58 protein-coding genes and 3 riboswitches (1 of these 61 running past the window's edge) are annotated in these 57,671 nt (G+C 37.2%); of the genes, 36 read left to right on the top strand and 22 right to left on the bottom strand.

Annotated features, from left to right (window positions below):
• Positions 1-12 precede the first annotated feature (12 nt).
• The gene (locus tag G558_RS14525) at positions 13-165 is read left to right on the top strand and encodes a transposase (RefSeq protein WP_084502846.1); all 153 of its coding nucleotides are present in this window, start codon (positions 13-15) and stop codon (positions 163-165) included.
• A gap of 207 nt (positions 166-372) precedes the next feature.
• Here G558_RS14525 and nhaC read toward each other — a convergent pair whose 3' ends face one another.
• Together nhaC and G558_RS0106795 are read right to left on the bottom strand one after the other, a co-directional pair.
• Positions 373-1,830 carry a Na+/H+ antiporter NhaC gene (gene nhaC / locus G558_RS0106790; protein ID WP_028829508.1) on the bottom strand — a complete coding sequence of 486 codons (1,458 nt, stop codon included), beginning with the start codon at positions 1,828-1,830 and terminating at the stop codon, positions 373-375.
• Positions 1,831-2,048: 218 nt separating this feature from the next.
• Positions 2,049-3,482: an aminotransferase class I/II-fold pyridoxal phosphate-dependent enzyme gene (locus G558_RS0106795; RefSeq protein WP_028829509.1), complete on the bottom strand. Its 1,434-nt coding sequence runs from the start codon at positions 3,480-3,482 to the stop codon at positions 2,049-2,051.
• A gap of 153 nt (positions 3,483-3,635) precedes the next feature.
• Between G558_RS0106795 and scfA the strand changes: the two genes are divergently transcribed.
• From scfA to G558_RS13840, 8 genes are all read left to right on the top strand, one after another.
• Positions 3,636-3,776, top strand: a complete 141-nt coding sequence (gene scfA / locus G558_RS13675; protein WP_071604463.1) for a six-cysteine ranthipeptide SCIFF — start codon at positions 3,636-3,638, stop codon at positions 3,774-3,776.
• A 162-nt stretch (positions 3,777-3,938) separates the two neighbouring features.
• Positions 3,939-4,466: a serine O-acetyltransferase EpsC gene (gene epsC / locus G558_RS0106805; protein ID WP_028829510.1), complete on the top strand. Its 528-nt coding sequence runs from the start codon at positions 3,939-3,941 to the stop codon at positions 4,464-4,466.
• Positions 4,467-4,573: 107 nt separating this feature from the next.
• Positions 4,574-4,702, top strand: a riboswitch (cyclic di-GMP riboswitch).
• 51 nt (positions 4,703-4,753) lie between these two features.
• Positions 4,754-5,686 carry a hypothetical protein gene (locus tag G558_RS0106810; protein ID WP_028829511.1) on the top strand — a complete coding sequence of 311 codons (933 nt, stop codon included), beginning with the start codon at positions 4,754-4,756 and terminating at the stop codon, positions 5,684-5,686.
• Positions 5,683-6,870 carry a signal peptidase I gene (locus tag G558_RS0106815; protein WP_051188538.1) on the top strand — a complete coding sequence of 396 codons (1,188 nt, stop codon included), beginning with the start codon at positions 5,683-5,685 and terminating at the stop codon, positions 6,868-6,870. The genes G558_RS0106810 and G558_RS0106815 overlap by 4 nt, the downstream gene beginning before the upstream one ends.
• 70 nt (positions 6,871-6,940) lie before the next feature.
• Positions 6,941-7,678 carry a hypothetical protein gene (locus G558_RS0106820; protein WP_028829513.1) on the top strand — a complete coding sequence of 246 codons (738 nt, stop codon included), beginning with the start codon at positions 6,941-6,943 and terminating at the stop codon, positions 7,676-7,678.
• A gap of 154 nt (positions 7,679-7,832) precedes the next feature.
• Positions 7,833-8,924, top strand: a complete 1,092-nt coding sequence (locus G558_RS0106825) for a DUF5305 family protein (protein WP_028829514.1) — start codon at positions 7,833-7,835, stop codon at positions 8,922-8,924.
• A 30-nt stretch (positions 8,925-8,954) separates the two neighbouring features.
• Positions 8,955-9,848 carry a hypothetical protein gene (locus tag G558_RS0106830; RefSeq protein ID WP_028829515.1) on the top strand — a complete coding sequence of 298 codons (894 nt, stop codon included), beginning with the start codon at positions 8,955-8,957 and terminating at the stop codon, positions 9,846-9,848.
• A 250-nt stretch (positions 9,849-10,098) separates the two neighbouring features.
• Positions 10,099-10,185, top strand: a riboswitch (cyclic di-GMP riboswitch).
• A gap of 9 nt (positions 10,186-10,194) precedes the next feature.
• A riboswitch (cyclic di-GMP riboswitch) is annotated at positions 10,195-10,280 on the top strand.
• Positions 10,281-10,307: 27 nt separating this feature from the next.
• The gene (locus G558_RS13840; RefSeq protein WP_028829516.1) at positions 10,308-13,469 is read left to right on the top strand and encodes an SdrD B-like domain-containing protein; all 3,162 of its coding nucleotides are present in this window, start codon (positions 10,308-10,310) and stop codon (positions 13,467-13,469) included.
• Positions 13,470-13,555: 86 nt separating this feature from the next.
• Here G558_RS13840 and srtB read toward each other — a convergent pair whose 3' ends face one another.
• The 9 genes from srtB to G558_RS0106885 all read right to left on the bottom strand — a co-directional run bounded on the left by srtB (position 13,556) and on the right by G558_RS0106885 (position 23,255).
• The gene (gene srtB / locus G558_RS12620; RefSeq protein WP_051188540.1) at positions 13,556-14,368 is read right to left on the bottom strand and encodes a class B sortase; all 813 of its coding nucleotides are present in this window, start codon (positions 14,366-14,368) and stop codon (positions 13,556-13,558) included.
• Between the two features lie 55 nt (positions 14,369-14,423).
• Positions 14,424-15,506 carry an aldose epimerase family protein gene (locus tag G558_RS0106850; RefSeq protein WP_028829517.1) on the bottom strand — a complete coding sequence of 361 codons (1,083 nt, stop codon included), beginning with the start codon at positions 15,504-15,506 and terminating at the stop codon, positions 14,424-14,426.
• 9 nt (positions 15,507-15,515) lie between these two features.
• Positions 15,516-17,033: a UDP-glucose--hexose-1-phosphate uridylyltransferase gene (galT, locus tag G558_RS0106855; RefSeq protein WP_028829518.1), complete on the bottom strand. Its 1,518-nt coding sequence runs from the start codon at positions 17,031-17,033 to the stop codon at positions 15,516-15,518.
• A 9-nt stretch (positions 17,034-17,042) separates the two neighbouring features.
• Positions 17,043-18,023, bottom strand: a complete 981-nt coding sequence (gene galE / locus G558_RS0106860) for a UDP-glucose 4-epimerase GalE (protein ID WP_028829519.1) — start codon at positions 18,021-18,023, stop codon at positions 17,043-17,045.
• Positions 18,024-18,053: 30 nt separating this feature from the next.
• On the bottom strand, positions 18,054-19,349 hold the full coding sequence (locus G558_RS0106865; RefSeq protein ID WP_242825214.1) for a galactokinase: 1,296 nt from the start codon (positions 19,347-19,349) through the stop codon (positions 18,054-18,056).
• Between the two features lie 15 nt (positions 19,350-19,364).
• Positions 19,365-19,625, bottom strand: a complete 261-nt coding sequence (locus tag G558_RS0106870) for a hypothetical protein (RefSeq protein WP_028829521.1) — start codon at positions 19,623-19,625, stop codon at positions 19,365-19,367.
• A gap of 6 nt (positions 19,626-19,631) precedes the next feature.
• Positions 19,632-20,642: a galactose/methyl galactoside ABC transporter permease MglC gene (locus G558_RS0106875; RefSeq protein WP_051188542.1), complete on the bottom strand. Its 1,011-nt coding sequence runs from the start codon at positions 20,640-20,642 to the stop codon at positions 19,632-19,634.
• A gap of 22 nt (positions 20,643-20,664) precedes the next feature.
• Positions 20,665-22,176 (bottom strand): sugar ABC transporter ATP-binding protein, encoded by a 1,512-nt coding sequence (locus G558_RS0106880; RefSeq protein ID WP_028829523.1) that lies wholly within the window; start codon positions 22,174-22,176, stop codon positions 20,665-20,667.
• Between the two features lie 92 nt (positions 22,177-22,268).
• A complete protein-coding gene (locus G558_RS0106885; protein ID WP_028829524.1) occupies positions 22,269-23,255 on the bottom strand; it encodes a galactose ABC transporter substrate-binding protein in 987 nt (328 codons plus the stop codon).
• Between the two features lie 234 nt (positions 23,256-23,489).
• Between G558_RS0106885 and G558_RS0106890 the strand changes: the two genes are divergently transcribed.
• The 6 genes from G558_RS0106890 to G558_RS12625 are packed head-to-tail and all read left to right on the top strand — an operon-like array spanning position 23,490 to position 29,064.
• A complete protein-coding gene (locus G558_RS0106890) occupies positions 23,490-24,410 on the top strand; it encodes an ABC transporter substrate-binding protein (protein WP_028829525.1) in 921 nt (306 codons plus the stop codon).
• A gap of 1 nt (position 24,411) precedes the next feature.
• Positions 24,412-25,647, top strand: coding sequence for an ABC transporter ATP-binding protein (locus G558_RS0106895; protein ID WP_028829526.1), 1,236 nt, complete (start codon positions 24,412-24,414; stop codon positions 25,645-25,647).
• Positions 25,628-26,641 carry a FecCD family ABC transporter permease gene (locus G558_RS0106900; RefSeq protein ID WP_051188545.1) on the top strand — a complete coding sequence of 338 codons (1,014 nt, stop codon included), beginning with the start codon at positions 25,628-25,630 and terminating at the stop codon, positions 26,639-26,641. The genes G558_RS0106895 and G558_RS0106900 overlap by 20 nt, the downstream gene beginning before the upstream one ends.
• 2 nt (positions 26,642-26,643) lie before the next feature.
• Positions 26,644-28,038 carry a cysteine--tRNA ligase gene (gene cysS / locus G558_RS0106905; RefSeq protein ID WP_028829528.1) on the top strand — a complete coding sequence of 465 codons (1,395 nt, stop codon included), beginning with the start codon at positions 26,644-26,646 and terminating at the stop codon, positions 28,036-28,038.
• Positions 28,020-28,460, top strand: a complete 441-nt coding sequence (locus tag G558_RS0106910; RefSeq protein WP_028829529.1) for a Mini-ribonuclease 3 — start codon at positions 28,020-28,022, stop codon at positions 28,458-28,460. The genes cysS and G558_RS0106910 overlap by 19 nt, the downstream gene beginning before the upstream one ends.
• Positions 28,461-28,488: 28 nt before the next feature.
• Positions 28,489-29,064 carry a phosphatase PAP2 family protein gene (locus G558_RS12625; protein ID WP_036931751.1) on the top strand — a complete coding sequence of 192 codons (576 nt, stop codon included), beginning with the start codon at positions 28,489-28,491 and terminating at the stop codon, positions 29,062-29,064.
• 74 nt (positions 29,065-29,138) lie between these two features.
• Here G558_RS12625 and fabZ read toward each other — a convergent pair whose 3' ends face one another.
• From fabZ to G558_RS0106950, 7 genes are all read right to left on the bottom strand, one after another.
• The gene (fabZ, locus tag G558_RS0106920; RefSeq protein WP_028829530.1) at positions 29,139-29,582 is read right to left on the bottom strand and encodes a 3-hydroxyacyl-ACP dehydratase FabZ; all 444 of its coding nucleotides are present in this window, start codon (positions 29,580-29,582) and stop codon (positions 29,139-29,141) included.
• The gene (gene fabG, locus G558_RS0106925) at positions 29,582-30,310 is read right to left on the bottom strand and encodes a 3-oxoacyl-[acyl-carrier-protein] reductase (RefSeq protein WP_028829531.1); all 729 of its coding nucleotides are present in this window, start codon (positions 30,308-30,310) and stop codon (positions 29,582-29,584) included. Before fabG ends, fabZ begins: the two co-directional genes overlap by 1 nt.
• A gap of 10 nt (positions 30,311-30,320) precedes the next feature.
• Positions 30,321-31,268 (bottom strand): ACP S-malonyltransferase, encoded by a 948-nt coding sequence (gene fabD, locus G558_RS0106930; RefSeq protein WP_028829532.1) that lies wholly within the window; start codon positions 31,266-31,268, stop codon positions 30,321-30,323.
• 23 nt (positions 31,269-31,291) lie between these two features.
• Complete coding sequence (gene fabK / locus G558_RS0106935) at positions 31,292-32,200, bottom strand: enoyl-[acyl-carrier-protein] reductase FabK (protein ID WP_028829533.1); 909 nt, start codon at positions 32,198-32,200, stop codon at positions 31,292-31,294.
• Positions 32,201-32,225: 25 nt separating this feature from the next.
• Complete coding sequence (gene fabF, locus G558_RS0106940) at positions 32,226-33,464, bottom strand: beta-ketoacyl-ACP synthase II (protein ID WP_028829534.1); 1,239 nt, start codon at positions 33,462-33,464, stop codon at positions 32,226-32,228.
• Between the two features lie 108 nt (positions 33,465-33,572).
• Complete coding sequence (gene acpP / locus G558_RS0106945) at positions 33,573-33,800, bottom strand: acyl carrier protein (protein ID WP_028829535.1); 228 nt, start codon at positions 33,798-33,800, stop codon at positions 33,573-33,575.
• A 60-nt stretch (positions 33,801-33,860) separates the two neighbouring features.
• The gene (locus G558_RS0106950; RefSeq protein WP_036931752.1) at positions 33,861-34,826 is read right to left on the bottom strand and encodes a beta-ketoacyl-ACP synthase III; all 966 of its coding nucleotides are present in this window, start codon (positions 34,824-34,826) and stop codon (positions 33,861-33,863) included.
• Positions 34,827-35,104: 278 nt separating this feature from the next.
• Here G558_RS0106950 and G558_RS12630 point away from each other — a divergent pair, with 278 nt between their 5' ends.
• The 3 genes from G558_RS12630 to G558_RS0106965 are packed head-to-tail and all read left to right on the top strand — an operon-like array spanning position 35,105 to position 37,049.
• Complete coding sequence (locus G558_RS12630) at positions 35,105-35,560, top strand: GntR family transcriptional regulator (protein WP_071604464.1); 456 nt, start codon at positions 35,105-35,107, stop codon at positions 35,558-35,560.
• Positions 35,560-36,261 carry an ABC transporter ATP-binding protein gene (locus tag G558_RS0106960; protein WP_028829537.1) on the top strand — a complete coding sequence of 234 codons (702 nt, stop codon included), beginning with the start codon at positions 35,560-35,562 and terminating at the stop codon, positions 36,259-36,261. The genes G558_RS12630 and G558_RS0106960 overlap by 1 nt, the downstream gene beginning before the upstream one ends.
• Positions 36,255-37,049 carry a hypothetical protein gene (locus tag G558_RS0106965; RefSeq protein ID WP_028829538.1) on the top strand — a complete coding sequence of 265 codons (795 nt, stop codon included), beginning with the start codon at positions 36,255-36,257 and terminating at the stop codon, positions 37,047-37,049. The genes G558_RS0106960 and G558_RS0106965 overlap by 7 nt, the downstream gene beginning before the upstream one ends.
• A gap of 34 nt (positions 37,050-37,083) precedes the next feature.
• Here the strand turns inward: G558_RS0106965 and G558_RS0106970 are convergent, their stop codons facing one another.
• Positions 37,084-37,530, bottom strand: a complete 447-nt coding sequence (locus G558_RS0106970; protein ID WP_028829539.1) for a hypothetical protein — start codon at positions 37,528-37,530, stop codon at positions 37,084-37,086.
• A gap of 116 nt (positions 37,531-37,646) precedes the next feature.
• Between G558_RS0106970 and G558_RS12635 the strand changes: the two genes are divergently transcribed.
• The 14 genes from G558_RS12635 to G558_RS0107040 all read left to right on the top strand — a co-directional run bounded on the left by G558_RS12635 (position 37,647) and on the right by G558_RS0107040 (position 50,319).
• Positions 37,647-38,282: a YczE/YyaS/YitT family protein gene (locus tag G558_RS12635; RefSeq protein WP_051188547.1), complete on the top strand. Its 636-nt coding sequence runs from the start codon at positions 37,647-37,649 to the stop codon at positions 38,280-38,282.
• The gene (locus tag G558_RS0106980; RefSeq protein WP_028829540.1) at positions 38,279-39,106 is read left to right on the top strand and encodes a metallophosphoesterase; all 828 of its coding nucleotides are present in this window, start codon (positions 38,279-38,281) and stop codon (positions 39,104-39,106) included. The genes G558_RS12635 and G558_RS0106980 overlap by 4 nt, the downstream gene beginning before the upstream one ends.
• A gap of 1,157 nt (positions 39,107-40,263) precedes the next feature.
• The gene (locus G558_RS14530; RefSeq protein ID WP_408633489.1) at positions 40,264-40,458 is read left to right on the top strand and encodes a stalk domain-containing protein; all 195 of its coding nucleotides are present in this window, start codon (positions 40,264-40,266) and stop codon (positions 40,456-40,458) included.
• A gap of 177 nt (positions 40,459-40,635) precedes the next feature.
• Positions 40,636-42,621, top strand: coding sequence for an elongation factor G (locus G558_RS0106990; protein ID WP_028829541.1), 1,986 nt, complete (start codon positions 40,636-40,638; stop codon positions 42,619-42,621).
• Positions 42,622-42,850: 229 nt separating this feature from the next.
• The gene (gene tsaE / locus G558_RS0106995) at positions 42,851-43,312 is read left to right on the top strand and encodes a tRNA (adenosine(37)-N6)-threonylcarbamoyltransferase complex ATPase subunit type 1 TsaE (protein ID WP_036931754.1); all 462 of its coding nucleotides are present in this window, start codon (positions 42,851-42,853) and stop codon (positions 43,310-43,312) included.
• Between the two features lie 17 nt (positions 43,313-43,329).
• On the top strand, positions 43,330-44,100 hold the full coding sequence (tsaB, locus tag G558_RS0107000; protein ID WP_028829543.1) for a tRNA (adenosine(37)-N6)-threonylcarbamoyltransferase complex dimerization subunit type 1 TsaB: 771 nt from the start codon (positions 43,330-43,332) through the stop codon (positions 44,098-44,100).
• Positions 44,101-44,103: 3 nt separating this feature from the next.
• On the top strand, positions 44,104-44,538 hold the full coding sequence (gene rimI, locus G558_RS0107005; protein ID WP_028829544.1) for a ribosomal protein S18-alanine N-acetyltransferase: 435 nt from the start codon (positions 44,104-44,106) through the stop codon (positions 44,536-44,538).
• Positions 44,539-44,542: 4 nt separating this feature from the next.
• Positions 44,543-45,589, top strand: a complete 1,047-nt coding sequence (gene tsaD, locus G558_RS0107010; protein WP_036931755.1) for a tRNA (adenosine(37)-N6)-threonylcarbamoyltransferase complex transferase subunit TsaD — start codon at positions 44,543-44,545, stop codon at positions 45,587-45,589.
• A gap of 147 nt (positions 45,590-45,736) precedes the next feature.
• Positions 45,737-47,023 carry an adenylosuccinate synthase gene (locus G558_RS0107015; RefSeq protein ID WP_028829546.1) on the top strand — a complete coding sequence of 429 codons (1,287 nt, stop codon included), beginning with the start codon at positions 45,737-45,739 and terminating at the stop codon, positions 47,021-47,023.
• Positions 47,024-47,131: 108 nt separating this feature from the next.
• Complete coding sequence (locus G558_RS12645) at positions 47,132-47,695, top strand: flavodoxin family protein (RefSeq protein ID WP_036931757.1); 564 nt, start codon at positions 47,132-47,134, stop codon at positions 47,693-47,695.
• A gap of 14 nt (positions 47,696-47,709) precedes the next feature.
• Positions 47,710-48,486 carry a phosphatase gene (locus G558_RS0107025; RefSeq protein ID WP_051188551.1) on the top strand — a complete coding sequence of 259 codons (777 nt, stop codon included), beginning with the start codon at positions 47,710-47,712 and terminating at the stop codon, positions 48,484-48,486.
• Between the two features lie 200 nt (positions 48,487-48,686).
• A complete protein-coding gene (locus G558_RS0107030; RefSeq protein ID WP_028829548.1) occupies positions 48,687-49,040 on the top strand; it encodes an ArsR/SmtB family transcription factor in 354 nt (117 codons plus the stop codon).
• A gap of 27 nt (positions 49,041-49,067) precedes the next feature.
• Positions 49,068-50,072 (top strand): permease, encoded by a 1,005-nt coding sequence (locus tag G558_RS0107035; protein WP_028829549.1) that lies wholly within the window; start codon positions 49,068-49,070, stop codon positions 50,070-50,072.
• A 16-nt stretch (positions 50,073-50,088) separates the two neighbouring features.
• On the top strand, positions 50,089-50,319 hold the full coding sequence (locus tag G558_RS0107040; protein WP_028829550.1) for a thioredoxin family protein: 231 nt from the start codon (positions 50,089-50,091) through the stop codon (positions 50,317-50,319).
• A 74-nt stretch (positions 50,320-50,393) separates the two neighbouring features.
• Here G558_RS0107040 and G558_RS0107045 read toward each other — a convergent pair whose 3' ends face one another.
• The 3 genes from G558_RS0107045 to G558_RS13390 form a co-directional block, all read right to left on the bottom strand.
• The gene (locus G558_RS0107045; RefSeq protein ID WP_028829551.1) at positions 50,394-50,801 is read right to left on the bottom strand and encodes a hypothetical protein; all 408 of its coding nucleotides are present in this window, start codon (positions 50,799-50,801) and stop codon (positions 50,394-50,396) included.
• Positions 50,794-51,000, bottom strand: a complete 207-nt coding sequence (locus G558_RS0107050) for a helix-turn-helix transcriptional regulator (RefSeq protein ID WP_028829552.1) — start codon at positions 50,998-51,000, stop codon at positions 50,794-50,796. The genes G558_RS0107045 and G558_RS0107050 overlap by 8 nt, the downstream gene beginning before the upstream one ends.
• A gap of 163 nt (positions 51,001-51,163) precedes the next feature.
• On the bottom strand, positions 51,164-51,955 hold the full coding sequence (locus tag G558_RS13390) for an ECF transporter S component (protein WP_051188553.1): 792 nt from the start codon (positions 51,953-51,955) through the stop codon (positions 51,164-51,166).
• 126 nt (positions 51,956-52,081) lie between these two features.
• On the opposite strand from G558_RS13390, the gene pdxR reads away from it, so the two are divergent.
• From pdxR to G558_RS0107075, 4 genes are all read left to right on the top strand, one after another.
• Positions 52,082-53,485: a MocR-like pyridoxine biosynthesis transcription factor PdxR gene (gene pdxR / locus G558_RS12655; protein WP_051188555.1), complete on the top strand. Its 1,404-nt coding sequence runs from the start codon at positions 52,082-52,084 to the stop codon at positions 53,483-53,485.
• 80 nt (positions 53,486-53,565) lie between these two features.
• A complete protein-coding gene (buk, locus tag G558_RS0107065) occupies positions 53,566-54,621 on the top strand; it encodes a butyrate kinase (RefSeq protein WP_156888529.1) in 1,056 nt (351 codons plus the stop codon).
• Positions 54,622-54,667: 46 nt separating this feature from the next.
• Positions 54,668-55,912, top strand: coding sequence for an aminotransferase class I/II-fold pyridoxal phosphate-dependent enzyme (locus G558_RS0107070; RefSeq protein ID WP_028829554.1), 1,245 nt, complete (start codon positions 54,668-54,670; stop codon positions 55,910-55,912).
• Positions 55,913-55,952: 40 nt separating this feature from the next.
• A protein-coding gene (locus G558_RS0107075; protein ID WP_051188558.1) for a bifunctional metallophosphatase/5'-nucleotidase crosses the window boundary here: on the top strand, positions 55,953-57,671 show its 5' portion. 60 nt of this gene lie beyond the right edge of the window; 1,719 of the gene's 1,779 nt are visible here — the first part of the coding sequence; the start codon lies at positions 55,953-55,955; its stop codon lies off the right edge, out of view.

Below are 57,671 nucleotides of genomic sequence, written 5' to 3' on the forward strand. Positions count from 1 at the left end.
CATTTTGGAGATATCAAAGAAAATGATAATTTCAGAAGATTTAACCATCGTACATCTGAAAAAGTATATAAAGAATTTCTTTTATATGCTGTAGGAAGAAATTTAAATAAATATTATCGCTTCGCGAAGGAAAAAATCAAAACCTACGAAGCAAAAACAGCCTAATCCTATCGGGTTTTTATAAGTCATGAGAAAATATCAAATGGCTTTTTTTGTCATACAATAAATATTAAATTAAACAAAAAAATCCTAAATTATTCAGTGCTCTACATTTTTGTAGATGTTGAATAATCTAGGATTTTTAATTATTAAAGTTTAGGGGTCAAAAAACGTCATTCTCCGACAGCCCCCTCTGGATTTAATAAATTGATTTTAAGCATGAACCTTTGAAGCTTCGTAAGCAGCTTTTTCTTCGTCTGACATCAGTGGCTGGAATAAACCAAGGAATGCAAGAGTTATAGAAACGATTGGGTTTACGATGTTAAGGAAACAATATGGAAGATATTCTACAGTAGGAACTCCAAGGGCTCCTGACATAAATGCTCCACATGTGTTCCATGGAATAAGTGGAGAAGTTATGGTACCACCGTCTTCCAGAGTACGAGAAAGGTTACGAGGAGCTAGTCCTCTTTCAGCATATGCATCCTTGTACATACGTCCAGGTACAACTATTGAAAGGTACTGGTCCGCTGCGATTATGTTTATAAATATAGAAGTGAATATTGTTATAGTAACAAGTGATCCAGTTCCTTTTGCAAATTTTAGAAGTGATGCAGCAACAATTCCAAGCATTCCTGTAGACTCAAGTACTCCACCAAACGTAAGTGCGCAGATGATAAGGGATACTGTCCACATCATAGACTGCATACCACCACGAGAAAGAAGTTCGCTTATCATTATTTCTGAAGCGCCTGCACCTTCAGAAAGTGGGAATTCGAATCCGTTGTTTGCAGCACTAAGGATATCTCCAAAGTTAACTCCCTGGAATGCCATTCCAAAGAATGAACCAAGGACAACTCCGCCTATAAGTCCTGGAATAGCAGGAACTTTGAATACAACCATCAGTATAACAGCTACTGGAGGTATAAGCATTAACATACTGATATTGAAATTTGCCTGAAGTACTGCAAGCAACTCATTTATAGCAGCGTAATCAAGTTCTTGTCCAGCATACTTTGCTCCCATGAAGCCGAAGATTATAAGTGATATTATGTATGATGGGCCAGTAGTGTAAATCATGTGTTTAACGTGATCAAAAAGTGTAGCTCCAGCCATTGCTGGTGCAAGGTTTGTAGTATCAGAAAGCGGTGACATCTTATCTCCAAAATAAGCTCCAGAGATGATTGCTCCAGCCGCAACTGGTGCTGGGATTCCTATACCCTGTCCAATACCTATAAGTGCTATACCTACTGTACTTGCAGTAGTCCATGATGAACCTGTAGCAAGTGCAACAACTGAACATATAAGAACTGTTGCTATAAGGAAGATACTTGGTGAAAGAATCTGAAGACCGTAGTAGATCATTGCAGGTACTACACCACCTTGAATCCATGTTCCAACAAGCATACCAACTATCATAAGGATAATTACAGCCTGCATTCCCATGTTGATTGTTTTAAGTATTCCTTCTTCGATTTCACCCCATGTATATCCAAGTTGAAATGTTGCAACGAAAACTGCAATTGCAGAACCGATAACAAGTGGGATGTGAGCATCTGCCCCGAATATTACAAGGCCAACATAAAGAGCAATAATAAGAGCGATAATAGGCAGAAATGCTTCCCAAAGTTTAGCTTCTCTTTTTTGCCTGACTTTTGGTTCTTTTGACATAGAAACCTCCTCAAATATGAAATTAAATAATAAAAAAATATCAGCCTGAAAGTAACAGGCAGTTTACCATAAACCAAATTGTCAAATTATTAAAATAAGACAAAATCTTGTTAAGGTTAACGTGAACAAGTGAATTTTAGAAAACTTATAAATTCATAAATTGATTATAACAGTAAACAAATAAAATTTCAAGGATAAAAATAGATTGTGAAAACGTTTTAAACAGTGACAAAGCATTTTATTTCAGAAAATTCGTGATACTTCAATGCTTTGACTATATCTTTGTTAATTTTTTCATATGGCATTAAAAGTGGTATACCCGGAGGATAGGGAATTATTTCTTCGGCACATATATCCTCATCCAAGTCTGAAACATTCTTACTTATAATTAATAAATGCTCGTTATTTTCACCCTTGTTTAAAATGTAGTTTTTTACGTTTTCTGTTTTTGGATAAAGTAGGCCAAAATCTGATTCAAAACTGTCGTCAAACAAGAGTTCGTTATTTTTTAGTAAAGCTTCAATACTCTTTACAAGTCTTATTATGTCATCTTGTGTGTGGGTAAGCCCTATCATAAATAAGACATTGAATCCAGTGGACATTTCACATTGTATTTTGTATTCCTGTCTTAAAATTTTTTCCAAGACGCTGCCTTTTATTGGAGTTTTTATGCCAAGCTTGCAGAAATCCTGATCATTATTGCAATGCGAAGAAGAATATACTTTTATATGAGGGTTGGCAGACAGCTTTTTTTTAGCGGATTCCATCCAAATTTTAATATTATTAAGACGATCATTGCCATAGCGAGCCATAATAGCAACTGATGTTTCGCAAGATGCCATAAGTATATATGAAGGGCTTGATGTCTGATAGAAATTGATGTTTTTTTCAAGCCTTTCCATCCTGGATTTTGGAAAATCATGACCAAGATGTATCATGCAGGCCTGGGTAAGTGCTGGAAGAGTCTTGTGAGCGCTCTGTATGGAAATGCTTGCACCTTGAGAAATTGCATTTTCTGGAAGGCATTCATTGAAGGGGAAGTGGGCTCCGTGAGCTTCATCTACTATAAGGAAGATGTTTTTGGATGAAAGATAATCAGAGATATCTTTGAGGTTAAAAGTTCGACCAAAGTAATTTGGACAGGTAAGTATAACTGCAGAAATATCAGTTATACCTTCTGCAAGTAAAGCATCTGCCATAGCGATCAGTTTTTCTGAATCTATGTGAGAATCATTATGAAAAATCTCATCTATTTCGGGATATATATAATGAACGTTGACATTTTTTCTGCCGAGGATGCTATGAACGCTCTTGTGGCAGTTTCGAGCAGCAATAACATGGGAGTTATTATCCACAAGAGTATCTATGGCTACATAAAGTCCACTGGTGCTTCCGTTTACGAGCACGTATGATTTTTTTGAACTATATATCTGGCTTATTTCATTTAGCGAGTGAAGTATCATCTCATGGGGATCATTCAAGTTGTCTGTTCCTTCTACTTCGGTGATATCAAAGTTAAAAATATTTTCAGCGAGATACTTTAGCTCAGGAAAGCTGGATCTTCCATAATGTCCAGGCATATGGAATCTAAGTATGTTTTCATCTCTGTAATTTGAAAGACCTTGAACTATAGGTGAATATAGGGGTTTCATCAAAATTCTCCTTTAATAATAAAATATATATTTACTATAACAATTATAACATCTATTATATTATTATATTGCCTATATACAAATATAAAACTTGAAATTTTAGAGCTAAAGAAGTATAATTAGAAATGAAATCTTAATATGGAGGGAAATAAAATGAAAAAACACATCAAAACATTAACAACAAATAACCTTAAAAAAGACGCAGAGAAAAAAGGTTGCGGCGAGTGCCAGACTTCATGTCAGTCAGCTTGCAAAACTTCTTGTACAGTTGCAAATCAGGAATGTGAAAGATAATTGAATATTATTATTTATACAACTGAAAATTTGTCTGTAAGACTTTATTGAATGTTGGTGAAAGCCAACATTTTTTTATAGACAAATCATACTAAAATGCTATGAATTAAAAAGCAATCAAAATCTTACATATAAATGTAGTGATTTTATTTGGAGGTATATATGAAAAAAAACAAATTAAATCTTGGAGAACTGCTTGGAGTGTATCTTGAACAAGATCCTGCTGCGACGTCCAAGCTCAGCGTACTTATAAATTATCCAGGAGTACATGCTATAATAGTGCACACGCTTTCCCATGCATTATATGAAAAAGGGTTAAATTCTCTGGCAAGGTTTATATCACAGGTGTCTCGATTTTTTACAGGAATAGAGATTCACCCTGGAGCAAATATTGGAAGAAACCTCTTTATAGATCATGGAATGGGGATAGTAATAGGCGAAACTGCTGAAATTGGAGATAACTGTACAATATATCACCAGGTAACACTTGGTGGAACGGGAAAAGATAAGGGCAAGCGCCATCCTACTCTGGGAAATAATGTAATGATAGCTACTGGTGCCAAAGTTCTGGGGCCAATATATATAGGCGATAACAGCAAGATTGGAGCAAATGCTGTAGTCCTCAAAGATATTCCGGAAAATTCCACTGCTGTAGGAATACCTGCAAAGGTAGTGAAAAGCAGGGTTTAGCAAATTAAACCTCTTAAATGGAAAATTCCGTCTATTGAGATAATTGTTTTGTAATGATATTAGTGGATATATAAGATGTATAATTAACAAAAGATTTAAAGCTAGTTTAAATATATTGGCAAACTTCGTGAAAACGGAGGTCGCAAAGCTAGGAGTCTAAGTTAGATACATAGGTCACACTTTAGTTTTATTGTCGTGATCAAACTTATATCTAATATGATAGTTCAGCTGCAACTAAATTTATAGTTGCAGCTTTTTTATTTTCTTGCTTTTAAGGAGAGTGTCATATGAAAAATCCAAAAACCAAAATGACAGCCTGGAAGCTGGGGGCATTACTTATCACTAGCAGTTTATGTATATCGACACTTGGAATAAGTTATTCATATTTTGGAGAAAGCCTTATGGGGAAAGCGTCGATGTCGGTAGCCAAAATGAACATTGAGGGCGAAGAAACCGGGAAAATAGAGTATGACTATGAAAATAAGATTCTTAAAGTGATATTTGATCTCAAAAATACAGGAGAAATACCAGTAAAGATATATATAAAAAGTGCAGAAGCTACGTATAACAGTTTTTCTGATGAATCAGAAAAGAGAGTATTTATGGAATATGAAGATAAGATATTCGATGATGCTTTACTTGAACCAGATGAGATGGAAAAAGAATTCACACTGGAATTTATAAATGTTCATGTAGAAGACAATGAATATGGATATTTTGAAACAGAGATCGAAGTTGAATATGTGAATTCGGAAACAGAATCCTGGAAAGATACATTAAAAATAGAGGCAGTAGATGAAAACAGGCGTATGCAGGCGGAAAGATATCTTGAATATCTAACTTCACTTGAAGCACAATCCGTGCAACCAACACCGGGAGCACCATCTGAGCCAGCACCAGAAGTTCCAGCACCAGAGGCTCCAGTACAGGCATCACCAGAAGTTCCATCTGAGCCAGCACCAGAGGCTCCAGTACAGCCATCACCAGAAGTTCCAGCACCAGAGGCTCCAGTACAGCCACCACCAGAAGTTCCAGCACCAGAGGCTCCAGTACAGCCATCACCAGAAGTTCCATCTGAGCCAGCACCAGAGGCTCCAGTACAGTCACCACCAGAAGTTCCATCTGAGCCAGCACCAGAGGCTCCAGCAGAACCAAAATCAGAGGCTCCAGCAGAGTCCTCAGCGCAGGAACAAAATGATTCTGAGGTGGTTATATCATGATCAAGTTGTCCACAAGGATAAGAGCATCTTCAGCAATTGCAGTTACTATGGTTGCGATACTATACGCTGCTGAGAACACCAGGATTAACGTAAATTTTAGTATAGGAATGATTACTGTGCCACTGTGGCTAATAATAGCAGTTATTATATCGAGGTGGTTTCCGCAGGGAAGAAGTCGTGCAAAGCTGCAATATAAAAAGAAGATTTATTTATGGGCATTAAATATGGGTACGGCTTATGTAATTATAAATATCATAGCAGGATATCTGCTTGGTTTTGGTAAATCGCCTTACCAGTTTACTCTCAAGGGTATAGCGCTTAACATATTTCTTTTTTCAGCTGTGATAGGGAGAGAATTTGTAAGAGATTATATTTTGAGATCTTTTACAGAACACAAAAAGGCGGGTGTGGCTGGAGTTACAGTACTTATGACATTTATTGCCATATCATTCTTTTCGTGGACAGAGATAGTGGATTTTAAATCAGGTGTAATATTTATATCTGAAACGTTGCTCCCACATCTTGGAGAAAACATTCTTGCAACAACTTTGGTATATTTTGGAGGCCCCTGGGCTTCTGTAATATATATATCGATTACAAGGGGGATTACATTCTTTGTACCGATACTTCCTAATCTTAACTGGCTCGCTAAGGCCAGCATAGGTTTTGGAATTCCAGTAGTGTGTACAGTTTTTTTTAACAATCATTATCTGAGGCTTACAAAAATCATCAAAGACTGTAAAAATAATGATGAAAATGTACTGTTTTGGGTATTGACGATGGTTACATCAGTTGCTCTTATATGGTTTGTAGCTGGGGTGTTTCCATTATATCCATCTGCTGTTGCAACTGGGAGTATGATTCCAGTAGTACAGCCAGGGGACGTGGTTATAATGAGAAAGATAACAGAGGTTGACCAGGCGGCGCAGCTTAGTGTTGGAGATGTCATACAGTTTAAAAGATCAGACATACTCATAACACACAGAATTGTAGCTATTGAAAATTCAGAGAAGGAGGAGATGCGGATAATTACTAAAGGAGATAATAACTCGGGTATCGATTCGGTGCCTGTAGGGTTAGAAGATTTGAGAGGAAAGCTATTGAGGGTAATTCCCAAGATTGGCTGGCCCACTCTTCTTCTCAAGAGTGGAAATCAGATTTTGGATACCGAGGTTGAATTTTAAGTTCTCTGGCCCCAATAGAATGATCAGATATGTTTAAATATGATTGTAAAATATTTGGGAGGAAAATACAATGAGAAAAATGAAGAGTATATTAGGTATACTTATACTATCTATTGGTATATTAGGAACAGGATACGCATACTGGTGTGATACACTAAAAGTTGAAGCAACAGTAAAAACAGGTTCATTTGACGTAGACTTTGGTTGCATAGGAGTGATGGATTATTGTACTGAAGCAACTGCAAGCGGACCAAATGGGGATATGATTTCCATCAACACTGGCGAACTTGTACCAGGCAGCTGGGCATTCTTTAATATTCCTTTTATAAACAGAGGAGCAAACCGTGCATATCTTGCAGATGTAACAGTTCGTGGAAACGATGATGCAAGAGAAGTAGATTACTGGGTAGGAATGAATGGACACTGGTATCTATGGAAATTAGACTCAGCTTATAGTATTGATGATGTTATAGAAAGAATGTTTGATAGAGTATACCCAAGAGGATTAAAAGAAGAAAGAATGATGTCAGTTCAAATAATGCCATTTATTAAAAATATTAATGAATGTCAGGGCGGACAGAATACAGAATCTAATTTTGATCTAATGTTCAAATGGATACAAGGGGATTGTAACGAAGGATGTAACAGAACAATGCTAAAAACTGCGGAAGCATTTGATATCGTAGATGGAGCAGCATTTGCAGCAGCTATGGAAGGAATGGGAGAACTACCTGTTTCTGAAGTAATAGATGAAGATGTAGCAATAGATATGGGTCAAGACGTGGCAGACGAAGAAGTAGCGTTTTAATAATTGATACAACCCACATTTGCATTTACTATATATTGATGCCCTGTATTATGCAGGGCATCACAAATAGATTTATTTTCGGCACTTCCGATTATAAATCTATTTGTACATAAAAGCTAAAATGCCTGTGAGGGAGAACATCGGGAGGGTTCAAGTGAAAACTCAGAAAAAATATAATATAAAGCGGGTTGTACTTATTTTATCTGGAGTTATTATAGCCTCTGCAGGTATTTTTGCAGTAGTTTCAGAGTTCATGAATTCCGAAAAAATAAGCATTGAGACACCAGTTGCAGATTACAGATCCGATATGAATGTTAGTTATAATGTCATTCCCAAAGCAAATATGCTTTACGGGGAAGGAATTCTTAACGAGGGACTTACCTATATTACAGAATTTGTAAATCAGGTGGATTCAAATTTTGAATATAAGGTTTCTGGAGATTCTACTATGAAAGTAAACGGATATTATAGCGTAAATGTAGTGTTTACAGGTTACGTGGATTCTGAAGGAGAAGGAGCAAACGTATGGAGCAAGCAAAAAGAGATTGTTCCAAAGACAGAATTCAACCTTAATGCTACAGGAGATGTGCTAAAACAGAGAGTGAGAATGGATGTAGATGATTATAACAGCTTTGTAAAAACTGTTATTGAAGCCAGCAGTATAAAAGTTCCAGTTAAGGCCACTGTAACTATGGCAGGTGAAGCTACAATAAAAAATTCAAATGGAGAGACAATAGAACCCATATCGGGCTCACTTGTGATACCTCTTGACAAATCATATTTTAATATAGAAAAAACAGGAGTGGGGTCCAAAGAAGGCAATATTTTTAAAGTTGAAGAAATACAAGCACCGTTGAATCTTTTAAAAATTTCAGTGTCAGCAATACTGTTAATGGCAGGGATTATAATTCTAGCTTATGGATCAATGTCAAAACCTTTGGACAATGAAGGAATTAGATTCAAGGATATAAAAAAAATGTTATCAAGCTATGGAAGCCGATCAGCTGCAGTAGGTAAAATATCCACCGAAAAAATGGATAGTATTTATGAAATAAAACTTATGGAAGACATAGTAAAAGTAGCTGATGAACTTGGAAAGCCCATTCTTTATGAATATAGAGATAATATAAAAGATATAGAATATTTTTGTGTAATAGATGGAAGTACCATGTACAGGTATAATATAGAAGTTGATGAAGGGGAAAGTGTAAATGCAAGTTTGAGATATGCAAGGATAGAAATATGATTGATTAAAACCTTTAGAAAGGAGGTTTTTATGAAGAAAATTAAGGGGATTTTTGGAATTCTGCTTATGATTACAGGGATGTTGGGGACCGGTTATGCTTACTGGATGGATGATCTCCAGGTATATGCTACTGTAGCGACTGGTAATTTTGATGTAGAATACTGCGAAGAACATACCGAAGGAGAGATTTATGGAGTTGCATCGCTGGAAGTTGATATAGAAGATGGAAAAGCGGAAATAATGGTAGACAAGCTTGCTCCAGGGTGCGATCTTACTGCAACTCTTTGTTTCAAAAATACAGGTACTGTAAATGCAATATTGAGCGAAATACGTATAGAAAATATGGAATATACGGATGAGTACGATATAGTCCAGTATAGAGCTGAGATAGGCGAGAATATAATATCGGGTGAGAACCTTGTTGCTTTTAAAGAAGAACTGGAAAATCTCATAGATATGTTAAAACTGAATAGAGAAGAATGTAAGAGCCTTGAAATTACAGCATTCATACCATATGATGAAGAACAATACCAAAAAGGACAAAAGCAGAATTGTAAATTTGAAATAATATTTGACTGGAGACAAGATATAGCTAAATACGGAAGTACTTCAGAACCAGCTGTAACAGAACCAGCTGTAACAGAACCAGCTGTAACAGAACCAGCTGTAACAGAACCAGCTGTAACAGTTGTTCCAGGGATCAACAAGCCTGATGGCTCAAAAGTTACTGATGGAGAAAAATACAATAAGGTAGAATTTTCAGGACCAGGTATTTCATCAGGAGGTTCTGGCGGAGGCGGAGTAGCAATTAAAAAAACTCAAAACAAGTTTGATTTTAAAGACTTAGAATATTTTTTCAAGTATCTGAAAAAGCAGTTTGGTATAGAATTTATCCAGGAAATGACAGGGAAAGCTAAGTATTAAGGTGATTAAAATAATATTGGTAACAAATAGAGGAACTTCGCTATAAGCGGTTCCTTTATTTTATATCTCATATGTGGCTAAAAACTTACTTTAATGCCACATTGCTAAAAGAGTATACCTTGTGCCATAGGGTATATTAAGTTAAAGGATATATTAAATTTTAATTGTTATATTGAAGGGGGATGATGCCTATTAAATTAGATTTGAGGATTGCAGGTATAACCTTTAATCTAAGCTTACTGTTAACTAAGTTTAGAAAGGAAGCAATGAAGCACATCCGTTTCACCTGGGCACCTAGGGATGTGTGGAGCCAGTAGTGCAACCGACCTTTCTCGGATACTCTATCATTTGGAGAGGAAGCTATGAAGTGTATTTTTAATCTGGGCACTTACGAAATACATGGAGCTAGTAGTGCAACCGAACTTTTTAAATTAATAGTTTAAAAAGGGGATAATGAAGATGAGAAAAATCACGAGAAGAAAAAGATTGTTATCATTATTTACAATGGTAATCCTTCTTACATCAACTGCATGGACTTCATTTGCATATGCAGACAGTGAAGGAATAGACCAAGGAGTTCCAAATCAACTTGTTCAGGAACTTTCTTCTGAAGAAGCCCCAATAATGCCAGCTGAAGAAACACCAGAATTATATTCTGAAGAAAATATTGAGCAGGTTGTGGGAGACGGAACTCAAGAAGAGGTAATTGAAGAAGAGGTAATTGAAGAAGAGGTAATTGAAGAAGAAGTAATTGAAGAAGAGGTAATTGAAGAAGAGGTAATTGAAGAAGAACTAATCGAAGAAGAAGTAATTGAAGAAGAGGTAATTGAAGAAGAGGTAATTGAAGAAGAAGTAATTGAAGAAGAGGTAATTGAAGAAGAGGTAATTGAAGAAGAACTAATCGAAGAAGAACTACAATTAGGAGCGAATCCTCTGATTCCTCTTGCGGCACCATATTCTTGGTTACCTGTTGTTAAAAAACAGATAACAGTTAGAAAAGTATGGACAGATGGAAAAAACGTTATTAAGGATAAGGATACAAAAGATTTTCCTGAAGTTACAGTAGAAATTGATTTCACTGATAAAAAAGTCAAAGACATATCATTGAAACTTAATAGCAAAAACGGTTGGAAAGCTGAAGTTAAAGATATTGACTTAAGGCTTGTATATACAGTTAAAGAAAAAACGGTGAAACCGCCTAAAGGCTACACACTCAAAGAGACTGTAATAACTGAAGAATGTAATTCACCTGACCAAGCTCGATTTGATTATCAAGAGGGCAATGACAAAAATAAATGTAAAGACATCGAATGTATATATACAGTTATAAATACAGTAATTCCAGTCAATCAAAAGCAAGACAAAAAGATTACTGTAAAAAAAGTATGGACAGATGGAAAGAATGTTATTGAAGATACAAGCGGTTTCCCTGAAGTTACAGTAAAAATTGATTTTACTGATAAAAAAGTTAAAGATGTGTTCTTAAAACTTAACGAGGGAAACAAATGGACAAAAACGGTGGACGATATTGATTCAAAACTTAAATACACTGTTACAGAAGAACCTTTAAGTATACCTAATGGATATACACTAAAAGAGACTGTAATAACCGAAGAATGTAATTCACCTGACCGAGCTCGCGTTGATTATCAAGAGGGCAATGACAAAAACAAATGTGAAGACCTAGAATGTCTATACACAGTTACAAATACGGTTATAGAGATAGAGCATGATAAAGATCCAATAAAAATTGTAAACTTTGAGAAGATATGGGAAGATGAAGAGGGAAATGTAATAGAAGCTAAAGATACTTCAAATTTCCCAACAGTCAAAATCAAAATATACCAACCAGCGGATAAAAATGCTCCTTGGGGTAGCTCAATCCAAACACTTGAACTTAAATCTAAACATGGATGGAAAGCTAGCTCAAATCCTCTTGACGTAGGTGAAAATACACACAGATTTTTAGAATTTAAAGAAAGTAGTGTTGGTATCCCTGAGGGATATATGATAGCTGCTGACTATAAAATTGACAAAATATCTGAAAAAACACGTGAAGAAGACTTTTACAATTTAGACTATAAAATCATGGTAACACGTTGTTATTACACAGTTACCAATAGAATTGTACCGATTCCTACAGAAGGAAAGGAAAGCATCATAGTAACAAAGGTATGGAAAGACGGAGAAACTGTTATCGAAAACACAGTTGATTTCCCAGAAGTTAAAGTTAAAATTGATTTTACAGACGAAACAGTAACAGATATAGAATTGATGTTAAACCATGGCAACGACTGGAGTCAAACAACAGCTGAGAAAATCGATGTAAATCTTGAATACAATTTAACTGAAGAAGATGTTACAGGTCTTCCAGATGGCTATGAAATAGCAGGAACTTATAAAGTTAATAAAAACACGCCTTATTCATGGACAGTTGAAAACACAGTTAAAAAAGAAGCTGAGGCGACAGGCACAATCCAAGGTTATAAATTCAACGACCTTGACAGAGATGGTGCATGGGATGAAGGCGAAGCAGGACTAGAGGGCTGGACAATAACACTTTGGAAATACCTTGGTGATATGGATGAAAGCGGAAATCTTTCAGTTGCAGATGTTGAAAATATGGGAACTGCATTAACAGATGTAAACGGAATGTATCAGTTTATAAATCTTGAAGATGGAGCAACTTATTATCTGTCTGAAAATATCACATCAATGTCTTATTGGTATCAGACATATCCAGTTACTGGACCAGAGCTTGCAGGTACAGGTAAAATGAATATTGTTGAATCTGTTAAAAATGGTGACGAGATTACTAATGTAAACTTTGGTAACTATTATGACAAACCAGGCGATGGCGGCGGAGGTAACGAAAATCCTGGCGAAAAAGGCACAATCCAAGGTTATAAATTCAACGACCTTGACAGAGATGGTGCATGGGACGAAGGCGAAGCAGGACTAGAGGGCTGGACAATAACACTTTGGAAATACCTTGGTGATATGGATGAAAGCGGAAATCTTTCAGTTGCAGATGTTGAAAATATGGGAACTGCATTAACAGATGTAAACGGAATGTATCAGTTTATAAATCTTGAAGATGGAGCAACCTATTATCTGTCTGAAAATATCGCATCAATGTCTTATTGGTATCAGACATATCCAGTTACTGGACCAGAGCTTGCAGGTACAGGAAGACTGAATGTTGTAGAACTTATCGAAGCTGGCGCAATCGTTTCAGATGTAAACTTTGGTAACTATTATGACAAACCAGGCGATGGCGGTAACGAAAACCCTGACACACCTGACACTCCAAGTGGAAATAGCGGCGGCGGTGGTGGTGGTACTACTGTTAGAATAACTCCTGGTGGAGGAACTTCAAATCCTATTGCTATAGAAGCATTTGGCCCAGGTGAAGAAGAGTTTATTACTTTAGATATGCCAGTATTTTCATCAGTGGAAGAACCAGAAGAAATAGCTACAGAAGCTTTTCTTGAGCAGGCAGTGATGTCAGCAGGTCCTGATGATAATCCACAGACTTCGGATGCTGGATTTGCAATGCAGATGCAGATGCTTGGACTTTCTTTGGCAGCTATGTTTGTATTAAGAAGAAAAATTAAATAATAATTTATAATGAAAAACATCAGGCTCCTCATTTAAATGAGAAGTCTGATGTTTTCGTGTTAATAGGGTATTGATTTGAAATTAATTTAGAATTCGGTTATAGAAGTCAGTACCGCATGAAGTGCAATACGGGAATCTTTGAAAGTATAAGCACAGGTAGAAAGTGTTATTATCTTGCTTTTGTCACTGAGGATGACGTCTGATTGAATAAGTGATTTTTCTTTGAATTCTGTGAGTTTTGATTCAAAGCTAAGCTTGTCAAAATCAGGGGACCTGTAATCATAATCTTTTTGGGTCTCATATATAGAAAAAACTGTATACTCCAAAATGCGATTATCAAGGGTTATGATAATTTTATTATGATCTTTATAGAAATTCTTATCCATGAAGAGGGATACATCGTAGAACATGGAGCCGTCTCTCATATTGTGTCCATAAATGACTGTATTTTGATTATCAAAATCAGGTGAATTCCTATAATCGGCAAATATACTTCCGGTTATATTATACTGGCGGTTGAAAGTCCTTCTAAGGTAGTATGAGTTTGTATCTGATTGCATTACTGGATAGTCTATTCCTGTTCCGGGGATTTCTATCCATGCTATGGTATCTGGATTTTTACTCTTAAGTTCTTTTAGCATCTGTGGTTTTTCTGATATATTCAAATTTATTGTTTTGACGTTTGTATCTTTGTCATCAATTGCTGCTTGATTTATATTTTCATCTGAAATCTTTGGGGGTGAGGGTTTTTCGTCTTTAAGACTATCCATCATAGTGCGCGCACTGTATCTGCTGTACACATTCATTGCTATGTTAACAGAAAGAAAGATTGATACTATAAGAAATAATAAGAATAATAATCGAAATATCAATGCCTGCTTTGAATGTTGGCTTTTCATAAAAATCCCCCCTCCAAAAATCAAGAATTACATAAGATATATATACCCTTTCAAATTAGTGCTTAACATATGAAAACTGGTATATAGTCTTAAATCTGTATTTTTGGTCGGATTTGAGAACCGGACTTGGAAAATTGCTATGGTTTATACTGTCTGGAAAATACTGGGTTTCAAGGCAGAATCCATGCCTGGGACCATATATGGCACCTGATTTTCCCTTTGTTTTTTCTGAAATAAAATTTCCTGTATAAAGCTGAACTCCGGGCTTATCTGTATAAACTTTCATAAAAAGTCTGAGTCCAAGTGAATTAGAAGGTGAAAATGCTGTTGCTGCAAGGGGCAGATTTTGCATATAATCGAAGTCGCCGGTTTTGTCTATTACAAAGTTGTGGTCATAACCATTTCCTTTAATCATCTGAGGGTGGGAGGAATGTATTCTTTCGCCTAGTGTATGAAAGCTTGTAAAGTCAAAGGGCGTGCCCTTTACAGAAAGAATTTCTCCAGTTGGGCAAGAAGTAGTGTCTATAGGAGTATACTCCGTAGCATTAAGCTGAAGACTCTGGTTTAGAATGTTTCCGCTGTCATGGCCACAAAGATTGAAATAGCTGTGGTTTGTAAAATTAATTATAGTATCTTTGTCTGAAGAGGCGCCGTATTCAATAATTAGAGCATTATCTTCAGTGATGGTATAGGTTACTCTTGCCTGGAGGTTTCCCGGATAGCCTTCTTCGCCGTCGGGACTGACATAAATAAGCGATATGCCGTTTTCTATAAATTCGGCTGTCCAGAGTTTTTTATGAAAGCCGATATTTCCCCCGTGCAGGTGGTTGCCATTGTTGTTTGCAGCGAGTTTATATTCTTTTCCATTGAGGCTGAAACAAGCATTTTTTATTCTGTTTGCAAAACGTCCACAGACTCCACCAAAACAAGATGAATCGCTCTCATACTGAGCAGCACTGTCAAAACCAAGGACCAGGTCGGTGTGTTCGCCTGTGTATGGATTTTTTATAATAAGAGAGACCACAGTAGCACCGTAGTCGCTTATCTTGACTGTAAAGTCTTTACGCGAAAGAGTGTATAAGGTGGTCTCTCTTTTATCACTGAGTCTTCCAAATGACTGTTTTTCTTTTTTCGTCATGTAGTGCTCCTAACTGAGAGAATTCAAAAAGTCATCAAAGGCTTTTGAACCCGCTGGATTTCTCTTAAAAACGCCTGCATGAGACAGGATTGTTGCGAAGGTTTTACCTATTTCTTCTCTGAGTATCTGGTCTACATTATCGAGGTTGATATTTGAGTGTCTTTGGACTATATCACTGGCCCACTGACTGTGATGGGAGATTTTTTCATTTTTTGAAATATCTTCATTTTTTACCAAAGCCTCTGCTAAAAGAGCTATTTCTTCTTTCAGTCTTGAAGGGAGAACTGCAAGTCCCATAACCTCAATGAGGCCGATATTTTCTTTTTTTATGTTATGAAATTCTTCGTGAGGATGGTATACTCCCATGGGATGTTCTTTGGTGGTTATATTGTTTCGAAGCACCAGATCCATTTCAAAGAACTGTCCTTTTTTACGTGCTATTGGTGTTATTGCATTGTGGAGTGTATCATCTGTAAAGGCAAAAACAAATGCTTTTGGGTCACTGTAATTTCTCCAGCGCTCCAGTATATGTCTTGCAAGATCTATAAGTGGCTGGGTATCTTTGTGCCTTAATCTTATTACAGACATAGGCCACTTCACAATACCGCATTCCACGTCTTCAAAGCCCTTAACTTTAAACTGCTTTTCGATTCCGGCTTTTGCCATGGCAAATTCATAGTTTCCACCTTGAAAATGATCATGAGAAAGAATTGAGCCACCTACAATTGGCAGGTCTGCATTGGAGCCTACAAAATAGTGGGGGAAGAGCTTTACAAAATCAAAAAGTTTCACAAAGGTATCATCATCTATTTTCATGGGGCTGTGCTTACTGCTAAGTACTATGCAGTGCTCGTTGTAATAAACGTAGGGTGAGTACTGAAATCCCCAGTTATGGCTATTTATTGTCACAGGTATGATTCTGTGGTTTTGTCTTGCAGGGTGATTAATTCTTCCTCTGTAACCTTCATTTTCCATGCAGAGCAGGCATTTTGGATATCCGGACTGCTTTGCATTTTTTTCTGCGGCTATGTCTCTAGGATCTTTTTCTGGTTTTGAGAGGTTTATTGTAATGTCCATCTCTCCATACTCAGTTTGCGTCTTCCACTGTATGTCTTTTTCTATTCGGTCTCTGCGTATATAGTTGTTGTCCTGGCTGAATTTGTAAAAGAAGTCTGTAGCAGACTTGGGAGAGACTTTGTATAGTTTATCAAATCTTGAAATGACATTGCTTGGGTTTGGGGTAACTAAACCCATTATTCTGGTATCGAACAAATCACGGTTTACCGAGGTATCTTTTTTAAGAAGATCTTTTTTTATAGCATAATCAAGCATGGAATCGAGAATGTTTGAAAGAGGTGGAGGGCTTATGGCGTCTTCCTGGCCAGGTTCAAATTCATCGTAATAATCTGGTTCATCTATTTCAAACAGGTCCATGAGGGAGTTTGTGGCAAATGTTTTATCAGCCGGGTCTAAGAGCTCTGATTGCAGAGCATAGCAAATGAGCTGATTGATATATTTTGAAATCATGGCTTCTCCTTATATTAAATCAGTATTTTTGTGCCAGTTCCAGGCACTTGATATCATTTCAGCTATATCTGTATGTTTAGCTTCCCATCCAAGTATTTCGTTTGATTTTTTGCATGATGCGACTAGTCTTGCGGGATCGCCGCTTCTTCTTGGTGTGATTTGTTGTGCTATAGGAAGGCCCGTAACGCTTCTTGCACAATCTATCACTTGTTTTACGCTAAATCCAAGTCCTATACCCAGGTTAAATATATTGCTTTCTCCTCCGTCTTTAAGATATCTGGTAGCCAGAATATGTGCCTGGGCGAGGTCGGTAACGTGGATATAGTCTCTTATGCAGGTGCCGTCTGGGGTATGGTAATCATCTCCATATACACTTATGAATTCTCTTTTACCAAGGGGAACCTCAAGTATAAGGGGGATGAGATGAGTTTCAGGGTTGTGTGCTTCTCCTATTTTTCCGCTCTTGTGAGCACCGCAGGCATTGAAATAGCGAAGGGAGATGTATCTTAGACCATGAGCCTTCTGTGTCCATGACATCATCTTTTCCATGGCAAGTTTGGTTTCACCATAAGCGTTTGTAGGGCAGGCAGGGTCGCTCTCTTCGATAGGTACTTTTGCGGGTTCGCCATAAACGGCAGCGGTAGATGAAAAAACTATTTTTTTCACGTCGTGTGCTATCATTGATTCAAGCAGGACTTGTGTACCGTATACATTGTTATTATAGTATTTGAGTGGATTAGTCATACTTTCTCCGACAAGCGAATTTGCTGCAAAATGAATCACGCAGTCAATGTTTTCTTTTTCAAATACACTGTAAAGGAAGGATTTGTCACGGATATCACCTTTGTAAAATCTAGCTTTTGGATGAATTGCCCATTCGTGTCCGGTTTCTAGATTGTCTATTACTACTACTTCTTCTCCGATTTCAATTAGCTCGTATACTGTATGCGAGCCTATATAACCAGCTCCTCCAGGTACTAAAATTGCCATAATTTCCTCCTTCTATAGCTGATGAAAAGTTTATACAAAAAGTTTAAGGACATTTACTCCCCCATAAGGTCTTATGGAAAGCACGTGGCAGCAGCCTTGACCGATCGAAGCTTCAATATTATATTTAAAGTTCTCAAGCATATCTGCAGGGACAAAGGCCTGGATGGTTCCTGCGAATCCTCCTCCATGTACGCGAAAGCTGCCTCTTTCTTTGAGCAGATACTGGCATAGGGCTAGAGCTACCGAAACATCTTGTGTATCAGGAGAAGTGCTTACATATACATTTTGAAGATATTCAAACGATGAATGTCCGGATTCTTTTGAAATCCTGAGAAATTCATTCCAATTGTCATTTTTAAGGGCAAGGCTCAAGGCTAAGGCTCTTTTGGTATCCGCAAAAAAATGCGATGATCGAAGTACAGCTCTGTCTCCTGTGATTTTTCTTATTTGCATTATATTTTTATAAAAATCATCTTCTGCTACTTCTTGCAGAAATTCTTTACCAAAAAATGATGCTACTTTTTTCATATCTGAAGGGATTAAAGAATACTCACCTGTCAGATCCGCATGGTCTGCTCCAGTATCTATGATACAAAGCAAGTGACCAGTAGAGCTAAAGTCAAAATCGATTTTTTCTATTTGAGGATTATGAATATCTTTAAAATCTATCTCTACTGCACTTCCTACAGAAGATGCCATCTGATCCATAAGGCCACTGGGTTTTCCAAAGTATATGTTTTCAGCATATTGTCCTATTTTTGCAATTTCGACTGGTGAAATTTCGCCACTACAAAACAGATGATTGAGTATTACTCCGATTAAAACTTCAAATGCTGCAGAAGAAGATAGCCCTGATCCTGTCAGCACATCTGATGTTATGCACGCATCAAAACCGCCAAGGGGGTATCCTTTTGATTTTATCTTTGCTGATATACCTCTTACAAGAGCTGCAGATGTGTTGATTTCTTCTATTTTGGGATATTCTTCATCTATGTTTATCTCAAAAGTGTCAAAGCCTTCTGATTTTATTCTTATGATATTACTTTCATTTGTACAGCAGCAGGCAACCATATCCAGATTTACAGCGGCCGCTATAACCTGACCGTGCTGGTGGTCTGTGTGGTTACCACCAAGCTCAGTTCGACCGGGTGCACTAAAAAAACTGGCATTTTGGTTACTTGAAAATGTGGATTCAAAAAAATCTGCCAGTTTTATATATCGGTTTCTCTGGTAGTTTAAAATGTCAGGTTTTGAAGAATACAAAAGGGAAAGCTGTCTGTCTATATCTCTAGCTTTAAGCATGGTTTTTAGTTCTTTAATATTCACGAAAATGCCTCCTGTTTAAACTTGGGCTTTAAATATTCCAAATAGTATAACTGCCGTGATTAGGGCAAATAAAACTATTATTATTTTGTCCAGAGTTTTGATGTCAATATTTATTTTATCATAGATATGTTCTTTGTGGTTAGTATGGGTAATTTCTCTTTCTTTAAGTTCTGTTTCTTTTTTTGATAATTCTTCTTCTTTTTCTAATAGAGCGCTGGAGAGCTGCTCCAGCTCTTCAGCGCTCATTGATTTTATATCAAGATCGTTTTTTTTCATATGCGGTTATTTCTTTGCAAGATACTTACGAAGGTCAAGAGCTACCGCAATTATTATTACGAGACCCTGAACGATGTATGTATAGCTTGTTTCAACACCCATAAATTGAAGACTTACCTTTAAAAGCTCAAATACAAGCACACCTATAAGTATTCCGCTTATTCTACCAACTCCACCATTTGTGGATACTCCACCTATTGTACAGGCTGCAATTGCTTCGAGTTCATAACCCATGCCTGTGTTTACAGAGGCTCCTCCTGATTTTGAGGCAAGTATAAAGCCGGCAAGTCCATAAAGACCAGCAGCCAGAGTATATATAAGTATTTTTGTCTTGTTACAGTTTACTCCGGCAACTTCAGCGGCTGTTTCATTACCACCTATGGCATACATATATTTTCCGTGGCGGGTTTTATTATAGAGAAACCACATATATATTCCTACTGCCAGAGCGATAAGTATTATATAGGGTAATTTATTTGCAAAAAGCCCCGAAGTTGAAAGTAATGTGTAGTTCTTTTTAAGACCACCTATAGGTTTTGCTCCAGTATAAACCAGGCACAGGCCATAGACAAGTGTCTGCATACCAAGTGTTGCAATAAATGGAGGTACTTTGAAAAATGATATTATAGCGCCGTTTGCTCCACCTATAACGGCACATACTGCTATTACAATAAGAAGGACTACAAACATATTCATCTCACCAAGGGCAGGATAAAATTTGTCGGAATAGTCGGCTTTTTGAAGAAGGATTGCTGCTATACATGCTCCCAGACCGACCACGCGACCAGCACTAAGGTCAGTACCCTTGGTGATAAGGCATCCTGAAACACCGGCAGCTATTATGAATCTTACAGCAGTATTTAATGCAAGGTTTTTAAAACTTGGGATAGATACAAAGCTGGGCTTGTATATGCCTACGCCCACGGCAACTAAAAGCATAAGTATTATTATAGCGTTATTTTCTAAAAAACGTGCCAGGGATTTTTTATCTATTTTTTTCTTTATGATATTGTCCATTTCAATATTTCCTTTCTAAGCACTATTCGAATTTTGTAGCAAGAGATATGACGTTTTCTTGAGTTGCACTCTCGCCTTCCAAAAATCCGGTTACTTTACCATCACACATAACCATGATTCTATCAGACATACCGAGCAATTCGCTCATTTCGGATGTAATCATTATTATGCTCTTTCCTGCTTTTGCAAGATCGGCTATAATACAGTAGATTTCATATTTTGCACCTACGTCAATTCCACGGGTAGGTTCGTCAAGTATGAATATGTCAGGGTCATTGGCAAGCCATCTGCTTATAAGCACCTTCTGCTGATTTCCTCCAGATAGGGACTGAATAAGCGTTTTGCTGCTCGGAGCTTTTATGCTTAGTTTTTTTATGTTTTCAAAAACGAGTTTATCAATTTTCTTTTGATTAAGGATGAATCCAAAATCCAGATATTTGTCGAGCGAAGCTATTGCTACGTTTTCTTCTATAGAAAGAACTCCAAGTATACCTGTAGCTCGCCTGTCCTCGGTCAAGAGCGCCATGCCTTTTTTTATTGCATCCTGGGGGCGATTGATATTTTGAATTTCATTCTTATAGGTTATAGTTCCTTTGGAGTGACATCTTATACCAAAAAGGCCTTCCATTAGTTCTGTACGCTGGGCACCTACAAGGCCACCTACTCCAAGTATTTCTCCTTTTCTGAGTGTGAAATTCACATCTCTGAAAGATTTGGGATTTATTGAAGTGTAATCTTTTACTTCAAATATTACTTCACCAGGGATGTTTTGTTTTGTGGGAAAGAGATTGGAGAGTTCACGACCAACCATTTTAGTAATAATAAAATCTATATCTAAACCCTTGGATTCCCAAGTACCTATGTACTGACCATCTCGCATTATAGTTACCTCATCACTTATACGAAGGATTTCAGACATCTTGTGAGATATATATACTATGGATACGCCCTTAGCTTTAAGCTCTTTTATTATAGCAAAGAGAGCATCTACTTCTCTTGAGGTAAGGCTCGAAGTGGGCTCATCAAGTATGAGTACTTTGCAGTCCGCGCTTACTGCTTTTGCAATTTCGACGCTCTGCATCTGAGAAACACTTAGGGTAGACAACTTGGCTTTAGGGTCAAAGCTCATATGTACCTGTTTAAGAAGAGCTTCTGTATCTGTATACATTTTTTCGTGATCTATAACAGATATTGCACCTAAAATCTTTTTCATTGGATATCGTCCAAGGTATATATTTTCTGCTACGCTTCTTTCGGGTACGGGCTGAAGTTCCTGATGGACCATGGCAATACCTTGTTTTAAAGCCTCGAGAGGATCGTTTATTACAACTTTTTCGCCTTCATAATATATCTCACCGCTATCCATCTTATAAATACCAAACATACATTTCATAAGCGTGGATTTTCCGGCTCCATTTTCACCCATAAGGGCATGGACGGTTCCGGGCTTTAGATTGAGGCTTACGTTATCCAGAGCTTTTACACCAGGGAATGTCTTAGTAATGTTTTTCATTTCTAAACGATATTTTGACATTGTGCCCTCCTTAAATTAAGTATATTTTAAAAATTGCGTGTGCTGTCGTTCATTTGCACACGCAATCTTATCTTATTCCATATTAATCTGTATTACTCTGAAATTTTAACATAATCTACAGTATAGTTTTTCTCAAGAGTTCCACCTTCAACAACTAATTTAGCTGCGTCCGCTGCCTGATGAGCTTGTCCTATGTGGTCATTAAGAACTGTTCCAGTCATAGTACCGTCTTTTACCATCTGTTGACATTCTTCAAGTGCATCAACTCCAAGAAGAGCGATGTCTGTTCCTACTGTACGTCCATTGGCAGCAATAGCTTGAGCTGCTCCAAGAGCCATACCATCGTTGTTACAGAAGATTACATCGATTTCGTTTCCGAATTGAGTAAGAGCAGTGTTTGCAAGCTCTTGTCCTTTAGACTGATCCCAGTCTCCTCTTTGCTCGAACAATTTGTTAACTTCAAGTCCAGCATCAGTAAGTGCTTTGATAGAGAATTCAGTTCTGTACTGAGCATCTACGTTTTCTGGGTCTCCCATGATCATAACGTAGTCAACTACGCCGTTTCCATTGTAGTCACCCTTGTTTTCAAGATTTGCAACTATTTCACCCTGGAATGTTCCTGACTGACGTGCATCAGCACCAACGTAGCAAGCTTTGTCATAAGATTCAAGATCTTCTTTAGTTGGCTCACGGTTTATGAACACTACTGGGATATCAGCAGCTTTAGCAGCTTCGATTACAGTAGGAGCTGCAGAAGCTTGAACCAGGTTTACTACAAGTACATCAACTCCATCAGCTATAAATGTATTAACTTGATTTGTCTGCTCTGCCTGGTCATTCTTTCCATCCACAACAGTAACGTCATATTTTGTTCCATCTGCAGAAAGATCCTCTTCAAAGTATCTTTCAAGTTCCTGACGATAAAGAGTCATAAAGTTGTCATCAAATTTGTAGATACAAACCCCAACTTTTACTGCATCTCCAGTTGCCTCAGTATCTGTAGCTGCTTCATCACTTCCGCAACCTGCAAGTGTGAAAATCATCATAGAAGCAAGAAGCATCGATAGTAATTTTTTCATAATTTCTCTCCTTTTTAAGTTTTAATTATGTAAACAGTGTATTAGGAAACAAGTGTTAGAAAACGTTATTTCCTAAACAAGATAATATCATATTCGTGATTGAAGGTCAATTATTTTTAATTATATAAATATTTGTGAATACTTGTTTATATATTACAATACAATTGAAAAAATGATATAATAAAAAATAGAGCAAATTGGAAACTGACATAAATAAAACAGGAGAAAAATTATATGAGAAAAAAGATTAGTATTTTAATGGCAGCCGTAATTTTAATGGTGGGCTTAACGGCGTGTTCACAGAAACCATCTGAGCAAGAGGCCCAGACTGGGCAAACTGCTATTGAGTTTACAGACTTTAGAGGTAATGAGATAAAGCTTGACCAACATCCACAAAGGATAGTATCACTTTCGCCTACAAGCACAGAGGTAATGTTTGCAATAGGGGCACAAGACAAACTGGTAGGGGTTACTAACAGCTGCGATTATCCTCAAGGAGCGCTGGAGATTGAAAAAGTTGGAGATTTCTCAGGACCAAATCTGGAAATGATAATAAATTTGAAACCAGATGTGGTAATTGGGGGCACTTATATACAAGAAGATGTAATTAAGGCTCTTTTTGAACTTGGAATACCGGTTATATCTACAGAAGCTGAAAACGTTGCTGATATATTTACTTCAATTGAAATTCTTGGAATGCTTTCTCAAAATGAAGACAATGCCAAAAAAGTTATTGATGACATGAAAGTAAGGCTCGAAGAAATAGCGAAAAAAGTTAAAAATTCAGAGCCAGTACCGGTATTTTACGTAGTTTGGAAGGATCCTTTCAAGACTGCAGGCAATAATACCTTTATAAATGAAGTTTTAACTCTGGCGGGTGGAGAAAATGTTGCGTCTGATGTAGAAGGATGGGCAGATTACAGCAGAGAAGAATTAATAGTAAAAAATCCTTATGCATTGGTATCTTCATCACACTCATCACCTGTGAAGGAGACGGTAGAGTCATTTGTGAGTGATCCTTTGTTTAGTGAGCTCGAGGCAAGCCAGGCGAAAAGAGTCCACATAATGTCTGATGACTCAATCATAGCCCGTGGAGGTCCTCGTATAGTAGATGCAATAGAAGAAATAAGGGTTTCACTGGAAAGCTGGAAATAAAATGGGAATCGTTAAGATAGACGGACTGAGTGTAAGTTTTGGTAAGCATGAAGTTTTGACAGATATAAATATTGAAATAAAAAAAGGCGAGTTTGTTACTATTTTAGGGCCAAATGGTTCGGGGAAAACAACTTTGCTAAAGAGTATATCAAATATGATAGAAACAAGAAAAAATACAGTCTGGGTAGATGGCCAGGATGTTTTTCTCATGAAGGCCAAAGAAAGAGCCAGACTTATGTCGGTAGTACCTCAAAATACTGATGTGGTCTATGAATTTACATGTCAAGATGTTGTCATGATGGGAAGATATCCACACGTAAGCAGATTCAAGGGTGAAACTGAAAAAGACAAAGACATTGTTTTAAAAGCTATGCAGACAACCAATGTGGAATATCTCAAAGACCGTTTTTTCACTGAAATATCAGGAGGGGAAAGACAAAGAGTAGTTTTGGCCCAGGCAATAGCACAAGACCCAGAATTAATACTGCTTGATGAACCAATATCAAATCTGGACCCCCAGTATCAGGTGGAAATTTTAGATACGGTCAAGAAGCTTAGTATAGAAAAAGGACTGACTGTAATAGCAATCCTGCATGATCTTAACTTTGCTTCTATGTATAGTGATAAAGTAATCCTCATGAAAGAAGGCAAGATATTTACATCGGGCATGGCTCAAGATGTACTGACCGCAGAAAATATTAAAAGAGTATTTGATGCAGACGTGCTGGTATCAAAAAGTCCGGTAATTAATCGGCCTCATATATATTCAAAAAGCAAAGGATTTTTTGAAAAGCCCAAAGAAAAAATTCATATAGTATGTGGTGGAGGCAGCGGAAGTGACCTAATACATGAACTTCATCATCTGGGATACAGGCTCAGCGTGTGCGTACTCAATAAAGGGGACGTAGACTGGCAGCTTGCAAAAGATTATGGACTGGACATGGTGGAAGAAAGCCCTTTCAGGCCTATATCAGAAGAATCATACCAAAAGAACCTCAGTAATATAAAAAAAGCTGATGCTGTTATAATCTGTCCGGTCTTCTTTGGTTATATGAATTTAGAAAACCTGGAAGTACTATGTGAGAATGAAGTGTCTGACAAAGACATATATATAATAGGAGATGGAGATTTTAAAGATAGAGACTTTACAGATGGAAGAGCGAGTGAAATACTCTGCAGCCTGATGGGAAGAAAAACTTGCAGGAAGGGATTCTTAGATGAAGACAGCAGAAAATAGCAGGGAAAAAATGGCGTTGATATATATACTTATGATATCAGCATTCTTTTTGTCTATGCTTGTATCTATGAGATTCGGAGCGGTGGATCTAAGCCTGAGGGAAATCATAAATGCACTAATGACAGGTCCTGGAAGCACAGAACACACGATATTTTATAAGATAAGGCTTCCAAGAGTTTTGCTGGGAGCCATTGCTGGAGCAGGGCTTGCTATGGTGGGAGCTGTAATGCAGGGAATTTTTCAAAACCCACTTGTCGATTCATATACACTTGGAATGTCATCGGGAGCTTCTCTTGGAGCTGTGATTGCAATAGTTACGGGAGTCACTGCCAAGATACCGGGGGTAAGCGCCTTGAGTTTATTTGCATTTACAGGAGCTGTAGGAACTCTTTCTTTTGTATATTTTTTGAGTAGCAGAAGTGGAAAAGTATCTACATCTTCTTTACTACTTTCAGGAATTGTAGTAAGCTATTTTATATCGGCACTGATATCTATAATAATGATGCTCAACAGTGATAAGATAGAAAGTATAGTATTTTGGAATATGGGAAGTATAGCAGGCGCGACCTGGAAAAAAACAAGAGTTGCAACCGGAGTCATAGTCCCGTGCACTTTTGTACTTTATTATTTTTGGAGAGAGCTCAATATGATGTCTTTTGGAGAAGAGTCTGCATCAAGTCTTGGAGTCAATACAGCAAAAACCAAAATAATACTGCTTCTTACCAGTTCACTGATAGTTGGAACTGTGGTGTCCGTCGGCGGAACAATAGGCTTTGTGGGACTCATTGCACCACATATAGCAAGGTATTTTACCGGAGCTGAAAATAAAAAGCTGCTTTTTCTGTCAGCGCTTACAGGCTCTGTTACATTAATGCTCGCAGATACGGCAGGAAGGTTACTCACAAGGCCAGCAGAGATTCCTGTGGGAGTTATGACCGCTGTCATAGCAGGGCCATTATTCATATATTTACTTAGAAAAAATGGGAGGAAATAATTATGAAGTTATATAATACACTCACTAGAAAAAAAGAAGAATTTGTACCTATTGAAGATAAAAAAGTAAGAATGTATTCATGCGGACCGACTGTATACAATTATTTTCACATTGGTAATGCAAGACCTTTTATAATGTTTGATCTTCTTAGAAATTACCTTGTATACAAAGGGTATGAAGTCACATTTGTACAAAATTTCACCGATGTCGATGATAAGATAATAAAAAAAGCTAATGAAGAGGGCATAAGTCCATTAAAACTGGCAGATAAATATATAAAAGAATATTTTAAAGATGCAGACGGTCTTGGAATAAGAAGAGCAGATGTGCATCCTAGAGTTACTGAAAATATAAAAGAGATAGTAGAATTTATAAGTGAGCTTATCGAAAAAGGCTACGCATATGAATCAGGCGGAGATGTCTATTTTGATACACAAAAATTTAAGGATTACGGAAAGCTTTCGCGCCAAAATCTTGCAGAGCTTAATTTTGGATCACGTATAGAAGTAAGTGAAGATAAAAAACATCCAATGGATTTTGTACTTTGGAAAAAGAAGAAGGAAGGCGAAATTGGCTGGGAATCTCCATGGAGCGAGGGAAGACCGGGATGGCATATCGAGTGTTCTGTAATGAGCAGAAGATATCTTGGAGATACAATTGACATACACTCAGGTGGACAGGATCTAATCTTCCCGCATCACGAGAATGAAATAGCACAGAGTGAGGCCAGATCAGGTAAAAAATTCTCGAATTTTTGGGTTCACAATGGATATATAAACATAGACAATCAAAAAATGAGCAAGTCGCTCAACAACTTTTTTACAGTAAGAGAAATCTCAGAAGAAATGGATCTGGAGATAGTAAGATTTTTCATGCTCAGCGCACACTACAGAGGACCGGTAAACTACAGTAAAGAACTTCTGGATCAGGCGAAAGCAGGGATGACAAGGCTTTACAATTCAAAGAACAGAATGGAATTTCTGATTTCGATGGCAGAAGATGGGCTACGTGAAGACGAAAAAGCTAATCTAAAAAAACTTCCTGAGTTCAAGAAGGCTTTTATAGATGCCATGGATGATGATTTAAATACGGCAGATGCAATAACTGCTATATTTGAACTTGTTTCATTTATAAATACAACAGCAGAAGATAACAGTTCAAAGCAGTATGTTGAAAAATGCCTTGAAGCATTTAATGAACTTACAGGAGTGCTTAACATCATACAGAAAAAAGATGATGTAGACGAAGACAAGATTAATGAGCTTATAGAAAAAAGGACAGCAGCAAAGAAAAATAAAGATTTTGCAGAATCTGACAGGATAAGAGATGAACTTAAAGAAATGGGTATAGAATTATTGGATACCAGACAAGGAACAACATGGACAAAAATCAAGTAAATACAAAAAACACCTCAGAGTGTAACCAAGTCAGAGTTCCGTTATCTGCAATGAATCCCATAGTACTGGCCTATATAGGAGACGGGACATATGAGCTATTAGTTAGAAAAAAAATGGTTGAAAATTATCCAAATGACAAGATACAGAGCTTGCATAAGAAGACAGTAAGTTTTGCAAAAGCAGCCAGTCAGGCTAAGATAGTAAGATCGCTCAGAGAATCCGGATTTTTTACAGAAGAAGAGTGGGCGTGGGTAAAAAGGGGGAGGAATCAGCAATCTATTCCCCCTAAAAACGCAGACATGTCTGAGTACAGATATGCTACTGGCTTTGAAACTTTAATTGGATTTCTTGACCTAAGCGGGCATAGAGAGAGAATAGAAGAAATCGTAGAAGCCGCGTTTGGGATAATTCAAATAAAGTAAGTAATATAAGTGCAGTTCAGGAGGAAAGATGGAAACCTTATTGAAATATGAGTTTACAATACTTGACTTTATACAATCTGACATGACAAGTCCAGTGATGGACAAAATAATGACCGTATTTACTTATCTGGGATCTTATGGATTGATATGGATACTTTTGGCGGTATTGCTTCTTTCATCTGCAAGGACCAGGAAAAATGGAGTTATCATGGCGGTATCTCTTATAGGATGTCTGCTCATAGGCAATATTATTTTAAAACCTCTCATTGGAAGGATAAGGCCGTCTGATGTAAATGCCGCGGTGGACCTTCTTATAAAAAAGCCTCTTGATGCTTCATTTCCTTCAGGACATACCATGTCGTCTTTTGCAGGAGCCATGTGCATGATGTTTTACAGCATTAAGTACGGAATTCCGGCAATGATTTTGGCATTAATAATATCTTTCTCAAGGCTCTATCTTTATGTGCATTACCCAACTGATATACTTGCGGGGGCTATACTTGGAATATTGATTGCACTGCTTTCAAAGAAAATTGTAGAAACCTATTTAAGCAGAAAAAACGCTATGGTGATCGATCGTTTTGCAAGAAAAAAATACAAGTAAACAGGGCTAAAATCAATAAAAACAAAAGACTGGAAAATTCCTCTAAAAGGAGCTATCCAGTCTTTTTGTTTTAGTTATCCTATTGCAAACATAAGTTCGCATTGGCAGGCAAGTTTGTCTTCTACATATGCTCTTGCTTTTGCTTTTCCTATGTTCCTTTTTATTGTTGTCATTTCAACTTCAAGCCTTAACAGATCTCCTGGAACTACCTTTTGCCTGAATTTGGCATTTTCTATTCCTGCGAAGAAGGCTATTTTTCCTTTGTAGGCTTCCATTGATAAAACAGCGACAGCTCCAGTTTGTGCAAGAGCCTCTATTATAAGTACTCCAGGCATAACGGGCTGCTGAGGAAAGTGTCCTGCAAAAAAAGGCTCATTATAGGTAACTGCCTTGTAGCCGGTAGCTCTACCTTTTTCTATATCAAGTTCAGTTATTTTATCGATTAGAAGAAACGGACTCCTGTGAGGGATGATTTTTTGAATATCTGTTATGGAATATGGCAATACAAGATTTTCCATTATACCATACCTCCATTTACAGAAAGTACCTGACCTGTTATATATGAAGCCTTTGAAGACACAAGAAACTCAACTGCGTCTGCAACGTCTTGAATTGTTCCAAGCTTGTTCATAGGGATACCGCTAAGTATCGAAGCTTTTACCTCTTCTGGAAGTACGTCAGTCATGTCAGTCTGAATAAACCCTGGTGCTATTGCATTGACTCTTACATTGTATCTTGCAAATTCTTGTGCACATGATTTAGTAAATGAGATTACTGCACCTTTGGAGGCGCTGTAGTTTGCCTGTCCCATATTTCCTCTTATTCCAACAACTGAGGACATATTTACTATTACCCCGTGTTTTTGCTTCATCATATATTTCAAGGCATGCTTTGTACAGTTGAAAGTTCCGTTTACATTGACCTTCATTACCTGATCAAAATCTTCTTCCTTCATTCTTGCTATAAGCTTGTCTTTTGTTATGCCGGCGTTGTTAACCAGTATATCTATTTGACCAAATTCAGCAGCAGTAAGGTCTATAAGTTCTTTTGCCTGATCAAAATCGCTTACGTCTTTTTGAAGTGCAAGGCACTTTACTCCAAGGGACTCTATTTCATTCACAAGCGATGTTATTTCAGGGTTTTCACTTCTGTAGTTGATTACTATGTTATGGCCACCTTTTGCAAGGGTAAGCGCGATTCCTCTGCCTATACCTCTTGAAGCGCCAGTTATTACAGCACAGCTCATCTGTTTCTCCTTATCTGTAACTATTCAAAAAAGTCTCAAGCATCTCTACGTTGGATATGCTTATTATCTCTACATTTTTATCTATCTTTTTTATAAGCGATCCCGCAACGTTTCCTGGGAAGACTTCGACAAATGTATTTATTCCCTGAGCAATCATATTCTTTATGGTCTTGTTCCAAAGAACAGGGCTGTATACCTGTTTTTCAAGCAGATCTGCTATGGCAGAATGTACACTTTGTGATCCGGCACTGAAAATTTCACCGGTAACATTTGGATAATAGTCTTTATCGGGAGCTTGTATAGCAATTTTATCAAGCTCAAATCTGAGTTTTGTTCCGGCGCCTGTAAGCATTTTTGTATGAAATGGTGCGCTCACATTGAGAAACATGGCTCTTTTTGCTCCGGCAGTTTTGAGTATGCCTTCAGCTTCTTTAAGTAGCTCAACCTGGCCTCCAATAACAATCTGATTGTCGGTATTTATGTTGGAGCATGAAATTATTCCCTTTGACTGAAGTGGAAGTATGGCTTCTTCAATCTTTTCCTGGCTAAGTCCCATTATAGCCATCAAGCTGCCTTTTCCCACGGGAACTTCATCTTGCATAAGCCTTCCTCTGGTTCTTACAAGGAGTACTCCGTCTTCTATAGATATGGCTCCGGCTGCAGAGAGTCCTGAATATTCTCCAAGGCTGAGGCCTGCGAATGCAGATGTGTTTATTCCATTGCTTTCAAGTATCTTTGACAGAGCCATGCTTACTGTAAATATTGCAGGCTGAGTATTTTCTGTAAGGCTCAGCTTTTCAAGGTCGGATTCAAAACATAGGTCTTTTAAATCTTCCCCAAGAGACTCGCTCGCAAGTTCAAACACTTCGCGCGCACAGGCATAGTTGTCATAGAATTCTTTGCCCATTTTTTCAAACTGGCATCCTTGGCCAGGATATACAAATGCGATTTTTTTCATAAGAAATACCTCTATTTTATTTTTTATTCAAAAAGTGATTTAATTATTTCTTCTGCAGTTTCTTCTTTTTTCACAAGGCCTGCTACTTGTCCTGACATCAGAGAACTATATCTTGTGTCACCGTCTACGACTGCTTTTCTAAAACTTCCCATTGTCAGTTCTTCGATTTTGGCTATTTTTTCTTCTGTACTCATTCCAGGAGCGTTTTCGATTTCCTTGATTTGTCTGGTCATCCTGTTTTTAAGTACACGTACTGGATGTCCTGTGATTCTTCCAGTAACGGTAGAATCGGTATCTTTTGCTGCTATGATTTCGTCTTTGTATTGCTGAGATATGGTGCATTCTTTTGCAACCAGGAATCTTGTTCCCAGCTGAACTCCTTGAGCTCCCAGTGCAAATGCAGCATTTACACCTCTTTTGTCAGCTATTCCCCCGGCTGCTATTACTGGTATGCTTACAGCATCGACGACCTGAGGGACAAGAGTCATCGTTGTAAGCTCTCCTACGTGACCTCCAGCTTCAGTGCCTTCTGCTATTATTGCATCAGCTCCAAGTCTTTCCATTCTTTTTGCAAGTGCTACGGAAGCAACTACTGGAATAACTATAATACCGTGTTCTTTCCATTTTTTCATGTATTTAGACGGATTACCTGCGCCTGTAACCACGATTTTTATATCTTCTTCTATAGCTAATTGGGCAAGATCATCCGAGTGTGGACTCATAAGCATTATGTTGAGTGCAAATGGCTTGTCTGTGAGGGATTTAATCTTGTGGATTTCTTCTTTGCAGGCTTCTTTTGTAAGTGAGCCTCCCCCTAAAATTCCAAGACCTCCTGCATTAGATACAGAAGAAACAAGGCTTGAATGTGATATCCAAGCCATTGCACCTTGAAAAAGAGGATATTTGATACCTAAAATATTCTCGATTCTCATATATGTTTTCCTTTTTTAATCCGGATTATTTGTTTTCCCATTTTTTCATGATTATTGTTGCATTGTGTCCACCAAAGCCAAGTGAATTAGACAGTGTATATTTAATATCTGACTCTATTTTGAAATCAGCTACATAGTTAAGGTCGCATTCAGGATCTGGGTTTTGTAAATTAATTGTTGGAGGAACTATACCCTCTTCAAGAGCTTTGACACAAGCTATGGCTTCTATTGCTCCGGCAGCTCCAAGCAGGTGACCAGTCATAGATTTTGTAGAGCTTATCAGGAGTTTTGAACTGTGATCTCCAAAAACCGCTTTTATAGCCTGCGTTTCGAATTTGTCATTGTATGGAGTACTTGTTCCATGTGCATTGATGTAGTCTATCTTATCAGGTGTTATGCCTGCATCAGAGATTGCTCTTTGCATTGCCTTTATAGCGCCTTTTCCTTCTGGGTCTGGTGAGGTTATATGATAAGCATCACAACTCTGGCCATATCCCGTTATTTCGGCATAAATCTTTGCATTTCTGGCAAGAGCATGGTCAAGTTCTTCAAGTACAAGGGCTCCTCCGCCTTCACCCATAACAAAGCCACTTCTGTCTTTGTCAAAAGGTATGGAAGCGCGGTTTTTGTCTTCGCCTGTATGAAGGGCGGTCATATTTGCAAATCCTGCAATTCCTGATTCTGTTATTGCAGCTTCACATCCACCCGCTATAGCAATCTCGTGATAGCCGTCTCTTATAGATCTGAAGGCATCACCGACAGCATCTGTACCAGAAGCACAAGCTGTAACTATGGCAGTAGAAGGACCTTGCAGACCTAGCTCCATTGAAACGTGAGCTGGGGCTATATTGACTATAGAAGCAGGTATGAAGAAAGGGGAAACTTTTCCCGGACCCTTAAGAGTAAGTTTTTCAATTTGTTCCTGAATGGTTCCAAGTCCGCCTATACCGCTACCTATTACTACTCTTGCATCAGATTTGTCAAAGTTAGTGTCGTTAAGCATAGAATCTTCAAATGCCATCTTTGCAGCGCATACTATAAACTGAGTAAATCGGTCCATTCTCTTTGCAGATTTAGGATCTATATATTTGCTGTAATCAAAATTTTTTACTTCGGCAACAAGCGATACCTTTGATCTTGAAGGATCAAACAAAGTTATTTTATCTATTCCGTTTTTTCCGGCTTTGAGAGATTCCCAGGTTGATTCTATATCATTTCCGACAGGACTTACTGCTCCCAGGCCGGTTATCACTACTCTTTTCATAAAAACTCCTTAAATTTTAAAATATATTTATGGCTTTATATTCCTGGAATTACTATCCCCCTGTAAAATTACAGAGGGATAAGGGGTAGGCCATCAATAAGTCTAAGATTATGCCTGTTTTTTTGTTACGTAATCTATTATATCTTGAACTGTGATTATAGAAGCAGTATCAGCATCTTCTACTTCAACATCAAATTCTTCTTCGATTTCCATTACTATTTCTACCATATCCAGTGAATCTGCTCCAAGATCTTCTTTGATGTTTGAAGTTACAGTTATTTCGCTTGCATCCTTATCCAGTTTTTCTGCCAGTATTTCTATTACTTTGTTTAACATGTTGTTTTCTCCTTTTAGTTTTCCTAATTTAAAATTTAGATAATAAAAATTTATTTATAATTACCATTCTATCAGTATTGATCCCCATGTGAGACCGGCTCCAAAACCAGCTATGATTATTTTGTCTCCTTTTTTAAGAAGGCCAAGATTGTTCATTTCTGCAAGTGCTATTGGAATACTTGCTGATGATGTGTTTCCGTAGTTTTCGATATTCATGTAGAACTTATTGATATCTATTCCAAGTTTTTTGGCTACAGTTTCTATTATTCTGAAATTGGCCTGGTGTGGGACGATATATTTTATATCATCATTGGTAAGGTTATTTCTTTCTAATATAACTTCGATAAGTTCACTTAGTGCTCCAAGTGCAAATTTGTAAACTTCTCCGCCATTCATTGACAGTTTTGGAAGTGTAGATGCATCCTGAGAAGTGTGCATTGCGTTATTTACGTTTACACTTTGAATCTGTATATTGTGAGCGGTATCATATTCACCCTGAAGATAGATATCTTTTATTTTATCATTTAAATCCTTTGTAAGGACAAGTGCACCGGCGCCATCGCCAAATATTACACAGGTATTTCTGTCAGTATAGTCTAACACTTTACTTAGAACTTCAGAACCTATTACAAGTGCATTTTTTGCAATTCCATTTTTTATCATCGAACTTGCTATTCCAAGAGCGTATACAAATCCTGTACAACCAGCAGAGATATCAAAGGCAACCGCATTCTTTATTCCCAGTTTACCCTGAACCATGCTTGCTGTAGAGGGAGTGAAGTGATCTGGAGTTATTGTTGCAACAAGAACAAGATCTATATCTTCTAGGTTTACATTTGAATTTTCAATTGCTTGTTTTCCTGCTTCATAAGCAAGGTCAGATGTATTTTCTCCGGCAGAAATATTTCTTTTCTTTATACCAGTTCTTTTTTCAATCCATTCAGAGCTTGTATCTACAAGTGTTGTAAGATGGTCATTGCCCAGGCTGAATTTGGGAGCATAGCTTCCTGTTGAGATTAAAGACATATATTACCTCTTTCTTTGCGATTCCATATGTGTAAAATGTGGAATAATGATATGGTTAATAATAATACTAAAATGGTTTTTTGTCAACAGTTCTTAATAAAAAAAATATAGACATTGGAAAATAAGTGTTTTTATCAGACACACATAAACATGTCTGATAAAAACACTGAATAAAAAAATATATTATTGACATGTGCTTTGTATTATTGTATTATATAATTAGTACAGTGGTACAATATGAAAATATGAATGATTATTCTGATGTTAAGGAGGTAAACATGGCTTGGAATTTTGAACAGGACAAACCCATATATATACAGATTATAAACAAAATAGAACTTGGAATATTATCTGGAGAGTATAAAGCTGGGGCAAAACTCGATTCAGTAAGAGAGCTTGCATCTATTGCAGGAGTTAATCCAAATACTATGCAAAAAGCTCTGCAAGAACTTGAAAACATGAATTTAGTATATAGCCAGAGGACAAGTGGAAGATTTATAACAGATGACGAGTCTGTTATAAGTCGCCTGAGAAGAAAACTTGCAGGGGTAAAGATAGTATCTTTTATGAATGACATGAAAAAACTGGGATATACTATTGATGAAATCGAAAACATGATGAAGGACTACCATGAACAGGGAGAAAAAGCATTTGAAGCCCAGGAGGTAACTTCGAAAAAACTTACAAAAGCAGTTGGAAATCTGGAAGATCTTTTAAAGGAGGGTATAAAGTAATGAATGAATATATTTTGCAATGCAATGATCTTACGAAAAAGTTTGGAAGCAAGACGGCACTTTCAAGAATAGACTTAAAACTAAAACGAGGGAAGATAACGGGATTGCTTGGACCCAACGGAAGTGGAAAAACAACGCTCATAAAGCTGGCTAACGGACTTTTGCATCCTGATGGTGGAGAAATTCTTATAGATGGCAATGCTCCAGGAGTAGAATCAAAGACTATAGTTTCATATCTTCCTGAAAAGACATATCTAAATGATTATATGACCGTAAAAGAGATAATACAGTTTTTCTGTGATTTTTACAGTGATTTTGACAAAAACAGGGCGATGGACATGCTGGCAAGACTTGGCATAAACGAAAATGACAAGCTCAAGACTATGTCAAAAGGCACAAAAGAAAAAGTCCAACTTATACTTGTTATGAGCAGAAGAGCTCAGATATATTTTCTAGACGAGCCTATTGCAGGAGTTGACCCTGCAGCAAGGGATTATATACTGGAAACTATAATTACTAATTATGACGAGAATGCGGCTATTGTTATTTCGACTCACTTGATTGCAGACATTGAAAAAGTCCTTGACGAAGTTATATTTATTAAATATGGAGAAGTCGTTATGCATAAGAGCGTAGATGAAATAAGAGAAGATGAGGGAAAGAGCGTGGACATGCTTTTCAGGGAGGTGTTTAAATGTTAGGAAAATTGCTTAAATATGAAATGAAGGGGACTGGGAGAACCCTGTTACCTTTTTATGGACTTATGATTACACTCGCAGCTATAACGAGACTATTCAATGGAATTAACATATATGAGTTCAGCAAACTTGGACAGATTGCAATGGGAATCGTAGCATTTTCATACGGACTTACAGCTACCTCTGTTATGATGCTTACTGCATTTCTTGTAGTACAGCGTTTCTACAAAACAGTTTATGGGGATGAGGGATATCTTACCCATACTCTTCCTGTCAAATCAAGAGACATAATAATAAGTAAGACAATTTCATCTTTTGTATGGGTTGCACTTAGCGCACTCATTGCTGGTATATCTGTAATTATAATAGCCTATCAGGCGGGAATGTGGAATGATATTCTTTATGCTTTAAATTACTGGACAGAAGGAATAGTGTTTGGGAAAATAATAATAACAGGTGTAAATCTAATGCTGCTTTCGATTTTTTCGATAATATCCATGACACTTATGGTATACATGTCTATATCTATAGGGCAGCTGTTTAAAAGAAAACTGATAGGATCTCTAGGGGCATTTATTGGAGTGAGCTTTATAGTTAACACTGTAACGGGAATAATTGGTAACAGTAGAATAGCTGAAAAATTCATAAATATAAGTGGTCAAAATTCAGCGCAGGCAATTTCTGATTTCAATGTATTAGTATGGATCTTAATAGCATTTTATATAATAAAAATAGTGATATACTATTTTGTTACTGAACATATGATGACAAAAAAACTCAATCTTGAATAAAACAAAAACAGGGCTTTGCCCTGTTTTTGTTTTATTAATAGTTATATTTGTGCTTGCTTGACTTGTAGCTTTGAGTTTTGCCTAATTTTTTGTTGGATCCTGAAATAAGACCAAAAACTATGCACAAGATGAGGGTTACATAACCATAATTCATTATGCTTTGTGCTGCAGATTCAAAATTGATCAGTAAAGACCTCAAAAGAGGATAATCTCCATAATTTGAGAAATCAAATAAATAAGCGCCTATAAGACTAAATACTCCGATGGAAAAAGAAACAATCGAAAGCACTATTTTGTCGTGATTTTGAGTTTTTCTATTTTCAGTAATGTTTATTATTATTATTGAAGATACAAAAGATGTAACTAAAATAGTAAAAACAGGACTCATATCCAGTGGTCCTTTAATGAGTACGGTGTCTCTTGCCAGAAAAGAGCCGGTAATTATTATTGTGAGTAAAACAATTTTATTAAAACTTCTCATGTCATGACTTCCTTTCTTATCTGATAATAGTATACCAAAAAAGTGTACTTACCAACACATAATTTATGATATTATATATATATTGTGAATTTAAAAAACATCAGGAGGAATTATAAATGACAAAAAAAATACTGCTTCTTAATCTGGGATTCTTTTTTTGCGCGCTTGGAAGTGTATTTTTTATAAGATCAGGAAGTGGAATGTCTCCGTGGGAAGTACTTCACAGTGGCATGGCAACGACACTGGGAATAAGAATTGGCAGAGCTGGTATAATGGTGTCGGGAATAATAGTAGCTATTGATTACCTGCTGGGGGCAAAAATAGGCATAGGGACTATTTTAAATATGATTATAATAGGATTATACACAGATATAATATTGTCGCTTGATATAATAAGAACCAGTGATATATATATGGTGCAGATTGCATTTCTTTTTGTAGGAATGTTTGCAATGAATATAGGTATATGGATATATATAAGTCAAGGGCTTGGGGCTGGACCCAGAGATGGACTCATGGTAGCACTCTCAAAGCGTACCAATGTTTCGGTACAGGTAGTAAGAAGCTCAATTGAAACAGGTGCAGTAATAATTGGCATAATGCTTGGAGGAAGTTTTGGTTTTGGAACAATAATATGTGCGCTTTTGGCGGGGCCTTTTATGAAACTGATATTTGACAAAATTGGATTTGATGTAAAGGGCGTAGAACATACTTATATAGGAAACTACACTTTAAAAAAAGGTGAACTATGAGATTTATAGCTGGTGTTTTAAACAAAGTAGTAATTTTGACAATTCTTTTTTTAATGATACTGGGATACGGAATAATAATAGAACCAAATCTTCTTAGAATTAACAAAATAGAAGTTGGGACACTTACCAAGGGAAAAGTAAGAGTAGTACAGTTTTCAGATACTCATCTTGATGACAACTATACAATAAGAGATCTCGAGAAAATTGTCAGGATAATTAATCATCAAGACCCTGATATAATAGTGTTTACAGGAGACCTTATAGATTCGGTGCAAGACAGTAAATATCCAGAAGACGCACTCAAGACCCTAAAAAAACTTGATGCAGAACTTGCAAAAATTGCGGTGTTTGGAAATCACGACTATGGTTCACAGGGATATAAATATTACAGGAATATGATGGAAGGGGCAGGCTTTAAGGTCCTTGTCAACGAATCGGTGATATTAAATCCAGGCGGTCAAATGATGATAAATGTTGTAGGTTTAGATGATGCACTGCTTGGAAATCCTGATTATAAAAAAGTGTCTTCACTTATAACCAAGAAGTACTATGATATACTTGTAATGCATGAACCAGATGAAATAAGTCACTTTGAACAAGACCCTTATGAACTTGCACTTGCAGGCCACAGTCATGGGGGGCAGATAAGGATTCCATTTATAGGGGAAGTAAGTACTCCACCCCTGGCAAAAAAATATGTCAAAGGTATGTATGAAATAACAGAAGAGAAAAAACTCTATGTAAGCTCAGGAATAGGAACGACTGTATTACCTGTCAGACTGATGAATATACCTGAAATAGCTGTTATAGACGTGAATATCTAGAAAAATATACAATTGTAATCAAATTGTAAATGGATTGTACAGCTCTTGTTATGGTATTATTTGATTAATTTTGATAATATTACAGGTGTAAGGTAAATAATTTAGTTTTTGAAAATTTTCATAAATAGGAGGTTTACATGAAGCGAGATATAAAAAAATTAATGGCACTGGTAATGGTTGGCTCAATGATAGCAACACCACTTTCAGCAAGTGCAGAAAAAGGCGGAAATTCTGACAAAGGAGATACTTTGACTACAAATTCAGATGAGTCTGCACAGGTAGAAAAAGCTTCAGGTATCATACAGTCTGTTGAAGGTGACGTAATAGTTGTTAACACTTCTGAGATGGGTATAGGCAGATTTATTGCAAATAAAGAAGTTGAAATAAAAGATGGAAATGGGAAAAAAATCACGGTTGCTAATTTAAAAGCAGGTATGACAGTGGATATGAGAGGCGACTTTAGAGTAGCTGGACTAAGCTACCCAGCATATTATGGTGGTACCCAGGAGATAAGTGTAAGAGCTGAAAAAGAAACAGTTACACAGGCTGTCTCAGACAATGAATATTTATATTTTGAAGGAAAAGTAACTGATACTGATGACAACAGAATAACGGTTACAAGCGGAGGTGTATCAAGGATATTTCATCTTTCTACGGTAATAATAGATACTGAAAAGGGGAATATAGTATCTCCAAATGAAATAAGCAAAGGTGATACAATTACGGCGCTTTATACTTCTAATACACCTATGGCGCTGAGCGAGCCACCACAGATAAATCCACTTATGATAGTACTTCATGACGGAGACAACTATGTAAAGATAGATCACTTCGACAAGGATCTGCTTAGTTCAGATAAAAATCTGCAACTGGTGCTTGCTGATAATACTATAATCGAAGCTTTTAAAACAAAGCAGATAGTAAAAGCTGAAGATATAAAAAACAGAGATTTGATGGTCATATATGGAGCTACTACAAGAAGCATACCAGCTCAGACTGTGGCATCGGGAATTAAAAAGATAATTCTTCTTCCAGAACTTGAAAATAATGCTTCAGACAAAGAAACTGGAACCCCAAACTCCAACTCAGATACAGATAACAAAGGAAACAAGGCCAATGCTCATGCTAAAAATGCGATAGCAAAAGAAGCTAGAAGTATGGGATACAAAGTTAACTGGAATCCAAAATCAAAAGTTGTGGTAATGACAAAAGGATCAGAAACAATAGAAGTATATGTGGGGACTACAAGATACAAGATAAATGGGATTGAAAAAAGATCAATTGTGACAAACAACATAGTAAATGGTACGACTTACGTTGGAAATGAAATACTGGACTTGCTGAAGAAATAAACTAAAAGTGAATTATAAGTGGTTAATTATATTGAAATGTCAGGAGCGAGCAGTTACAACTGTTCGCTTTTTTTGTTGAAAATGATTGCAAAATTAATACTATTACGTTATAATTGTTTAAAATACTCAATATTTTGAAAATTGCATACAATGGCATTGCCAGAAGGAGGATTTGACATGAGGGTTTATGAGAGTGATAAAATCAGAAACGTTGCAATACTGGGACACAGTGGTTCGGGAAAGAGTAATCTTACAGAAGCAATACACTACACAGCAGGGTTGACAAACAGAATTTCAAAACCAACAGACGAGGCAAAATTTACTTCTTCAATGGGATTATTTTCAATAGAATATAAGAACAATAAATACAATTTTATTGATACTCCCGGATATTTTGATTTTGCGGGAGAACTCACTTCGGCAATGAGAGCTGTTTCGGGTGCTATAATAGTTGTAGATGGAACTACGGATTTGCAGGTAGGAACAGAAAAGTCGCTCGAGATAACAGATGAGCTCAATATACCTAAATTTATATTTGTTAACAAGATAGACAGTGACAAGGCTGATTATGAAAAAATTCTGGACCAGCTTAGAGACCGATATGGCAAAAAAGTAGCACCCTTTCACGTGCCATGGGGCAAGGCAGAAGACTTTAAGGGATTCATCAATGTAGTTGACATGTTTGCAAGAGAGTATAACGGAAAAGAATGCGTGACTGTAGAAATGCCAGATGACATGCATTTACAGGTAGATCCAATCAGAGAAATGCTTTTAGAGTCGGTTGCAGAAACTGATGAAGAACTGATGGAGAAATTCTTCAATGGAGAAGCTTTTACAAAAGAAGAGATAACAAAAGGACTTAGAATAGGAGTGCTTTCTGGAGAAATCATACCGGTACTATGTGGTTCTACGGCAAAGAATATAGGTGTACATACACTTATGGATATGGTGGTAGATTATCTTCCTACTCCAATTGATGCAGGACTTCCAAGATATTCTACGGTATCTGTAGCTCAGATATTCAAGACAATGATAGATCCTTTTCTTGGGAGAGTATCATATGCAAGAATATGTGAAGGTGACTTTAAGCAGGAAATGGAAATATTCAATGTAAATCGAAATACCAAAGAACGAATCCATAAGATGTTTACTATAGTTAATAAAGAACTTAAAGAAATTGAAACAGCGCATTGTGGGGATCTTGTAGTATTTACAAAGCTAAATGATATACTTACAGGTGAAACTCTTTCTACCAGGGATGGCTATGGTCAGCAGCCTGATATGGATTTCCCAAAACATCAGATGTTAGTGGCAATTGAGGCAGTTAACAAAAATGATGAGGATAAGATTTCTACAGGTATCCAAAGACTTAAAGAAGAAGACCCGTCATTCACATATTACAGGAACAAGGAAACAAAACAACTGGTTCTTGGAGTTCAGGGAGATATACATGTGAATGCAATAAAGGATAAATTAAAAGATAAATTTGGGGTAGAAGTGCTGATAAAAGATCTCAAGGTACCATACAGAGAAACTATAAAGGGAAATTCCGACGTACAGGGAAAACACAAGAAACAGTCAGGTGGTCACGGTCAGTATGGTGATGTAAAGATAAAATTTGCACCTTCAAGTGAAGCTTTTGAATTTACAGAAGAAATTTTTGGAGGCTCTGTTCCAAAATCATATATTCCGGCAGTAGAAAAAGGACTCAGAGACTGCCTTGAGCATGGTGTGCTAGCGGGATATCCTGTGACAAATATTAAAGCAACTCTTTATGATGGATCCTATCATGATGTAGATTCATCAGAGATGGCCTTTAAAATGGCAGCAAGTTTAGCCTTTAAAAAAGGAGTAGAAGAAGCTAAACCCGTTCTTCTTGAACCTGTGATGAAACTCTCCATAGTTATTCCTGAGGAATACATGGGAGATATAATGGGAGATATGAATAAAAAAAGAGGAAGAGTTCTGGGGATGGAACCTTTCAAAAATCATAAGCAGATAATATTTGCAGAAGCGCCACAAGCTGAAACTTTTAAATATGCAATAGATCTTAAGGCCATGACACAAGGAAGAGGATACTTTGAGATGGAATTTGTAAGATATGAAGAAGTCCCTGGGCAGATGGCAGAAAAGATAATTGCTGAAGCAAAAACTGAAAAATAATATTATGGACACTTGGCACTGAAGGTAACAAACGATTTGGAGAATATAGGAAAGATTTATAAAAAAAGGGTTATACAATTAAATTGTATAACCCTTTTTCATTTTATATCCTGGTTTCCAGAAGGGAACTAGCAACTTGAAACTATACAACCATCAAAATCCTTTTGTGGAAAAGAATTAAATGTGGTAAAATATATAAGTCTTAATTAATAATAAAACGGAGAAAATAATGAAAAAATATATAGAAAATGTTGAAAAGACCATAGAAATAGGAATGATTATCGGTAGAGCTCTGAAAAATGGAGACATTATATGCCTTGATGGTGACCTTGGTGCGGGGAAAACGCATCTCTCAAAAGGAATTGCAAAAGGCCTGGACATTGAAGAAGAAATTACAAGTCCAACATTTACCATAGTTCAGGAATATGAAGGCCGTATACCTCTTTATCATTTTGATGTATACAGGATTGCTGACAGCGAAGAGATGTACAATGTCGGATTTGAAGACTATCTTAACAAAAATGGAGCTATAATAATCGAATGGTCAGAAATTATAAGAGATATACTTCCTAATGACAGACTTGAAATAAAGCTGGTTTATGCGCCTGAAGGCGGCAGGTATTTTACTTTTAATGCATTTGGGAAAAGGCACGAAGATTTGCTGAGAGATATATCTGAGAGATTAACATAAGGAAGGAAAATATAATAATGAAAATACTTGCTATAGATACATCTTCTGCATCTCTTGGAGTAGCGCTTTGCAGCGAAAAAGCCATGCTTGCAGAATTTACTCAAAATAAAGCGCTGACCCACAGCGAAAAACTAATGCCGCTCATTGACACAATGCTGAAGAACATAGATGAGGACATAAAATTGGTAGACGCAGTCGCGTGCACTACAGGGCCTGGATCTTTTACAGGAATAAGGATAGGAGTTTCAACTGCAAATGCATTTGCCATGGCAAATGGGATACCTGTAATTGGGATTTCATCACTGGAGGCCCTTGCTCACAATTTCAAATATGCAGACCATGTTATAGTGTCGACAATGTATGCGCAAAGAGATGACTATTACAGGGGAATATACAGTTTTGAAGATGCAAAGATACGTATCATAAAATCTGAAGAGGCAATAAGCAAAGATGATATAATCATTGAGATAAGAGAAATGATGAAATCTCAAAAAAAAGTAATACTTTGTGGAGAAATGCCAGACAGGTATAGAACAGGGCTTATGGAATCTGAAGAACTAAAAAACCTTACAAAAGAACCAGGATTTCTGATTGCGGACAAAAACCTTAATTTTCTAAGGTCCTCAAATCTTTGTGAAATCGCGTTTGATATAATTACATCGGGAAAAGCTGTGGATATGCCAAGATACATTGAACCTGTCTATATAAGAAAACCACAGGCCGAGGTTCAGTATGAGGAAAAGATGGCAAAAGTAAAAGCTATGCAAAGTATGAAAGACAGAGGATGAAAAATGGAATGTAAAAAGATGGATCATGCACACGCAGAGCAGGTGTATCAGATTGAAGAACTGTCGTTTGTGACTCCCTGGGGCAGAAAATCTATAAAAACTGAGATAGATAATAAGTTAGGAAGATATATAGTAATAATGGATGGTGACAAGGTGGCGGCATATGGAGGGTTCTGGCTGGTACTTGATGAAGCAAACATAAACAATGTAGCGGTTCATCCTGATTACAGAGGAAAAAAGATATCTAAAATGTTGATGAATAAACTTATGGAAATGGCAGTCAGCGAGAATGCAAAACACATGTATCTTGAAGTAAGGTCCAGCAATTCTATAGCCCAGGGACTTTACAGAGGACTTGGTTTTAAAATGATTGGCCTTAGATCGGGTTATTATACAGACACTGATGAAGATGCCATAGTTATGATGAAGGAATTTTAATAATATGAAATCACTAAATAATGATAAGATAAAGGAAAAAGATGTAATAATCCTTGCAATAGAGAGCAGCTGCGACGAAACTGCTGCGGCGGTGATTAAAAATGGAAGAGAGATAATGTCAAATATTGTCTCAACTCAGATAGAAATCCATAAAAAATTTGGAGGAGTAGTTCCAGAAGTTGCATCGAGAAATCACGTTGTGGATATAAATCCTGTAATAGAAAATGCGCTTTTAGCTGCCAAAATAAAACTTGAAGACGTAGATGTAATTGCAGCAACATATGGCCCAGGGCTTGTGGGAGCGCTTCTTGTAGGGCTTTCAACTGCAAAAGCACTGTCTTATGCAACCGGTAAACCTTTTGTAGGAGTAAATCACATACAGGGCCATATCGCGGCGAATTATCTTGCATTTCCAGAACTGAAACCGCCTTTTATTTCCCTTATAGTTTCAGGGGGCCATACTCATATAGTAGAGGTTAAGGACTATAACGAAATAGAGATAATAGGAAAAACCAGAGATGATGCAGCCGGAGAAGCCTATGACAAGGTCGCAAGGGCAATTGGCCTCGGATATCCGGGCGGGCCCCTGGTAGATGAACTTGCAAAAGAGGGGAGTCCTAATATTGAATTTCCAAAGGCGATGTATAAAGAAGACAATTATGACTTCAGCTTTTCAGGGATAAAATCATCCGTCCTAAATTATATAAACAACAAGAAGATGAAAGGTCAAACCTATAGCAATGCCGACATTGCAGCTTCTTTTCAGCATGCGGTAGTGGATATTCTTATTCATAAAACTATAAAGGCTGTAAAAGACAGAGGCTATGACTGCGTAGTTCTAAGCGGAGGAGTTTCTGCAAATTCTGCGCTAAGAAAAAACATGGAAAAGAGATGCAAAGAAGATAAATTGGATATATATTATCCGCCTCTTGGACTTTGTACAGATAATGCGGCAATGATAGGGTCATGTGCATATTACAGGTATATAGATGGATATGTGGATGATATGTACCTAAATGCAAAGCCAAATCTGAAAATTGGCGAAAATTAGAAACAAAATCTAATAAGTATACAAGGATACTTGTATTAACTGCGAATGTTTGATAAAATAGTATGGGAAAAGTTCGAAAAAATATAAATATATAAATTGGTTTAGTATGTAAGTATTTTTATAAATGGATGTTTTAGGAGGAAAAAAATGCCAGGAATAGCAATAATAGGCTCACAGTGGGGAGACGAAGGAAAAGGTAAAATAATAGATTATCTAGCAAAAAACTCAGACCTTGTAGTTAGAGCGCAAGGCGGCAATAACGCAGGCCATACAGTGGTTGTAGGCGATCAAAAATATGCACTTCACCTAGTACCTTCAGGAATACTGAATCCGGATGCAATTAATGTAATCGGAAACGGTGTGGTAATAGATCCACAAGTACTTCTAAAAGAACTGTCAGGCTTTGAAGAAAGAGGCGTAAATACTTCAAGCCTAAAAATAAGTGACAAAGCTCACATAATAATGCCATACCATAAAATAATAGATGCATTAATGGAAGAGTCCAGAGGAAAAGAAGATATAGGAACTACTAAAAAAGGCATAGGCCCATGTTATATGGACAAGGTTGAGCGTATTGGAATAAGGATGGCAGACCTTGTTGATGAAAAGATGTTTGCAGAAAAACTCAATTTTGCACTAAGTAGAAAAAACGACATCATAACAAAGATGTATGGAAAAGAAGCACTTTCATATGAAGATATGTACAAAGAATATATCGAATACGGAAGAAAGCTTAAAAAATATGTTACAGCAACAGAATTTGTAGTAAACAAAGCGATTGCAGACAATAAAAAAGTTCTGTTTGAAGGAGCTCAAGGCGCAATGCTGGATACAGATTTTGGAACATACCCATATGTTACATCATCTCACCCTACAGTAGGAGGATTCCTTGTGGGTGCTGGAGTCAATGCCAGAGCCATAGATGAAGTCATAGGAATTACAAAGGCCTACACTACAAGAGTTGGAAAAGGACCTTTTGTAACTGAAGAAGACAATGCAACAGGAGACCTTATAAGACAAAAAGGAAAAGAATTTGGAACTACTACAGGAAGACCAAGAAGATGTGGATGGCTTGACCTGGTAGTAATTAAATATACGGCAATGCTAAACGGATATACATCAATAGCGCTTATGCTTCTTGACGTTCTTGAGGGATTTGAAGAACTTAAAATCTGTGTGGCCTATAGCCTTGATGGAAAAGAAATAACAGAGCTTCCTTCTACAAGAGAAGAACTTGAAAGAGCGATTCCTGTATACAAGACTGTAAAAGGATTTACACAAGAAGAGATAACTGAAGCAAAGACATATGAATCTCTACCTAAAGAAGCAAAAGAATATGTGCAGATAATAGAAGAGTACGTAGGAGTACCAGTAAATATTATCTCAGTTGGCCCAAGAAGAGACCAGACAATACTGAGAAAAGACTTCTTTTAATAACATCAAATTTTAAGAAATATTTTCCCTGACTTTGGAAATAATCCCGGGTCGGGGATTTCTTATATGTATTAAAGCAGAGATAGAATATAGAAGCGAGGTGAAATTATGAAAAAGGCAGTTATAATAAACGCAAGCCCAAGAAAAAATGGGAACAGTAGCCAGATATCAGAGTATATAATAAAAAAACTTGAAGGAATGGATATAACATATTTCAATCTCAGAGAAATGGAATTCACGGGCTGTATAGACTGCGGCTACTGCAGTAAAAATAGGGGTTGCGTGATAAAAGATGAATTGCAAAATATGTACAGTATATTTGACGAATCAGATATTACAATTACCATAACGCCCATATATTTTGATGGAACACCGTGGAAACTCAAAGCCATGATAGACAGGATGCAGGCCATATACAACAGCAAGTATACTCTAAAAGATTCACTTATAGACAGGTCTAAAAAAAGAAGAGGATTTGCCGTTTCTATTGCAGGGGGGCCTGAGTATGAGACTCAGTTTCAAGGAAATAAAAACGTGCTTGAATTTATGTACAAAAGTATAAATACGGAGCTTATAGAACACATAAATGTATCAGATACAGACCATGTTCCAGCATATGAAAATAAAAAAGCTATGGCAGAAATTGACATGCTTATAGATAGGATATATTAGGAAAAGAGGAAATTATGTATACAGTAAAACAGGGAAATACTTTAGAAGATGCAAAATGGAAATTTAAATCAGACCTTCATACCCACAGTATAGTAAGTGGGCACGCATATACAACGCTTATGGAGAACATAGATTTTTGCAGTAAAGAAGGCATGAAAATACTTGGATTTTCAGAGCATGGACCTCATTTCCCGGGAGGCCCTCATGAGGCATACTTTCATAATATGAGAATAATACCAAGGAAAATAAAAGATGTAACAGTTCTGCGAGGATGCGAGCTCAATATTATGAATGCAGAGGGTGACGTTGACCCGGGTTTTGAACGATTCAAAAAAGTCATGGATTACTGCATAGCAAGTCTTCATGAGCTGGTAGTTGCACCTATGAGCCTTGAAGAAAACACTCAGTCAATAATAAATGCCGTAAACAGATACAGTGAGATTATAATTTTGGGCCACATCGGGAATCCAAACTATCCTATAGATCAGGAAAAAATTGTAAAACTTGCAAAAGAAAAAGACATCATGATAGAGATAAACAACTCATCTCTTGGAAATGGGTCAAGAAAAGGAAGCAGGACTAACTGTCAAAACATTGCAGAGCTTTGTATGAAACACGAAGTAAAGATAATACTTTCAACCGATGCACATATAAACTCTGAGATAGGAAGATTTGACAGATCGATAATGCTGCTCGATGAAATTGATTTTCCAGAAAAGCTTGTTATGAACGAACCCGAAAAACTCATGAAATACCTTCATGAAAGAGGGATCGCAACTGATGTAGATTAAAAGCTGATAATGAATATAGATAAAAACTCCAAAAAAATGGTATGCAAGTTACGATTGCATACCATTTTTTTCAGTTTTATATAATAGATATTGAGAAAAAAATTATATTGACAAGGGTATGATTTAGGATTAATATGTACATATTAACAAATGCGCATATGATGATTAGAAATATGAGATTAGAAGCAGAGGTGCCTTAAATGAACAGATTAACAAACATATTCAAGCTGTTGTCTGACGAGACAAGACTTAGGATGATAATGCTACTTAACAAAGAAGCTATGTGTGTATGTGAAATAAGTGGGATACTTAATATACCACAGCCAAGAATATCGCAAAATCTTTCAAAACTAAGAGATATGGATCTCGTAAAAGATGAAAGAAAAGAAAAATTTGTGTATTATGCACTCAAAAAAAATAATATAGTATTAAATGAGATAATAAAAAATATAGAAGATGACGTGGAATCATATCCCCAGCTTTTGGAAGACAGAAAAAGAATAAGTGATAAGGATATTTATCTAAGTCAATGTGGAGTCAGCTTAAATAAATAATCTTATTAGTAAGAAGGAGATGGAATTATGATTATTTTTAAATGGATCAACAGTCAGGTCCTGAAGATGGATTGGCTTTATAATATAGTAAAGCTGCTTGTGGAGAATGTATTTGGATTAAGCCTGGCTGAAAGGCTGGGTGGAAGTATACACTTCTTTATATATGATGTAATAAAGATATTCATACTGCTTTCTGTACTGATTTTTTCTATTTCTTATATACAGAGCTTCTTTCCACCGGAAAAAACACGTAAGATACTTGGGAAATATAACGGAATCTCAGCAAATATACTTGGAGCGCTGCTTGGAACGGTAACTCCATTTTGTTCCTGTTCATCAATTCCACTTTTTATAGGTTTTACGAGCGCAGGGCTTCCTATAGGAGTTACTTTTTCTTTTCTTATATCTTCACCTCTTGTAGACCTTGCATCGGTAATACTCCTTGCGAGCATATTTAATTGGAAGATTGCCATTGCGTATGTAGTAGTGGGTCTTGTCCTTGCAGTAATTGGAGGAAGCATAATAAGCAGAGCAAAGCTTGAAGATCAGGTGGAGGATTTTGTCTTCAGTAACAAGATGATAGAAGTAGAAGAAGAGGAGCTAACTGTCAGGGATAGAATAAATTTTGGTAAAGACCAGGTAAAAGATATAGTGAAAAGAGTATGGCTCTATGTAATTATTGGAGTTGGAATAGGTGCAGCTATACACAACTGGATACCCGAAGCACTTATTGCGGCAGTACTTGGCCAGGACAAATGGTACTCAGTTTTCGTGGCAACATTTGCAGGAATACCTATGTATGCAGACATATTTGGCACGCTTCCTATTGCAGAGGCACTTGTAGGTAAGGGGGTTGGGATTGGAACTGCACTTTCTTTCATGATGGGAGTAACGGCCCTTTCACTTCCTTCTCTGATAATGTTAAAAAAAGTTGTAAAGCCTAAATTGTTGGGTGTATTCTTTGGGATAGTAACAGCAGGCATATTGGTAATAGGATTTGCTTTTAATGCTTTTGCTTATCTCTTTATCTAAAAAGGAGGAAATGAAGATGGTAATAAAAATACTTGGAACAGGATGTGCAAGCTGTAAAAAATTGGAAGAAAATGCTAAAGAAGCGGTAAAGTCACTTGGAATAGAAGCAACTGTAGAAAAAGTTGAGGAACTCCAGGAAATAATGGCATATGGAGTAATGAAAACTCCCGCTCTTGTTATTGATGAAAAAGTCAAATCTATGGGCAAGGTACTTTCAGCAGAAGATATTAAGAAATTTCTTAAATAATAAAAGGAAAAAAACAAGTAAAGGGAATGGCAGAGACTTTGGAAGATATGCCATTCCCTTTTTAAGATTCAGCATTAGTATTTTCGCTTAAGATAGAAATAACCTGCCCAGTACACAGACAGCTGAACGCACATCAAAAGGCCGGTAACTGTGCTGGCTTCATTTCTCCCCATAATCCTGAGAATTATCACTGCGACAGCCTCGAGCAGGATAGAGTAGGAAAATGTTATGCTCCTGGCTTTTTCTGCAAGGAATCTGTTTCTTTCGTCACTGTTTTCTATGTCTGTTTTTTTCGCATAGCCTTCATCTGTCCTGTACCTGTGTATCTGAACCAGTCTGAGAGCGGATATGATCACAAAACCAAGACCCATTCCGGGCCAGTAGGAATCACTTACTCCCTTCAAAAGAGATATAATGAACATGGCTGCTCCAGTTATGGCAAGCAGTATATAATAGTATTCTTTCTTTCTTATGTTATCCATCGGGTTCCTCCTCAAAAATAAAAATATCCTCAATGCTCATTGAAAAATATCTTGCAATCTTGAATGCAAGAAGTATGGAAGGATTGTATCTTCCGTTTTCAAGCGAGCTTATGGTCTGACGTGAAACGCAAAGTGCTCTGGCGAGGTCTTCCTGGTTGAGGCATCTCTCGTTTCTTATTTCTTCCAGCCTGTTTTTCAAGCATTTCACCTCCCGTGCAGGTCATATTTCAAATTAATGTAAAGTTAACTTTACATTAATGATAACAATAATTTCTGAGATTGTCAACAAAAAAGACAGGATGCAGTTTATTCAAACTGTAGCCTGTCTTTAGTACGATTTATCAATAATTTAGTGTATTTAGTTAAAGTGAAATCTTGAAAAGTTTTTTTGCAGGGGTTCTCATCAGCGCTGAATAAATTACCATTGCTATTACAAAACCAAGGAGGAACTGAATCATATTCCAAGGTACGCTCAGGGCTGAAACTGCAAAGTTTGCGTAGAGGAGTCCCCCGGCGATGTAATAGGCAAACACCATCCAAAGCCCCGCGAATGTCATTGAGATAATAATATATACAGGAATCCTTATGTTGTTTTTCTTCTTCATATATACAGCAGCTATTATCAGAAAAAGAGGAATCAGAAGGGCTCCTATCATTATTTGTGATTGAACCTCAGAAATAAATGCAGGTAGAGCATCTAAAGATCCAAGCTCAGCGCTATCAACAAGTACCTGAGGATTAGAAAGAGCCTGGGATGAAATTATGCCTCCAAGCACGAAATTGAATCCCAGCCATGAAGCTGCAGTCGCTATGCTTATACCGGCCAAGTTTCTTTTGTTTTTTCTTGCAAGTTCTATGCATAGACCCATTATTATGGCCATAACAAGTTTTATTACAAGGGTCCAGGGAGCCCAGTTTGCGTATCCTGCAAATAGGTCGGCCATCATAGAGCCAACCCCAGCTGCAAATCCGCCTCTTTTCCATCCAAGCAGTAGGACTGATATGAATATCATGCTGTCTCCAAGGTGGATGTATCCGCCAGTAAATGGAACTGGTACCATAAGAAACATCGTTGCTATTGTAACCAGTGCGGTCATAAGTCCGGTCAGTACCAGTAGACTAGTTTTATTATTTGATTCTCTTGATTTGTTCATGTTTATACCTCGTTTCTCAGTGTATGTAGATTGACAATTATGCTTATATAATATATTATACAATAAATTGTATATTAAAAAAGAGTCAGTTTTCGAAATTTCAAAGAGTACAGATTGGAGTTTTATATGAAAGAAATATTGCCAGTACTGGATTATACCAGCGAGGAACCACTTTATCAGCAATTGTATAAATATATAAAAAATGAGATTGAAACAGGAAGGCTGAGGCCCGATGAAAAACTGCCCTCTATCAGAGGAATCTCCGAGAAAACAGGTGTAAGTAAGACGACTATTCAGACAGCCTATGATCAGCTCATGATAGAAGGATATATCTATAGTAAATTAAAATCGGGTTATTATGTAAGTCACATAATACTTGAGGAAATTTTAGAAGATGATGAAAGGGAGCATTTTTCTAACAAGCATGCGGCAGAAGAAGTGCCATCATCAGAATATCTTAAATATCATGATGACACTTCATTTGATTTTGTAAAGTGGAAGAAATGCAGCAATCACGTACTCACATATAAAACCATGGAGCTTCTCACCGATGCGGAGGCACAAGGAGAGCAAGAACTGAGGCGGGGAATAGCAAAATATGTATATCAGTCCAGAGGCGTTTACTGTAAGGCGGAAGACATAGTAGTTGGGGCAGGTGTGCAGCAGATAATGGTAATGCTGTGTGTAATTTTTAAAAAACTGGAAAAAGAATCCATAAGTTTTGAGAATCCAGGTTTTGTCCTAAGTCAGAATATATTTCGTGATTATTCTTATGACGTGACATCCATAGATATAGAAGAAAATGGCATTGATATGGATATACTTAAAAAAACAGACCCAGATATAGTTTATATAAGTCCTTCTCATCAATTTCCCACGGGTGCGGTCATGCCTATAGCAAAAAGGATGCAGGTATTGAGCTGGGCAATGGAAAATGAAAAATATATAATTGAAGATGACTATGACAGTGAGCTCAGATATACAGGAAAGCCTGTACCTGCACTCAAAGGCCTAGACAAGAATGACAGGGTCATATATGCAGGGTCGTTTTCTTCTACGCTCTTGCCTTCTATAAGAATAAGTTACATGGTCATGCCAGAGCCCATAAAAAAAAATTATATGAGTATGAAGAACAATTATGCCCAGGGGTGCTCAAAGGTGGATCAATTGACACTGAGCCGGTTCATGAAGGAAGGTTATTATCAGAAACATATAAGGAGGATAAGAAGGATATATGCTGAAAAAAGCATGCTCATGACCAGCATAATAAAGAAAAGATATGCTGATATAATGGACGTTGTAAGCAATTCGTCGGGGCTTTATATAATACTTGAGATAAAGTCTGGAAAATCTGAATTAGAAGTAGTAGAAAAGATAAATATAGCTGGTATAAAGGCAACTTCATTCAGCGATTATGTCAGAGGACTCAAAAAAATCAGGAGGCCTATGTTCATGCTCTATTTTTTTAATCTAGACATCAGCAGATTTGAAGAGATAACGGATGTCATTGCAAATATAATAAGAGAATAGTAAATGTTTAACTACGCTTGAAAACGTATTCATGAAGTGGTAGAATAAAGATAACTTAATAAATTGGAGGATAAGAAATTATGAAAATTTTAGCAATAAATCCGGGATCAACATCTACAAAAATAGGTCTCTATGAAGACAAGGACCTGCTGTTCAAAGAATCAATTGAACATTCAAGTGAGGAACTTTCCCAGTACCCAACTATAGCATCACAGTATTCTATGAGAAAGAATCACATCATGGAGACACTTTCAAAACATGGATATTCTACAGATATGCTTAGCGCTGCAGTTGGAAGAGGAGGACTCCTTCCGCCGGTTAAGTCTGGGGCTTACGAGGTAAATGATGTAATGGCAGATGTGCTTCTCAACAGACCGGTGCTTGAACACGCTTCAAATCTAGGCGGGCTCATAGCAAAAGATATAGCAGATACGGCGGGAATTCCTGCATATATATATGATTCGGTTTCAGTCGATGAACTATCTGATGTGGCAAGAGTAACAGGGCTCAAAGAAATAGTAAGAGCCAGTCAGTCTCACTGCCTAAATATGAGAGCCGCAGCCATAAAGACAGCCGAGCAGATGGGGGATACATATGCTAACATGAATCTTGTAGTGGCCCATCTTGGTGGAGGAATATCTCTTAGTGCTCATAAAGAAGGGAAGATGATAGACATAGTGTCTGATGATGAAGGCCCATTTTCGCCTGAACGCTCTGGAAGACTTCCTATAAAAAATTTCATCAATATATGTTCCAAATACGAGATAAATGATATAAAAAAAATGGTTAGAGGAAATGGCGGCCTGGTTTCGCTTCTTGATACAAACAGTGCACTTGAAGTTCAAAAAAGAATAGATGCCGGAGATGAGAGGGCAAAGCTGGTATACGAAGCTATGGCGTATCAGATTGCAAAATCAATTGGAGAGCTTGCGGTTGTACTTGACGGAGAAGTCCATGCAATTGTAATAACAGGCGGAATTGCATATTCTAAATTTATAACAGAATATATTACGAAAAAAGTAAAGTTTATAGCGCCTGTAAAATTGCTTCCGGGTGAAAATGAACTTGAGTCTCTTGCCTTTGGAGCGTACAGAGTTCTTGCCGGAGAAGAAACAGCACATATTTTTACCGAATAAGTATTTTTAAAATGTTAACATTACCATAAAAATCTGGAGGTATGAAATGGGAATAAGAATGACGGCAAAACATGCACAGTGGCCAAGAGAAAATGATCCGATTTTTGCAATCGCGGGAAGAGCAAAAGAAGCACAGAACAAGTTTGGAAAAGACAAGGTTATAGATGCGACAATTGGTGCACTTGTTGATGATGAGGGCGATCTTGTATGCATGGACAGCGTATACAGTGTACTTAAAAATCTGCCTAATGCAAAAATTGCGGCATATGCGGCGCTTGCGGGACAGCCTGACTTTTTAAAGGCAGTAGAAAAAGCGTGTTTTGGGGAATTTAGACCAGATGCCCACATAAGGACAATTGCCACGCCAGGAGGAACAGGTGCTGTAAAGCATGCGGTGTGGACTTATACGAATCCTGGAGATAAAATCCTTGTTTCGGACTGGTTTTGGTCGGCATACTCTACTATAGCTGGAGATGTAGGAAGAAGTCTTACCCACCACAAACTTTTCAATGAAAAAAACGAGTTTAATATAGAATCATTCAAAGAAAATTTTGATGCACTTGCAGATGAACAAAATATGGTACTTACAATAATAAACTCCCCTGCACAAAATCCCACGGGATACAGTCTTTCGGATGAAGAGTGGGATAAGGTTCTCGATGTTATGAAAAATAAGGCCAAGGACAGTGAAAAAAGACTGATACTTTTTGTGGATACTGCCTATATAGATTTTGCAGGTCAAGGCATGGAAAGAAGAGAGTTCTTTAAAAAATTCTCTGGACTTCCTGAAAATATTCTTATTGTTGTTGGGTACAGTATGTCAAAAGGGTATACAATGTATGGACTCAGATCAGGAGCGGCGATAGGAATATCATCCAATGAAGATGTAGCAGAAGATTTTTATTACGCATGTCTTCACGCAGGTAGAGCCAACTGGTCAAATGGCACCAGGTGCGCCATGGAAGTTATGTCTGAGATAGAAAATAATCCAGATAAACTGGAGGCATACTCCGAGGAACTCCTTAAGTATAAAAACATGCTAAGATCAAGAGCAGCAGCTTTTGTAAAAGCTTCGGAGGAAATTGGACTGGAAATACTTCCGTACAGAGACGGGTTCTTTACATCTATACCGCATAAAGACCCAAAGGCAGTAGTAGAAAAACTTACGCAGTATAATGTGTTTGCTGTACCCCTTGAAATGGGAGTAAGATTTGCAGTATGTGCAGTATCTGAAGAAAACTGTGCAAAGGCTCCGGCTATAATAAAGAAGGCAATAGATGAACTAAAATAGAATTTTATTAACTTAATTTATTTGTTTGATGGAGGAGAATATGAAAAAAAGAATCAGCAGATTACTAACTTCAGTAATGGTAATTACCAGTATTTTTACTTATCCTGGATTTGCTCAGGAAAAGGAGACACTTACAATCATTCATACAAACGACACACATGCAAATGTTTCAGACGATGGAAAAGCGGTAATAGGATTTGCAAAACTGGATTCTTATGTTGAAAACCTCAGAAAATCTGAAGACGTACTTTTGGTAGATGCAGGCGATATGTTTCAGGGTTTGCCTTTTGCCAATCTTGAAAAAGGTAACAGCGTAATACCAGTTGTTAACCTTGTAGGCTATGATGCGATGGTTCCTGGAAATCATGAATTTGATTTTGGGGCAGACAACCTTATGGAAATCTACAAAAAGATTAATTTCCCGATGGTTTCAGCAAACGTATACAAGGGTGGAACACAAGTTTTTCCTTCATATGTAGTCAAAAATGTTGGCGATCTTAAGGTTGGAATATTTGGAATTACAACTCCAGAAACTTTATTCAAGACTCATCCAAATAATATCAAAGGATATGAATTTGCTGACATGATAGCAAATGCTTCAAAATCAGTTAAGGACCTTAAAGAAAAAGAAAATGTTGATGTGGTTATAATGCTTGCTCACCTCGGACTTTATGAGGGAGATTATACATCTGACAAGGTGGCAGAAGCTGTTGATGGAATAGATTTGATAATAGACGGTCACAGCCACACGGCACTTCCTGAAGGCCTTATGGTTGGGGATACACTTATAGCGAGTGCAAACACGGCACTTAAAAACGTGGGAAAAGTAGAGATTACCTTAGATAATAATAAAGTTACAGATAAGAAGGCAAGTCTTCTTGCTTATTCTGATTTTGCAGCTGTGGAGCCAAAAGCTGAAATTCTTGCGGCAATAGCAAATGTATCAACAGCTCAAGATGCCGTACTTTCAAAGGTTGTAGGAAAGACCTCTGCAAAACTTAACGGAGAAAGAACCGCGGCAAGAACCGGTGAGACAAATCTTGGACAGCTTGCTACAAATGCTATGATAGATCTTACGGGAGCAGACGTTGCAATTACTAACGGTGGAGGAATCAGAGCCTCTATTGAAACTGGGGATATAACTATGAAAGACCTTGTTACAGTGTTCCCATTTGGAAATACTGTGATGGTAAAAGAAATAAAGGGAAGCGACCTTGCAGCAGCACTTGCTCATGGAGCAGGGGATTACCCGGTTGAAAAAGGAGCATTCCCTCACGTTGCGGGAGTAACATTCACACTTAATGCAGGCGCCGAGCCGGCAAACAGAATAACGGATGTAAAAGTAAATGGTCAGCTACTTGATATGAACAAGACTTATTCAGTAGTTACAAATGACTTTATGGCAGCAGGTGGAGATGGTTATGAAATGTTCAAGCCTTACCCTGTTGCAAAAGAATACAATACGCTCATGGATACGCTTCTTGCTTACATCGCGCAAGAGGGTGAAGTAAATGGTGAATTCGAGACTAGAATGAACGTTAATAATATTGGAGAGTTAAGATACTTTGCTGAAGCTCGTGGATTCAAAGTTGTATTTGATGCTAAGACAAAAGCAGTTAATCTTATGAAAACCGATGCAGAAACAGGAGCGGGATCAAAGATACAGCTTAAGGTAAATGAAAAAGCTTATACTGCTGTAGATTCAGACAGCAATATAGCATCAGAATTTATGTATGTCCCTGCAATAAAAGCTGGGAAA

This window comes from Proteocatella sphenisci DSM 23131, from assembly GCF_000423525.1.
Lineage (GTDB): Bacteria > Bacillota > Clostridia > Peptostreptococcales > Filifactoraceae > Proteocatella > Proteocatella sphenisci.

Coding starts and splice junctions, on each gene's coding strand:
- G558_RS0106870 (WP_028829521.1), bottom strand. CDS start 19,625: ATGAAAAAAAACGATCTTGATATAAAATCAATGAGCGCTGAAGAGCTG.
- G558_RS0106990 (WP_028829541.1), top strand. CDS start 40,636: ATGAGGGTTTATGAGAGTGATAAAATCAGAAACGTTGCAATACTGGGA.
- G558_RS0107015 (WP_028829546.1), top strand. CDS start 45,737: ATGCCAGGAATAGCAATAATAGGCTCACAGTGGGGAGACGAAGGAAAA.
- tsaB (WP_028829543.1), top strand. CDS start 43,330: ATGAAAATACTTGCTATAGATACATCTTCTGCATCTCTTGGAGTAGCG.
- G558_RS0106880 (WP_028829523.1), bottom strand. CDS start 22,176: ATGTCAAAATATCGTTTAGAAATGAAAAACATTACTAAGACATTCCCT.
- tsaD (WP_036931755.1), top strand. CDS start 44,543: ATGAAATCACTAAATAATGATAAGATAAAGGAAAAAGATGTAATAATC.
- tsaE (WP_036931754.1), top strand. CDS start 42,851: ATGAAAAAATATATAGAAAATGTTGAAAAGACCATAGAAATAGGAATG.
- G558_RS0106960 (WP_028829537.1), top strand. CDS start 35,560: ATGAATGAATATATTTTGCAATGCAATGATCTTACGAAAAAGTTTGGA.
- G558_RS0106885 (WP_028829524.1), bottom strand. CDS start 23,255: ATGAAAAAATTACTATCGATGCTTCTTGCTTCTATGATGATTTTCACA.
- srtB (WP_051188540.1), bottom strand. CDS start 14,368: ATGAAAAGCCAACATTCAAAGCAGGCATTGATATTTCGATTATTATTC.
- G558_RS0106895 (WP_028829526.1), top strand. CDS start 24,412: ATGGGAATCGTTAAGATAGACGGACTGAGTGTAAGTTTTGGTAAGCAT.
- G558_RS0106875 (WP_051188542.1), bottom strand. CDS start 20,642: ATGGACAATATCATAAAGAAAAAAATAGATAAAAAATCCCTGGCACGT.
- cysS (WP_028829528.1), top strand. CDS start 26,644: ATGAAGTTATATAATACACTCACTAGAAAAAAAGAAGAATTTGTACCT.
- G558_RS0107035 (WP_028829549.1), top strand. CDS start 49,068: ATGATTATTTTTAAATGGATCAACAGTCAGGTCCTGAAGATGGATTGG.
- G558_RS13840 (WP_028829516.1), top strand. CDS start 10,308: ATGAGAAAAATCACGAGAAGAAAAAGATTGTTATCATTATTTACAATG.
- pdxR (WP_051188555.1), top strand. CDS start 52,082: ATGAAAGAAATATTGCCAGTACTGGATTATACCAGCGAGGAACCACTT.
- G558_RS13390 (WP_051188553.1), bottom strand. CDS start 51,955: ATGAACAAATCAAGAGAATCAAATAATAAAACTAGTCTACTGGTACTG.
- G558_RS0106820 (WP_028829513.1), top strand. CDS start 6,941: ATGAGAAAAATGAAGAGTATATTAGGTATACTTATACTATCTATTGGT.
- G558_RS0106900 (WP_051188545.1), top strand. CDS start 25,628: ATGAAGACAGCAGAAAATAGCAGGGAAAAAATGGCGTTGATATATATA.
- nhaC (WP_028829508.1), bottom strand. CDS start 1,830: ATGTCAAAAGAACCAAAAGTCAGGCAAAAAAGAGAAGCTAAACTTTGG.
- G558_RS0106810 (WP_028829511.1), top strand. CDS start 4,754: ATGAAAAATCCAAAAACCAAAATGACAGCCTGGAAGCTGGGGGCATTA.
- acpP (WP_028829535.1), bottom strand. CDS start 33,800: ATGTTAAACAAAGTAATAGAAATACTGGCAGAAAAACTGGATAAGGAT.
- fabK (WP_028829533.1), bottom strand. CDS start 32,200: ATGAGAATCGAGAATATTTTAGGTATCAAATATCCTCTTTTTCAAGGT.
- G558_RS0106965 (WP_028829538.1), top strand. CDS start 36,255: ATGTTAGGAAAATTGCTTAAATATGAAATGAAGGGGACTGGGAGAACC.
- G558_RS0106850 (WP_028829517.1), bottom strand. CDS start 15,506: ATGACGAAAAAAGAAAAACAGTCATTTGGAAGACTCAGTGATAAAAGA.
- G558_RS12630 (WP_071604464.1), top strand. CDS start 35,105: ATGGCTTGGAATTTTGAACAGGACAAACCCATATATATACAGATTATA.
- G558_RS0107030 (WP_028829548.1), top strand. CDS start 48,687: ATGAACAGATTAACAAACATATTCAAGCTGTTGTCTGACGAGACAAGA.
- G558_RS0106890 (WP_028829525.1), top strand. CDS start 23,490: ATGAGAAAAAAGATTAGTATTTTAATGGCAGCCGTAATTTTAATGGTG.
- G558_RS0107025 (WP_051188551.1), top strand. CDS start 47,710: ATGTATACAGTAAAACAGGGAAATACTTTAGAAGATGCAAAATGGAAA.
- buk (WP_156888529.1), top strand. CDS start 53,566: ATGAAAATTTTAGCAATAAATCCGGGATCAACATCTACAAAAATAGGT.
- galE (WP_028829519.1), bottom strand. CDS start 18,023: ATGGCAATTTTAGTACCTGGAGGAGCTGGTTATATAGGCTCGCATACA.
- G558_RS0107045 (WP_028829551.1), bottom strand. CDS start 50,801: ATGGATAACATAAGAAAGAAAGAATACTATTATATACTGCTTGCCATA.
- G558_RS12635 (WP_051188547.1), top strand. CDS start 37,647: ATGACAAAAAAAATACTGCTTCTTAATCTGGGATTCTTTTTTTGCGCG.
- G558_RS14530 (WP_408633489.1), top strand. CDS start 40,264: ATGGGATACAAAGTTAACTGGAATCCAAAATCAAAAGTTGTGGTAATG.
- scfA (WP_071604463.1), top strand. CDS start 3,636: ATGAAAAAACACATCAAAACATTAACAACAAATAACCTTAAAAAAGAC.
- fabF (WP_028829534.1), bottom strand. CDS start 33,464: ATGAAAAGAGTAGTGATAACCGGCCTGGGAGCAGTAAGTCCTGTCGGA.
- galT (WP_028829518.1), bottom strand. CDS start 17,033: ATGATTTCAAAATATATCAATCAGCTCATTTGCTATGCTCTGCAATCA.
- G558_RS0106815 (WP_051188538.1), top strand. CDS start 5,683: ATGATCAAGTTGTCCACAAGGATAAGAGCATCTTCAGCAATTGCAGTT.
- epsC (WP_028829510.1), top strand. CDS start 3,939: ATGAAAAAAAACAAATTAAATCTTGGAGAACTGCTTGGAGTGTATCTT.
- fabD (WP_028829532.1), bottom strand. CDS start 31,268: ATGAAAAAAATCGCATTTGTATATCCTGGCCAAGGATGCCAGTTTGAA.
- G558_RS0106970 (WP_028829539.1), bottom strand. CDS start 37,530: ATGAGAAGTTTTAATAAAATTGTTTTACTCACAATAATAATTACCGGC.
- fabZ (WP_028829530.1), bottom strand. CDS start 29,582: ATGGAAAATCTTGTATTGCCATATTCCATAACAGATATTCAAAAAATC.
- G558_RS0106910 (WP_028829529.1), top strand. CDS start 28,020: ATGGACAAAAATCAAGTAAATACAAAAAACACCTCAGAGTGTAACCAA.
- G558_RS0106950 (WP_036931752.1), bottom strand. CDS start 34,826: ATGTCTTTAATCTCAACAGGAAGCTATGCTCCCAAATTCAGCCTGGGC.
- G558_RS12625 (WP_036931751.1), top strand. CDS start 28,489: ATGGAAACCTTATTGAAATATGAGTTTACAATACTTGACTTTATACAA.
- G558_RS0106830 (WP_028829515.1), top strand. CDS start 8,955: ATGAAGAAAATTAAGGGGATTTTTGGAATTCTGCTTATGATTACAGGG.
- G558_RS0107070 (WP_028829554.1), top strand. CDS start 54,668: ATGGGAATAAGAATGACGGCAAAACATGCACAGTGGCCAAGAGAAAAT.
- G558_RS0106980 (WP_028829540.1), top strand. CDS start 38,279: ATGAGATTTATAGCTGGTGTTTTAAACAAAGTAGTAATTTTGACAATT.
- fabG (WP_028829531.1), bottom strand. CDS start 30,310: ATGAGCTGTGCTGTAATAACTGGCGCTTCAAGAGGTATAGGCAGAGGA.
- rimI (WP_028829544.1), top strand. CDS start 44,104: ATGGAATGTAAAAAGATGGATCATGCACACGCAGAGCAGGTGTATCAG.
- G558_RS12645 (WP_036931757.1), top strand. CDS start 47,132: ATGAAAAAGGCAGTTATAATAAACGCAAGCCCAAGAAAAAATGGGAAC.
- G558_RS0107040 (WP_028829550.1), top strand. CDS start 50,089: ATGGTAATAAAAATACTTGGAACAGGATGTGCAAGCTGTAAAAAATTG.
- G558_RS0106795 (WP_028829509.1), bottom strand. CDS start 3,482: ATGAAACCCCTATATTCACCTATAGTTCAAGGTCTTTCAAATTACAGA.